At 63.7% G+C, this 41,785-nt stretch carries 39 protein-coding genes and 1 pseudogene; 27 read left to right on the top strand and 13 right to left on the bottom strand.

Features of this window, described 5'->3' with window-relative positions; genetic code table 11:
• The 6 genes from B2Y33_RS14760 to B2Y33_RS14735 form a co-directional block, all read left to right on the top strand.
• On the top strand, positions 1-1,149 hold a 1,149-nt coding region (locus tag B2Y33_RS14760), incomplete at its 5' end, for a DUF3426 domain-containing protein (RefSeq protein WP_288633064.1).
• 208 nt (positions 1,150-1,357) lie between these two features.
• Positions 1,358-2,371, top strand: a complete 1,014-nt coding sequence (dusB, locus tag B2Y33_RS14755; RefSeq protein ID WP_027915273.1) for a tRNA dihydrouridine synthase DusB — start codon at positions 1,358-1,360, stop codon at positions 2,369-2,371.
• Positions 2,368-2,688 carry a DNA-binding transcriptional regulator Fis gene (gene fis, locus B2Y33_RS14750; RefSeq protein WP_023534526.1) on the top strand — a complete coding sequence of 107 codons (321 nt, stop codon included), beginning with the start codon at positions 2,368-2,370 and terminating at the stop codon, positions 2,686-2,688. The genes dusB and fis overlap by 4 nt, the downstream gene beginning before the upstream one ends.
• Positions 2,689-2,769: 81 nt before the next feature.
• A complete protein-coding gene (gene purH / locus B2Y33_RS14745) occupies positions 2,770-4,377 on the top strand; it encodes a bifunctional phosphoribosylaminoimidazolecarboxamide formyltransferase/IMP cyclohydrolase (protein ID WP_027915274.1) in 1,608 nt (535 codons plus the stop codon).
• 99 nt (positions 4,378-4,476) lie between these two features.
• Positions 4,477-5,766 carry a phosphoribosylamine--glycine ligase gene (gene purD, locus B2Y33_RS14740; protein ID WP_125922144.1) on the top strand — a complete coding sequence of 430 codons (1,290 nt, stop codon included), beginning with the start codon at positions 4,477-4,479 and terminating at the stop codon, positions 5,764-5,766.
• 149 nt (positions 5,767-5,915) lie between these two features.
• The gene (locus tag B2Y33_RS14735) at positions 5,916-8,708 is read left to right on the top strand and encodes a hybrid sensor histidine kinase/response regulator (RefSeq protein WP_206405543.1); all 2,793 of its coding nucleotides are present in this window, start codon (positions 5,916-5,918) and stop codon (positions 8,706-8,708) included.
• Here the strand turns inward: B2Y33_RS14735 and B2Y33_RS14730 are convergent.
• From B2Y33_RS14730 to cobG, 7 genes are all read right to left on the bottom strand, one after another.
• Entirely contained in the window at positions 8,705-9,361 is a 657-nt protein-coding gene (locus tag B2Y33_RS14730; RefSeq protein ID WP_206405542.1) for a hypothetical protein, read from the bottom strand. The two genes, B2Y33_RS14735 and B2Y33_RS14730, sit on opposite strands and share 4 nt — an antisense overlap.
• Complete coding sequence (locus B2Y33_RS14725; protein WP_206405541.1) at positions 9,354-10,040, bottom strand: hypothetical protein; 687 nt, start codon at positions 10,038-10,040, stop codon at positions 9,354-9,356. The genes B2Y33_RS14730 and B2Y33_RS14725 overlap by 8 nt, the downstream gene beginning before the upstream one ends.
• A 55-nt stretch (positions 10,041-10,095) precedes the next feature.
• On the bottom strand, positions 10,096-10,779 hold the full coding sequence (locus tag B2Y33_RS14720) for a hypothetical protein (RefSeq protein ID WP_027915277.1): 684 nt from the start codon (positions 10,777-10,779) through the stop codon (positions 10,096-10,098).
• Between the two features lie 116 nt (positions 10,780-10,895).
• Positions 10,896-12,593, bottom strand: a complete 1,698-nt coding sequence (gene cobJ / locus B2Y33_RS14715; protein WP_027915278.1) for a precorrin-3B C(17)-methyltransferase — start codon at positions 12,591-12,593, stop codon at positions 10,896-10,898.
• The gene (locus B2Y33_RS14710) at positions 12,581-13,312 is read right to left on the bottom strand and encodes a precorrin-2 C(20)-methyltransferase (RefSeq protein ID WP_104925741.1); all 732 of its coding nucleotides are present in this window, start codon (positions 13,310-13,312) and stop codon (positions 12,581-12,583) included. Before B2Y33_RS14710 ends, cobJ begins: the two co-directional genes overlap by 13 nt.
• On the bottom strand, positions 13,312-13,938 hold the full coding sequence (locus B2Y33_RS14705; RefSeq protein ID WP_027915280.1) for a precorrin-8X methylmutase: 627 nt from the start codon (positions 13,936-13,938) through the stop codon (positions 13,312-13,314). The genes B2Y33_RS14710 and B2Y33_RS14705 overlap by 1 nt, the downstream gene beginning before the upstream one ends.
• Positions 13,931-15,244, bottom strand: a complete 1,314-nt coding sequence (gene cobG / locus B2Y33_RS14700; RefSeq protein WP_206405540.1) for a precorrin-3B synthase — start codon at positions 15,242-15,244, stop codon at positions 13,931-13,933. Before cobG ends, B2Y33_RS14705 begins: the two co-directional genes overlap by 8 nt.
• 157 nt (positions 15,245-15,401) lie before the next feature.
• Here cobG and cbiE point away from each other — a divergent pair, with 157 nt between their 5' ends.
• From cbiE to cycA, 11 genes are all read left to right on the top strand, one after another.
• Positions 15,402-16,613, top strand: a complete 1,212-nt coding sequence (cbiE, locus tag B2Y33_RS14695) for a precorrin-6y C5,15-methyltransferase (decarboxylating) subunit CbiE (RefSeq protein ID WP_125922146.1) — start codon at positions 15,402-15,404, stop codon at positions 16,611-16,613.
• Entirely contained in the window at positions 16,606-17,700 is a 1,095-nt protein-coding gene (locus B2Y33_RS14690; protein ID WP_110607096.1) for a cobalt-precorrin-5B (C(1))-methyltransferase, read from the top strand. Before cbiE ends, B2Y33_RS14690 begins: the two co-directional genes overlap by 8 nt.
• Positions 17,697-18,416, top strand: a complete 720-nt coding sequence (locus B2Y33_RS14685) for a cobalt-precorrin-6A reductase (RefSeq protein ID WP_027915284.1) — start codon at positions 17,697-17,699, stop codon at positions 18,414-18,416. The genes B2Y33_RS14690 and B2Y33_RS14685 overlap by 4 nt, the downstream gene beginning before the upstream one ends.
• Before the next feature lie 137 nt (positions 18,417-18,553).
• Complete coding sequence (locus B2Y33_RS14680; RefSeq protein WP_027915285.1) at positions 18,554-18,991, top strand: NfeD family protein; 438 nt, start codon at positions 18,554-18,556, stop codon at positions 18,989-18,991.
• A gap of 25 nt (positions 18,992-19,016) precedes the next feature.
• Positions 19,017-19,871, top strand: a complete 855-nt coding sequence (locus B2Y33_RS14675) for an SPFH domain-containing protein (RefSeq protein ID WP_027915286.1) — start codon at positions 19,017-19,019, stop codon at positions 19,869-19,871.
• 138 nt (positions 19,872-20,009) lie between these two features.
• Positions 20,010-20,399 carry a DUF2946 domain-containing protein gene (locus B2Y33_RS14670; RefSeq protein WP_027915287.1) on the top strand — a complete coding sequence of 130 codons (390 nt, stop codon included), beginning with the start codon at positions 20,010-20,012 and terminating at the stop codon, positions 20,397-20,399.
• A gap of 47 nt (positions 20,400-20,446) precedes the next feature.
• Complete coding sequence (locus tag B2Y33_RS14665) at positions 20,447-20,926, top strand: copper chaperone PCu(A)C (RefSeq protein WP_027915288.1); 480 nt, start codon at positions 20,447-20,449, stop codon at positions 20,924-20,926.
• 19 nt (positions 20,927-20,945) lie between these two features.
• The gene (locus B2Y33_RS14660; RefSeq protein ID WP_206405539.1) at positions 20,946-21,365 is read left to right on the top strand and encodes a DUF2946 domain-containing protein; all 420 of its coding nucleotides are present in this window, start codon (positions 20,946-20,948) and stop codon (positions 21,363-21,365) included.
• A 62-nt stretch (positions 21,366-21,427) separates the two neighbouring features.
• The gene (locus tag B2Y33_RS14655; protein ID WP_206405538.1) at positions 21,428-23,488 is read left to right on the top strand and encodes a TonB-dependent copper receptor; all 2,061 of its coding nucleotides are present in this window, start codon (positions 21,428-21,430) and stop codon (positions 23,486-23,488) included.
• 55 nt (positions 23,489-23,543) lie between these two features.
• Positions 23,544-24,911, top strand: a complete 1,368-nt coding sequence (locus tag B2Y33_RS14650; RefSeq protein ID WP_027915291.1) for a PepSY-associated TM helix domain-containing protein — start codon at positions 23,544-23,546, stop codon at positions 24,909-24,911.
• Positions 24,912-25,152: 241 nt separating this feature from the next.
• Entirely contained in the window at positions 25,153-26,568 is a 1,416-nt protein-coding gene (gene cycA, locus B2Y33_RS14645) for a D-serine/D-alanine/glycine transporter (protein WP_206405537.1), read from the top strand.
• A 65-nt stretch (positions 26,569-26,633) separates the two neighbouring features.
• On the opposite strand, the gene B2Y33_RS14640 is transcribed toward cycA, so the two are convergent.
• Entirely contained in the window at positions 26,634-26,930 is a 297-nt protein-coding gene (locus tag B2Y33_RS14640) for a hypothetical protein (RefSeq protein WP_027915293.1), read from the bottom strand.
• 445 nt (positions 26,931-27,375) lie between these two features.
• Here B2Y33_RS14640 and urtA point away from each other — a divergent pair, with 445 nt between their 5' ends.
• The 6 genes from urtA (at position 27,376) to B2Y33_RS14610 (ending at position 33,474) form a co-directional block, all read left to right on the top strand.
• Positions 27,376-28,641, top strand: coding sequence for an urea ABC transporter substrate-binding protein (urtA, locus tag B2Y33_RS14635; protein WP_028687175.1), 1,266 nt, complete (start codon positions 27,376-27,378; stop codon positions 28,639-28,641).
• Between the two features lie 86 nt (positions 28,642-28,727).
• Positions 28,728-30,215: an urea ABC transporter permease subunit UrtB gene (urtB, locus tag B2Y33_RS14630; RefSeq protein ID WP_027915295.1), complete on the top strand. Its 1,488-nt coding sequence runs from the start codon at positions 28,728-28,730 to the stop codon at positions 30,213-30,215.
• A complete protein-coding gene (urtC, locus tag B2Y33_RS14625) occupies positions 30,215-31,294 on the top strand; it encodes an urea ABC transporter permease subunit UrtC (RefSeq protein ID WP_027915296.1) in 1,080 nt (359 codons plus the stop codon). Before urtB ends, urtC begins: the two co-directional genes overlap by 1 nt.
• Complete coding sequence (urtD, locus tag B2Y33_RS14620) at positions 31,291-32,148, top strand: urea ABC transporter ATP-binding protein UrtD (protein ID WP_206405536.1); 858 nt, start codon at positions 31,291-31,293, stop codon at positions 32,146-32,148. The genes urtC and urtD overlap by 4 nt, the downstream gene beginning before the upstream one ends.
• Positions 32,149-32,222: 74 nt before the next feature.
• Positions 32,223-32,921: an urea ABC transporter ATP-binding subunit UrtE gene (urtE, locus tag B2Y33_RS14615; RefSeq protein WP_028687178.1), complete on the top strand. Its 699-nt coding sequence runs from the start codon at positions 32,223-32,225 to the stop codon at positions 32,919-32,921.
• Between the two features lie 31 nt (positions 32,922-32,952).
• Positions 32,953-33,474, top strand: coding sequence for a GNAT family N-acetyltransferase (locus B2Y33_RS14610; RefSeq protein ID WP_132578023.1), 522 nt, complete (start codon positions 32,953-32,955; stop codon positions 33,472-33,474).
• An 89-nt stretch (positions 33,475-33,563) separates the two neighbouring features.
• Here B2Y33_RS14610 and B2Y33_RS14605 read toward each other — a convergent pair whose 3' ends face one another.
• Together B2Y33_RS14605 and cbpA are read right to left on the bottom strand one after the other, a co-directional pair.
• Positions 33,564-33,869: a chaperone modulator CbpM gene (locus B2Y33_RS14605; RefSeq protein ID WP_023534557.1), complete on the bottom strand. Its 306-nt coding sequence runs from the start codon at positions 33,867-33,869 to the stop codon at positions 33,564-33,566.
• 2 nt (positions 33,870-33,871) lie between these two features.
• Positions 33,872-34,828, bottom strand: a complete 957-nt coding sequence (gene cbpA / locus B2Y33_RS14600; RefSeq protein WP_027915300.1) for a curved DNA-binding protein — start codon at positions 34,826-34,828, stop codon at positions 33,872-33,874.
• 164 nt (positions 34,829-34,992) lie between these two features.
• On the opposite strand from cbpA, the gene B2Y33_RS14595 reads away from it, so the two are divergent.
• Positions 34,993-36,261, top strand: coding sequence for an Hsp70 family protein (locus B2Y33_RS14595; RefSeq protein WP_028687180.1), 1,269 nt, complete (start codon positions 34,993-34,995; stop codon positions 36,259-36,261).
• Positions 36,262-36,383: 122 nt separating this feature from the next.
• Here the strand turns inward: B2Y33_RS14595 and B2Y33_RS14590 are convergent, their stop codons facing one another.
• Together B2Y33_RS14590 and B2Y33_RS14585 are read right to left on the bottom strand one after the other, a co-directional pair.
• Positions 36,384-37,391, bottom strand: coding sequence for an AI-2E family transporter (locus B2Y33_RS14590; protein WP_027915302.1), 1,008 nt, complete (start codon positions 37,389-37,391; stop codon positions 36,384-36,386).
• Between the two features lie 71 nt (positions 37,392-37,462).
• Entirely contained in the window at positions 37,463-37,750 is a 288-nt protein-coding gene (locus B2Y33_RS14585; protein ID WP_027915303.1) for a PsiF family protein, read from the bottom strand.
• 191 nt (positions 37,751-37,941) lie between these two features.
• On the opposite strand from B2Y33_RS14585, the gene osmE reads away from it, so the two are divergent.
• Positions 37,942-38,283, top strand: a complete 342-nt coding sequence (osmE, locus tag B2Y33_RS14580; protein ID WP_027915304.1) for an osmotically-inducible lipoprotein OsmE — start codon at positions 37,942-37,944, stop codon at positions 38,281-38,283.
• A 49-nt stretch (positions 38,284-38,332) separates the two neighbouring features.
• The gene (locus B2Y33_RS14575) at positions 38,333-38,863 is read left to right on the top strand and encodes a ferritin-like domain-containing protein (protein WP_023534650.1); all 531 of its coding nucleotides are present in this window, start codon (positions 38,333-38,335) and stop codon (positions 38,861-38,863) included.
• A gap of 338 nt (positions 38,864-39,201) precedes the next feature.
• Here the strand turns inward: B2Y33_RS14575 and B2Y33_RS14570 are convergent, their stop codons facing one another.
• The gene (locus B2Y33_RS14570; RefSeq protein ID WP_132578021.1) at positions 39,202-41,268 is read right to left on the bottom strand and encodes an AsmA family protein; all 2,067 of its coding nucleotides are present in this window, start codon (positions 41,266-41,268) and stop codon (positions 39,202-39,204) included.
• Positions 41,269-41,607: 339 nt separating this feature from the next.
• Here B2Y33_RS14570 and B2Y33_RS14565 point away from each other — a divergent pair.
• A pseudogene (locus tag B2Y33_RS14565) lies at positions 41,608-41,785 on the top strand (phage infection protein); the annotation flags it as partial.

Below are 41,785 nucleotides of genomic sequence, written 5' to 3'. Positions count from 1 at the left end.
GCCACCGAGGCAGCGCCGGAGCCTGCCGCGCCCACCCCCGCGCACGTGCACCCCATCGCGCCGGACGACGAGGCCTGGGCCCAGACCGCCCAGGCCTTGGACGAGCTCGACCTGGACAAGGAACTGGAGCGCCTGGAGCGCCGCCACGCGCCCGTACAGGTGCGTGAGGCCGATCAGGCGTCCATGCTGCAGGCACGGCGTCACGAGGAGGACGCGGACGAACACCTGGACGAAGTGTTCGGCACTGCAGCAGGCGAGCCGTTTGAACCGGAACAGGCTGCTGCTGCCCCCGTACTCGAGCCTGCTCCCCAGGCAGATTCGCGGCGCGAGGCGCGTACCGAGCCGACCTTCACCGCCGGCCTGGACGCAGACGCAGAAGATGAGCCGCCGCTGGGCAGCATCGTGACGGATGAGGATGAGCCAAAACTGGGAGCGCCACTGCGACCCGAAGACGATGACGAGGTGTCGATTGCCGGCCTCACCGCGCACGACGACGAACCCTTGGCAACCAGCCTGCGCGCCGACGATGAACACGACGAAGCGCCGTTGCCCATGGGGCGCATGGAGCCTGAGGTCACTGACAAGGCCGAACGCCCAAGGCGCAAGGAACCCTTGGTGGATGTGGTGGACGACCCGCTGCAACTGGGCTGGGAGAAGCCGGCCCCGGCCTGGGGCAAGCGCCTGCTGTGGGGTGGGTTGACGCTGATCGCTGCTGCCATGCTCGCCTTGCAGTACGTCTGGTTCCATTTCGACGAGCTGTCCCGACAGGACCAGTACCGCCCGCTGTTCGAGCAGGTGTGTCCGGCCGTGGGCTGCCAGGTCCCCTCTCGTGTCGATGTGAACCGGATCAAGAGCAGCAACCTGGTGGTGCGCAGCCATCCGGACTTCAAAGGTGCGCTGATCGTGGACGCCATCATCTATAACCGTGCCCCCTTCGCCCAACCCTTTCCACTGCTCGAACTGCGCTTCTCGGACCTCAATGGCCAGCTGATCGCCAGTCGCCGTTTCAAGCCGGCCGAATACCTGTCCGGGGAGCTGGCCGGACGCGGCGAAATGCCCAGCCAGACGCCAATCCACATCGCGCTGGATATTCTTGACCCAGGTCAGCGAGCGGTGAACTACAGCCTGAGCTTCCGCTCGCCGGAATAAACCCTGACGGCCAACCCGGTACGCTGCCGCTGCGCCGGCCATGATGCCGCTTGTCCGGGGTCTGACGACCCGGAGCCCAGGGTGCAGGGGCGGCAACCCTCAGTTGTTCAGATTTTATCCAAATCCATCTTTATCCGGTCATCCAGAGCGGGTATCATGCCAACCCTTTTTCGAACCTCAAGATTCGGCCCCACAACAGGGAACACCTATGTCGGCGGTACGCATCGGCCCTTATACACTGCGCAATAACCTGATCCTCGCACCCATGGCTGGGGTCACGGACCAGCCGTTCCGAACACTTTGCCAGCGCATGGGCGCAGGCATGGTGGTGTCGGAAATGGTCTCCAGCGACCTGTCCCTGTGGAACAGCCGCAAGTCGAGCCTGCGCCGCATCCACGAAGGAGATCCCGAGCCGCGCTCGGTCCAGATCGCCGGGGGCGACGCACAGATGATGGCGGCGGCTGCACAGGCCAATGTCGCCGCGGGCGCCCAGATCATCGATATCAACATGGGCTGCCCGGCAAAAAAAGTCTGCAACAAGGCGGCAGGCTCTGCTTTATTGAGAGATGAAGCCTTGGTCAGCGACATTCTGCGGGCCGTCGTGGGCGCCGTGGATGTTCCGGTGACGCTGAAGATCCGCACCGGCTGGGACCGGGCCAACAAGAATGGCCTGAACGTGGCGAAAATAGCCGAACAGGCTGGCATCCAGGCGCTTGCGGTGCATGGCCGCACACGCGCCGACCTGTACACCGGTGAAGCCGAATACGACACCATCGCCGCTATCAAGCAAGCGGTGTCCATTCCGGTCTTCGCCAACGGCGACATTACCTCGCCGCAAAAGGCCAAGGCAGTGCTCGACGCCACGGGCGTCGATGGCCTGCTGATCGGCCGGGCCGCTCAAGGCCGGCCCTGGATCTTTCGCGAGATCGAGCATTACCTGCGCACTGGCGAGCAGTTGCCAGCGCCGCAGCTGGACGAGGTGGAACGCATCCTGCTGGAGCACCTGGCCGCCCTGCACGCCTTCTACGGCGATGTCATGGGTGTGCGGATCGCCCGCAAGCACGTGGGCTGGTACCTGGCGACACGACCCGGCGGCAAGGAGTTTCGCTCCCGGTTCAACGCTTTGGAAGACACACAAGCGCAGTGCGCCAACGTTCGCGCGTTTTTCAGTGAACGTCGACAGAGCCTTGAGACAGAGGACGGACAAGGGGTGGCCGCATGACGATGATGACCGAAACATTTGTGAGTGGAACAACGCCCGTGAGCGACAACGCCAACCTGAAACAGCACCTGAACACGCCGAGCGAAGAGGGCCAGACCCTTCGCGACAGCGTCGAGAAGGCGCTGCACAACTACTTCGCCCACCTCGAAGGCGCGACCGTCACGGACGTGTACAACCTGGTGCTCTCCGAAGTCGAGGCGCCGCTGCTTGAAAGCGTGATGAGCTATGTGAAGGGCAACCAGACCAAAGCCAGCGAGATGCTCGGGTTGAACCGAGGCACGCTGCGCAAGAAGCTCAAGCAATACGACTTGCTGTAAGCCAGAATCCCGATCGAAAAAGGCGCCTGTCTCAACACAGACGCCTTTTTTGCTGACTCCACCGCGTTATTGGAACCCGAAATGACCGACCAGACTACCCGCCTGCCAGTCCGCCGCGCCCTGATCAGCGTCTCCGACAAGACCGGTATCCTCGAATTTGCCCGTGAGCTGCAACAGCTCGGCGTCGAGATACTGTCCACCGGCGGCACCTACAAGCTGCTCAAGGACAACGGTGTCAACGCGGTGGAAGTGGCCGACTACACCGGCTTCGCCGAAATGATGGATGGCCGGGTCAAGACCCTGCACCCGATGATCCATGGCGGCATCCTCGGTCGCCGCGGCACCGACGACGCGATCATGAACGAGCACGGGATCAAGCCCATCGACCTGGTGGCGGTCAACCTGTACCCCTTCGAAGCCACGATCTCCAAGCCTGGCTGCGACCTGCCTACCGCCATCGAGAACATCGACATCGGCGGCCCGACCATGGTCCGCTCGGCTGCCAAGAACCACAAGGACGTGGCCATCGTGGTCAACGCCGGTGACTACGCCAGCGTCGTCGAGGGCCTGAAGGCCGGCGGCCTGACCTACGCCCAGCGCTTCGACCTGATGCTCAAGGCCTTCGAGCACACCGCAGCCTATGACGGCATGATCGCCAACTACATGGGCACCGTGGACCAGGCCAAGGAAACCCTGAGCACCGAAGCACGCGGCGACTTCCCGCGCACCTTCAACACCCAGTTCGTCAAGGCCCAGGAAATGCGCTACGGCGAGAACCCGCACCAGCGTGCGGCGTTCTACGTGGAAGCCAAGAAAGGCGAAGCCAGCATTTCCACTGCCGTGCAGCTGCAAGGCAAGGAGCTGTCCTTCAACAACGTGGCCGACACCGACGCGGCGCTCGAGTGCGTCAAGAGCTTCGTCAAGCCGGCCTGCGTCATCGTCAAGCATGCCAACCCGTGTGGCGTGGCCGTGGTGCCTGAAGACGAAGGCGGTATCCGCAAAGCCTACGACCTGGCCTACGCCACCGACACCGAATCGGCCTTCGGCGGCATCATTGCCTTCAACCGCGAATTGGACGGCGAAACCGCCAAGGCCATCGTCGAGCGCCAGTTCGTCGAGGTGATCATCGCACCGAAGATCTCCCAGGCTGCCCGCGATGTGGTTGCAGCCAAGCAGAACGTGCGCCTGCTCGAATGTGGCGAGTGGCCAGCTGAGCGGGCTGCCGGCTGGGACTTCAAGCGAGTCAACGGCGGGCTGCTGGTCCAGAGCCGTGACATCGGCATGATCACGGCCGATGACCTGAAGATCGTCACCCAGCGTGCACCGACCGAGCAAGAGATCCACGACCTGGTGTTCGCCTGGAAAGTGGCCAAGTTCGTCAAATCCAACGCCATCGTCTATGCCAAGCAGCGCCAGACCATCGGCGTGGGCGCGGGCCAGATGAGCCGTGTCAACTCCGCCCGTATCGCCGCCATCAAGGCCGAGCATGCCGGCTTGCAGGTGCAGGGTGCCGTCATGGCCTCGGACGCCTTCTTCCCGTTCCGTGACGGCATCGACAATGCGGCCAAGGTCGGCATCAGCGCGGTCATCCAGCCAGGTGGCTCGATGCGTGACGCCGAGGTGATCGCTGCCGCTGATGAAGCCGGTATCGCCATGGTGTTCACCGGCATGCGCCACTTCCGCCACTGATTCACGGCAATCGGCCGCACCCAGGTAGGCAACTGCCGCGGTGCGACCTGGCACAGCGAGAGGCAGGGCCTCTCGCTCGACAGATCTAGAGGTTTTGACATGAAAGTTTTGATCATCGGCAGCGGCGGCCGTGAGCACGCCCTGGCCTGGAAAGTCGCCCAGGACCCACGCGTCGAAAAAGTCTTCGTGGCCCCGGGCAACGCTGGCACCGCCATCGAGGCCAAGTGCGAGAACGTCGCGATCGACGTCTGCGCCCTGGAGCAACTGGCTGATTTTGCCGAGAAGAACGTCGACCTGACCATCGTCGGCCCGGAAGCGCCCCTGGTCATCGGTGTGGTCGACCTGTTCCGCAGCCGTGGCCTGGACTGCTTCGGTCCGACCCAGGGCGCTGCCCAGCTGGAAGGGTCCAAGGCGTTCACCAAGGATTTCCTGGCCCGCCACAAGATCCCGACGGCCGACTACCAGAACTTCACCGAAATCGAACCGGCCCTGGCGTACCTGCAGGAAAAAGGCGCGCCGATCGTCATCAAGGCCGATGGCCTGGCCGCTGGCAAGGGCGTGATCGTCGCCATGACCTTGGCAGAAGCCGAAGCCGCCGTGCGTGACATGCTCGCGGGCAATGCCTTTGGGGAAGCGGGTTCACGCGTGGTCATCGAGGAATTTCTCGATGGCGAGGAAGCCAGCTTCATCGTCATGGTCGACGGCCACAACGTGCTGCCCATGGCCACCAGCCAGGACCACAAGCGCGTCGGCAACCAGGACAGCGGCCCGAACACGGGCGGCATGGGTGCCTACTCCCCTGCCCCGGTAGTCACTGACGACGTGCACCAGCGGGTCATGGACCAGGTGATCTGGCCGACCGTGCGCGGCATGGCCGAGGAAGGCAATGTCTACACCGGGTTCCTGTATGCTGGCCTGATGATCGACAAGGCGGGCAACCCCAAGGTCATCGAATTCAACTGCCGCTTCGGCGACCCGGAAACCCAGCCGATCATGCTGCGCCTGGAATCGAGCCTGGTGCTGCTCATCGAAGCGGCCTTTGCCAAGGCCCTGGACAAGGTCGAAGCGCAGTGGGACCCACGCCCCAGCCTGGGCGTGGTGCTGGCCGCAGGCGGCTACCCGGGTGACTACGCCAAGGGCGCAGCCATTTCGGGCCTGGAGGCGGCTGCGAAGCTCGAAGGCAAGGTATTCCATGCAGGCACTGCCTTGAAGGACGGTGACGTGGTGACCGCTGGGGGTCGCGTGCTGTGCGCCACCGCCATGGGTGAAACCGTCGAGTCCGCCCAGCAGCAAGCCTATCGCCTGGCCGAGCAGATCACCTGGGACGGCAGCTTCTACCGTACCGATATCGGCTACCGGGCCATTGCCCGGGAACGTGGCGAGCAATAACCGCTTCACCGCTGTAATGTCGAGGCGCCCGGGCCAGTGCAGCCGGGCGCACGGCAACCGTCTTGTCGGCGTGCCCGCGGGCCTTGCCTTCAACTCGGCACGCCGCGCATAGTTAGCACCCCGCACATGGGCCAAGAAGGGATTTCGTAGTGCGCCGGCTCCGGATTGCCTCAGCGTTGATCGTCAGCTTGCTGACCCTGATCTGCATGCTCCCCGCGATGGCGGAACATGACAGTGGCTGGGCCCTGCTGCTCGACGAACAAGGCAACCTGCAACTGAGCGACGTGCGCTCGGACCGTTATCGCAACCAGTTCAGCCCGCTGGAGCTGGCAGAACTCGATGCGGCGCCCCCCGACCAGGCCCTGTGGCTGCATTATCGGCTAGAGCCTGGTGAGCAGGAACAATTGCTGCGCGTCTTCGCACCTGATCTGTCGGGTCTGGACCTGTATGCGCTGCAAGGCGACAAGCTGATACGCCACCTGCATCACGGCCGCCAAGCCGGCAGTGCCAACCCCACATTGCGCGGCAGCGACCACGTGCTGCCGTTGCCCAACAGCAAGCAAGGCCTGGATATCTACCTGCGCCTGGTATCGGAACACCAACTGCGCCCGGCCATCAGCCTGGAGCCTGCTGCGCGAGCCGCCGCCAACCAGACCCAGCCGTTGCTGTTCGGCATGCTGTTCGGTGGCCTGGTGATGCTGATCCTGCATAACCTGATTCGCTTCATCTACAGCCGCTCGAGCACTGCGCTGATCCTGGCGTTCTACCATGGCCTGATGTTGCTCAGTGGCCTGATCCTGCTGAACCTCAGCGGCCCATGGTGGCATGTGTGGTACAGCGCCCAGACGCCAGCGGCGTACCTTACGCTGGTACTGGCGGGGCTGGCTGGGCTGTATTTCACCCAGCACTTCTTCGCACCGCGCAACACGCCGCGCCTTAACCGGCTGTTGAGCGGCGAGATGCTGCTGGTGGGAGTGAGCGGGATCGTGCTGCTGTTCATCGATACCTTGCCGCTCAATCTCATGACCTATGCCTTGATGGCACTGGGCAGCGTCACGATGCTGGTGGTCAGCAGCTACCATTGGTACCGAGGTTACGCACCGGCCCGTTTGTTCGGTCTGGCGATGATCATCTTCAACGTTGGCGGGCTGGTGCTGCTGCCTGCCCTGCTTGGGCTTACGCGCACCTCCACGCCTTGGTTGCTGTGCATTCTGTTGGGGCTGGCGGTGGCGAGCGGGCTGCTGTTGAACCTGGCGGTCAGCGACCGGCTGCGGCGTATCAACGAAGAGCGCTTCAGTGTCAGCCGCGCCTTGGCGGCCAGTGACGCCGAAATCAACGCCAAGGCCGAGTTTCTGGCCAAGATCAGCCACGAAATACGTACCCCCATGAATGGCGTGCTGGGCATGACCGAACTGCTGCTGGGCACGCCGTTATCGGTCAAGCAGCGCGATTACGTCCAGACCATTCACAGCGCGGGCAACGAGTTGCTCACATTGATCAACGAGATACTCGATATCTCCAAGCTCGAGTCCCGCCAGATCGAACTCGACGACGTCCAGTTCGACCTCAACGCGCTGATCGAAGACTGTTTGAACATCTTCAGGGCCAAGGCCGAGCAGCAGAACATCGAGCTGATCAGCTTCACCCAGCCCCAGGTGCCCCGCGTGGTCAGTGGCGACCCCACCCGCTTGCGTCAGGCGCTGTCGAGCCTGATGGAAAACGCACTGAAGAACACCGGCCAGGGGGAAATCCTGCTCGTCGTTGCACTGGACCAGCGCGGCGAGGTGCCCCGCTTGCGCATCGCCGTACAGGACAGCGGCGACCCCTTGCCGGCAGCCGATCGCGAGGCGCTGTTGCAGGCAGAACTGCACAGCAGGCATTTCCTGTCCAGCAATCGACTGGGCGGCCACCTGGGGCTGGTGATCGCCAAGCAGCTGATTGGCCTTATGCATGGGGAATTCGGCATCAAGAGCAGCACCGGCACCGGCAATACCTTGTGGCTGAACTTGCCGCTGGACCCAGCCTGCCTCGAGCAACCTCCGACCGACCTGGACGGACCGCTGCGCGACGCGCGGGTACTGGTGGTGGACGACAACGACACGTGCCGCAAGGTGCTGGTCCAACAGTGCAGCGCCTGGGGCATGAATGTCAGCGCAGTGCCTTCGGGCAAGGAGGCCCTGGCCCTATTGCGTACCAAGGCTCATCTTCGCGATTACTTCGACGCGGTGCTCCTGGACCAGAACATGCCCGGCATGACCGGCATGCAACTGGCCGCCAAGATCAAGGAAGACCCCAGCCTCAATCACGACATTCTGGTGGTCATGCTGACCGGTATCAGCAACGCGCCCAGCAAGGTCATCGCTCGCAACGCCGGGATCAAGCGGATCTTGGCCAAACCGGTGGCTGGCTACACACTCAAGACCACCCTGGCCGAAGAACTGGCTCAACGCGGCCGCGAGCAGGCGCTGCCGGCGGCTGCACCCGGCCAGCCCCAGGCGCTCGACCTGCCCCCGCATTTCAGCGTGCTGGTCGCAGAGGACAACACCATTTCGACCAAGGTCATCCGCGGTATGCTCGGCAAGCTGAGCCTGCAGCCCGATACCGCGTCCAACGGCGAAGAAGCTCTTGAAGCGATGAAAGCCAAGCGCTATGACTTGGTGCTCATGGATTGCGAAATGCCAGTTCTGGATGGTTTCTCGGCAACCAGGCGCCTGCGCGAATGGGAAGCCGCCAACCAGCGCGCGCACACGCCCGTCGTTGCGCTGACCGCGCATATCCTTGCCGAGCACAAGGACCGTGCCAAGCAAGCCGGCATGGACGGCCACATGGCCAAGCCCGTCGAATTGTCGCAACTGCGAGAGTTGATTCAATACTGGGCCAGCCAGCAGCCGGCCAATGCCGATCAGGGCATGGGTCCGGACGGCAGCTCGCCGCGCAACTAGAGCACCAAATCCCTGATGACGCGCTCGGCCGTTCGCGCAACACTGGCCTCTGCCCGGCGCCGATAATCCTCACGAAATCCTTGCAGATTGAAATGGATCACTTCCAGTCGAAGGTCTCTCACACTGATTCCGTTGCTCGCGCCCATGAACAGGAAGTCGCTGGCGCTTTTTTCCATCGAGACATCCATGTGCAGCAGCACCATGTCGATGAAGCCATTGGACTGCTGGGCGCAGGGCAATAACTGCACACGCGCTTGAGTGCCCACGATCGAATGGGCGCTGAACAGTTTCAGAGCCTTGTCATCACGACGTAAGGCCTCCAGCGCCTGGTTGGCCGCTTCGCCCAGACGGGCAGAGCCCGCTTGGCTGATGTGCTCGATTGCCTGCGCAGCGAGGCTGCCCCGGTCAGGCCCCGGCCGCCGCCCTGCTGGCGCCAGCTTGCCATCGAAGCCCAGGGCAGCGAGGTTGCGCCAGTAATTCCTGAACCAGTCAGGTTCAAGACCGTCTTTCAAATCCCCCCATGCCACCTGCTGAGCAAAGGCGTTGGCCAGCAGTATGTCTGAACGTGCTTGCGGGCATACGCCTGGCAAAAAGACCAGCACACTGCTGTGTACCAGCTGGCCGGCGATCGATGATGCGTCGGTGTTAGTCATGGTTCGGCTCCTGCACGCTGATTTCGCTGCGATGAAGGGCGAGCTTGGCCTGAAGTTTTTTTGCAAGCCCCGGCCCAATGAGGTTCATACGCCTGGAATCGATCAAGTACTGCCCCTGGAACTGCCAGCACGCCTGCACCGCCTGAGGGTCGAACAGTTGCCAGAGCCAGTCAGAATCAAGCGGCTCTCGACTCCCCAGGCTCAATTGAGTGCTGATGATGGAATAGTCAGGCAGCACCAGCCGAACCTCGGCATGCGCGTGGTGCAGGCAGGTGTCGCCAAGGGGTTCGCCAAGGTCACAGCGCCCCCCTATCCGGTTATCACATGTTTCACTGCTTGCGCAGGCTTCCAGGCACTGCGCGACAGCTTCGCGAAGGTGGTGAGGCGTAGCCTGGAGAAGGCTGTCGCAAAGCATGGTCCAAGGCCTGAAAGCGGCAACCGGCACCATGGGTGTCGTTTGCGACCGTAGCGTGGCTAGCGTGCAGCCGAAACCGCTCTGCACACGTATGTATTCCTTGAGCCAGCTGTCCCCATCAACCCCTGAGACATCGCCATTGCACGCGGCGAGGTAGGCCGCCAGCTGGATATTGAGCATGTCGAGCCTGCAGGACTCGCTGATGGTCTTGTCGACGAGCACCAGGCTGTTGCCATTGCGCCACACGCTGTAGTTATTTGACATTGATGCACCCTCCAGGCTCACCGAAGCCAAGGCTCCGGTGAGCCATACCGACAGGTTAGATTTCGAGGGCCAGCAACACTTCCAGGGCGTTGTCGTCGAGCTTGGTTTCAACAACGGCGCGTACTTTCTCGTACTGGCGCTGATCAAGGTTCAGCACGGCACCGCAGGCATAGTTGGTGGTGCCGCTGCTCTCCCATTTGGCCAACAGGTAGTTGGCTTTCTTGTCAGGCTTGGCATCGGTCTGGACTGCGCTCACCATCATGGCGACTTGGCCAGCACCGGTCTGCTCACACTTGTTCAGGCTCAGGCTGTTGCGGTCATCCTCCACGGACTTGCGGTCCAGCAGTTCGACATTCTTGGTGCTGGCAGCCAGTGCGGAAACGACGGTCTTGCCCAACCCTTCCAGCGCCGAGGCCACGTCACCAGTAAAGGCGCCATAGGCAGCTTGCAGCCCCTTGCCAACCAGGTTGCTGATTTCCAGGTGCCTGTCGCTCTGGGTAATGCGCTGAACATCAACGCGCGTGGGTGTCCAGCCCATCTTCGACATCAGGAACACGTACTGGTTGAACCAGGCCTGGGTTTCCTGGATCGGGTGGTGCTGCTTGTTGGCGCCTTGGGTAGCCAGGGCGTGGCAGGCCTTGGCCGCAGTACGGTTGGCCTCGCTCATGGTGTCGGGGAACACGAACAGGTTCATGTCAGGCAAGACTTGCAGTTCAAGGTTTTCTTTGTTGGTGGTCATGTCAAAGGCTCCAGTTAGGTCCGGTCGAAACCAGGTGGCTTCGGCCTTGAACCTAACCGCTCGACGCTGCTCATCCTGCGCCGAAACGCTTCCCCCTCGGATCGAGCTACCGTGCTTCAGGGCTTGGCGCCATACCACCGCGGCGTGTAGACCCACTGCCCACCATTTGGGCGTTCGAACGTGCACGTGGTCGATGAGCCCACCAGCACCATGGTGCGCATATCGACCATTTCTGGCACCAGTTGGGCCAAAGAGACGACGCGCAAAGTCTGACCCGGCCTACCAATGTCACGGCCAAGGACTACAGGTGTATCAGCACCACGGTGCCGGCGTACGACGTCCAGCGCGGTCCCAAGTTGGTGCGGCCGTGCTTTGGAAATCGGATTGTAGAAGGCCAGCACCAGATCGGCCTGGGCAGCGAGGTCCAGGCGTTTCTCGATGATCGACCAGGGCTTGAGATTGTCCGACAGCGACATCACGCAGAAGTCATGTCCCAGCGGCGCGCCAGCCTGTGCAGCCGTTGCCAAGGAGGCCGATACACCAGGCAGTATCTCCAGGTCGACAGCGTGCCAGGCAGCGTCCGTGGACGCGTGCAACGCCTCGAGCACCGCAGCGGCCATGGCGAATACGCCTGGGTCCCCCGATGACACCACCACCACCGAACGGCCACGCGCGGCCAGTTCGAATGCGTGCCGGGCGCGCTGCATCTCCTCACGGTTGTCGGTGCAGTGCAGCACCTGATCGTCCCGGAACGGCCCTGCCATTCGTACATAGGTTTCGTAGCCCAGCACATCCTCGGCCCGGGCCAGCTCAGCCTTGACCGCTGGCACCATCAGCTCCGCTGCGCCTGGCCCCAGACCGATGACCGCCAGCCGCCCGCGGCGACGGCCAACCTGAGCCACTTCGATCGGCGCAGGTGCCACGGCGATGACCACCTCACCCTGGCACTGCAACCGCGCATCGGGCAGTGCAGCGCCCACCATGCCAGCCACATCGTCGGGCCTTGCGGCAAAGCGCAATTCGACACCCAGCGCCTGCGCGGCAGCCTGCAACCGGGTGTCCGCCATGGCCCGCTCATCGGCCAGCACGCAGGCCAGTGACGCCTGCGCAATACCGGCCTGCTGCAGCGCGTCACGAATCATCTGCAAATCGCCGCTTGCGACACCGACCACGACGGAGCGGGGATGAATCAACAGCTCGTCTCGGCTGGCGGGACGCGCCAGATGGCCTACATGGATGGTGCGCTGCGCGGCATCACTGGCAGGCAACTGTGCCTGCGCCAGCCACGGCGCCTGACCCTCGATGCGAACCGGCTCCCCGGCCAGCAGGTCGGAAACGAAGCGCTTGCCTTGTTCCAGGTCCGCCAAGGCGTAACCTTGGGGCGGGTTGAGCAGGCACGTACCAAAGCGCAACTCGCCGCTGGTGGTGATGGCCGCTGACACACCCAGCGCCGAGGCCATGTCCCGTGCCATCTGGTTGACGCCACTGAGGCCACCGAGCAGGGGCACCACGGCGCTGCCGTCTTCTGCCACGGCCAGCACCGGCGGCTCGCTGCCCTTCTCCCCCAACAGGCTGGCCAGGCTGCGGATCACGATACCCGCAGCGCACAAGGCAATGATCGGCGTACCGCGCTGGTAAAGGCTGCGCAGCAGATCGCCAAAGGCGTTGTAATCCTGGTCTGCACCCTGAACGCGCCCTTGCAGGCCGTGAATCGTGGCCTGGGCGTAGACCTGCTGAAGGCAACGGGCAGTGGCCAGGCTGCCCTGTCCCAGGATGACGATGGCCGGTGCTACCTGCGTGTTCAGCCCTGCCATTTTTCCCCCGGCACGATGATCAGCGAAAAATACGGCGAGGACTGTGGGTCAACCTGGTCCAGCGGTACGATTTTCTGGTTGGCCATGGTGGCGCGTTCCACATACAGCGCACGCGCGTGCAGGCCCAGCTCACCGAGCACCTGCCGCACCTTGGGGAAATTGCGCCCCAGTTTCATGATGACGGCCGCATCGGCGTCGGCCAGGCGGCGCTTGAGTTCTTCGGCCGGCAAGACGCCAGAGAGCACCGACAGGCTCTGGTTGCGATAGACCAGCGGTGCACCCAGCACCGAGGCTCCACCGAGCATGGAGCACACGCCAGGAATCACTTGCGCTTCGTAGCGCTGTGCCAGGCGGTCGTGCAGGTACATGTAGGAGCCATAGAAGAACGGGTCACCCTCGCAGATCACCGCCACATCACGCCCTGCGTCCAGGTGTTCGGCCACCTGTACGCTGGCTTCGTCATAGAAATCGCTGATCACCTGCTCGTAGGACAGGGGGGCGGGCAAGGCTTCGGTGGTCACCGGATAGACCAGCGGCAGCAGCGTCTGCTCGGGTTGCAGGTGCGCTTCGATGATGCCGAATGCGTTGCCGCGCTTGCCCTTGGCGACGAAGTAGCCGACCACGGGCGACTCGCGCAGCAGGCGCAGGGCTTTGAGCGTGATCAGTTCAGGGTCACCCGGCCCTACGCCAAGGCCGATCAGGCGTCCACGCGGGGCCATCACTCCACCTCCGTGGCCAGGGCATTCACGGCCGCGGCGGCCATGGCACTACCGCCCAGCCGCCCCTGCATGATCACGAAGGGCACGCCACGGCTGTCGGCCGCCAGCATGGCCTTGGATTCGGCAGCGCCAACGAAGCCGACGGGAAACCCCAGGATGAGCGCTGGGCGCGGCGCGCCGGCATCGAGCATTTCCAACAGGTAGAACAACGCCGTCGGCGCGTTGCCGATCACCACCACGCTGCCTTCAAGGTGTGGGCGCCACAGCTCCAGGGCAACGGCGGAGCGGGTGTTGCCAGCGGCCTTGGCAAGGTCCGGTACGCTCGGGTCGCGCAAGGTGCAGATCACCGGGTTGTTCGCCGGCAGTCGTGCCCGGGTGATGCCCTCGGCGACCATGTGCGCATCGCACAGGATCGGTGCGCCACGTAGCAAGGCCTGGCGGCCCGCCTGGCCGGCGCCTTCGGAGAATTGCAGGCCATCGATCGCATCGACCATGCCGCAGGCATGGATCACGCGCACCGCAAGCTTTTCGAGGTCTGCGGGAATCCGCTCAAGTCGGGCTTCCTCACGAATGATCCGGAAGGAATTGCGATAGATCTCCTGACCATCGCGGATGTAGTCAATCATCAAGGTGCTCCGTCGGCAGGTCGAGCATGGCGCCTGCTTCATTCAAGGTAATGTCAGTGGCGCGCAGGGCGCCGAACCCCGGCAGGCGGGGATCACGCTGGTAAAGATCGTAGCGCCCGGGCGCGCAGGCCAGCAGCGTGGCCGGGGCGGTGTGGGCCAGGGCACAGGACCGGGGGCAGCCAGTAAGATGCACGCTGGCAGGCGCCCCGGGGCCCAATAATGCGGCCAATGCCACGGCGTCGGCCTTCGTCTCGCTCAAGGCCTTGGCACAGCCGCTGGCGCCGGTGCAGGCGCTGATGCGCACCAGGGGCTCGGCCGCGTGGCAGAGCAGCCCGACCGTCATCAGGCTGCGCTGCGCCTGGTCGAGGCCGCCGGGCGCCAGGTTGGGCAGCACCAGGCTCTGCCAGGGGGTCAAGCGCAGGCTGCTGTCGCCCTGTTCACGCGCGACACGCGCCGCTTCACGCAGCATGGCCGGGGTAAGCCGCCCCAGTGGCGGGGCCACGCCCAGCGCAACCCCACGCCGCTGAGGCAGTGCCCCCAGCCACGTCACCGGGCGAACCGGTCGGCGCCAGCCCAGCACGGTGGGGTCTTGGCGCAACGCCACGCCAAGCCCACCGATGAAATCGGCTGCCGTGCAGGCCTGCAGCACATGCCGCATGCGCGACTGGGTTGGGGTGGCCAGGTCCAGAAAACGTTCGAGCACGGCGCGCACCAGGGTCAGGCCTTGGCTGAACGGCACCGCACCCAGTACGTCACCCTCACCAAGGCTGCCGGCCAGGCCGAATGCGAGCCAGGGCCGCTGCTCAAGCTCAAGCACCGAAAGCCACAGGTCGTGCGGGTGATCGAGCATGGCCAGGCGTTCACCAGCATCGAGCTGAAGGGCGAACTTGGCCGACAACGCGTGAAAGCGTGGCGTGCCCTCGAGCAGGTCGAGGATCTGCCCTGCCAGCGGCCTGACGTCCAGCACCCCCGCTGGGTCAAGCCCGGCCAGGGGGCTGAGCATCAGGTTGCGAACATCGTCGCCGGCCGCTTCACGCGGGCCCAGCCCAGCGGCGAGCAGCGCCGCTACCAGGCCCGGGTGATCAGGCCCCACGCCACGGATCTGCAGGTTGCCCCGGTTGGTGGCCTCGATCACACCGCCTGCGAAGCGCTCGGCGGCGCTGGCGACGGCCTCGGCCTGCTGGGCCAGCAACACCCCGCCCGGCAGCTTGATCCGGCAGATGCCGCCATCCAGGGCGCTGACGATGCGCCACAACCCCGGGCAAGCCGAGGGGCGAGGCGAACTGTAGGAAGCGTGAGGTGGCATCGCTGAGGTGTCCGGCAATCCGTGAAACTGCGCTTGAGTGGAGAAGGCGCGGTATTATGCCTGCTTTGGCCGCCCGCATGAAAAGCCGGTGGTCGAGCATCTTTCGGGTAAAGGCACAATTGGGCGTGCTGCACACGCACGAACTCTAGAGGTATCAATGGCACCCTGGCTGACGGTAGTAGGCATCGGCGAAGACGGTTTCAGCGGTCTGGGCAAACAAGCTCGCCGAGCGCTGCTCAGTGGCGCGCGGATTTTCGGCAGCCCCCGCCAGCTGGCCCTGCTGCCGCGTTGCGTGACCGGCGAACGGCTGCACTGGCCGAGCCCTTTTTCGCTCGCGCCCGTGCTTGCGCTGCGTGGCGCGCCTGTGTGCGTGCTGGCCAGTGGCGACCCGATGTTCTATGGGGTGGGCGCCAGCCTGGCGCGCCAGGTGCCTGCCCACGAGATGCAGGTGCTGTCGATGCCCTCCTCGTGCGCCCTGGCGGCTGCGCGCCTGGGTTGGGCGCTGCAGGACGTGCAGGTGGTGTCGCTGGTGGCAAGGCCTCTGGCCGCACTCAACGCGCACCTGCATGGTGGGCTGCGTCTGCTGGTATTGAGCAACGATGGAGACAGCCCGGCGGCAATTGCAGCGTTGTTACGCGAACGGGGTTTCGGCCCCAGCCGCCTGTGGGTCTTCGAACACTTGGGTGGCGAGGCTCAGGGCCAGTTGCACGGGCATGCATCCACGTGGCAGCACGGGCAAACGGCCGCGCTCAACCTGGTGGCCATCGAATGCGTGGCAGCGCCCGAAGCGCCGCGCCTGCACCGTCTGGCAGGCCTGCCCGATGACGCCTACCGGCATGACGGCCAACTGACCAAGCGCGATGTGCGCGCCATCACCCTGGGCCGGCTGGCCCCGGAGCCTGGGCAACTGCTTTGGGACGTGGGCGCGGGCTGCGGCTCGATCGGCATCGAATGGATGCGTGCACACCCGGCATGCCGCGCAGTGGCCATCGAGGCCGACGAGGGCCGTCAGGGGTTGATCGAGTACAACCGCGATGCCTTGGGCGTGCCTGGTCTGCACCTGGTGCGCGGCAAAGCCCCCATGGCACTGGACGGGCTGGAACCCCCGCATGCGGTGTTCATTGGTGGCGGAGTCACCCGTCCAGGGGTTCTAGCCCACTGCTGGTCCAGCTTGCGCCCAGGCGGACGGCTGGTGGCCAACGCCGTGACGGTACAAAGCGAACTGGCCCTGGCCCACTTCAAGGAGCAGCACGGCGGCGAACTGACCCGCATCCATGTTGCCCATGCCCAGCCCCTGGGTGCCTTCGATACCTGGCGCCAAGCATTGCCCATCACCTTGCTCGACGTGGTCAAGCCGGCCGATGCGTGAAGAAACCCGCGAACAGGCCGCCCCGCTGCGCAGTGGCCTGACCACTGGCAGCTGCGCCACCGCGACCAGCCTGGCGGCAGCGCGTCTGCTGCTCACCGGTGCAGACAGCGACGCGGTGAGCATCACCCTGCCCAAGGGCAAGGTGGTGCAGATGCGCCTTGAGTTCTGCCGGCTGGTCGACGATTACGCCGAAGCAGGCACCCTCAAGGACGCCGGCGACGACCCGGACGTGACCCACGGTGCACTGCTGTTCAGCCAGGTACGCCTGCGTGTCCAGCCCGGTGTGCACTTCGTCGCGGGCGCAGGCGTGGGCACCGTGACCCGGCCGGGGCTGGTTCTGGCAGTGGGCGAACCGGCCATCAACCCGGTGCCACGGCGCATGATCACGGACCACCTGCAGGGCCTGGCCGTCGAATGCGGCTACACCGGCGGGTTCGAGGTCACCCTCAACGTGCGGGACGGTGAAGCCCTCGCGCTCAAGACCATGAACCCACGCCTGGGCATCCTCGGCGGCCTGTCGATCCTGGGCACCAGCGGAATCGTCCGCCCCTTCTCCTGCGCAGCCTACATTGCCTCCATCCATCAAGGTATCGATGTGGCACACACCAACGGCTACACCCACATCGCCGCGTGCACCGGCAACGCCAGTGAGGACACCATGCGTCGTGTCTACGGGCTGCCGGAAATCGCACTGATCGAGATGGGCGACTTCGTGGGCGCGGTACTCAAGCACCTGCGCAAGGTCCCGGTGCCCCGCCTGACCCTGTGCGGAGGCTTTGGCAAGATCAGCAAGCTCGCCGCCGGGCACATGGACCTGCACAGCCGTCATTCGAGCATCGACCTGCCACAGTTGGCGGGCTGGGCGGCGGCAGGCGGGGCCGATCTGGCGCTTCAGGCAGCCATCGTGGCCGCCAACACCAGCCAGCAAGCCCTGGCGCTGGCCCATAGCGCGGGTGTGCAGTTGGGTGATGCCGTGTGCCAGCATGCCCTCGCCTTCGCCCGCAGCGTCGTGCCGGCGCAGGTCAGCGTCGAGGTGGTCGCCATCGACCGCCAGGGCGGCATCGTCGGCCGGGCGGGTCAGCCATGAACGCGCGCATTCTGTTGCTCGGCGGCATTACCGAGGCGCTGGCCATCGCGCGCCTGCTGGGCCCAGACCACATCTACAGCCTGGCCGGCATCGGCCGGGTGCCCGACGACCTGCAGTGCCAGGTACGCGTGGGCGGCTTCGGAGGGACCGAGGGGCTGGCCCAGTACCTGCGTGAAAACGGCATCACACTGCTGGTCGATGCCACCCACCCCTATGCCGCTCGTATCAGCGCCAACGCGGCCAGCGCCGCGCAGCGTGTCGGGATTCCTTGCTGGGCCCTGCACCGTCCAGCCTGGCAGGCACAAGCGGGGGATGACTGGCGAGAAGTGGAAGACTGGCCGGCGCTGATGCAGGGCATTGGGCCTTATGCCCGACCGCTGTTCACCCTGGGTCGGGAACCCCTGCAACACCTGGACGCCATCCCGGATGGCCAGTTCTGGACCCTGCGCGCCTTGCAGGCCTGCCCTGGCAATGCGCGCTGCGAGGTGATCGGTGCACGCGGGCCTTTCGACCTGGACCAGGAACGTGCGCTGTTCATCGACCGGCGCATCGACGTTCTGATCAGCAAGAACAGCGGCAGCGTCGCCACCGAACCCAAGCTGGAGGTAGCCCGCGCGCTGGGTCTGCCGGTGTTCATTCTCAAGCGCCCGACATTGCCGATCACCGATCGGACGTTCCATGCCCTGCCGGAACTGGTAGCGGCCTTGTTTGCTTAGTGGCGAAAGCCCCTTGCATCGCGCCTAGTGGGGTTGGACTCCTACACACCCTTAGGCTTTTTCCGAGCGCCCGCAAGTGGCCATGTGTCGCAGTCCTGCCTTAAACTCGGGCGCCCCCCTCGGAAGACGTGCCTGATATGGAATTGCAATGGTGGATCTGGTTGGTGTTCGGCATCGCGCTGACGTTGCTCGAGCTGGTCTTGCCTACGTTCTTCATCCTCTGGTTCGGTATCGGCGCCGTGCTGGTGGCCTTGGTTTCCCTGGCGTTTCCAGGCCTGGAACTGGCCATGCAAGGGCTGCTCTGGGTCGTGCTGTCATCGCTGACTACCCTGCTGTGGTTCAAGGTGTTTCGCCGCAAGCAGCCCGATGAGCGCTGGACCGCCGCCAGCGTGATCGGCGAGGTCGGCTTGCTGACCACAGGTGTGTCCGAGTTCCAGAAAGGCCGGGTGCGCTTCCAGAAGCCCGTATTGGGCAACGAGGAGTGGACCTGCATTGCCGATACCACCATCCCGGCAGGCGAGCGGGTACGCCTGATCGCCGTCGAAGGAAATACCGCCCGCGTCATGCGGGCCTGAATCCGTAAAAAAGGAATTTGTCATCATGACCAGCCTCATCGTCGTCGGCGCCATCGCCCTGTTCGTACTGATCACCGTGTTCAAGGGGGTGCGCATTGTCCCCCAGGGCGAGGAATGGATCGTCGAGCGCCTGGGCCGCTACCACACCACCCTCAAGCCTGGCCTCAACGTCGTCATCCCCTACATGGACGTAGTCGCCTATCGCCTGCCGACCAAGGACATCATCCTCGACGTGCAGGAACAGGAAATCATCACCCGCGACAACGCCGTCATCGTCGCCAACGCCCTGTGCTTCGCCAAGGTCATCGACCCGCAGAAGGCGTCCTATGGCGTGCAGAACTATGCCTTTGCCGTCACCAGCCTGACCATGACATCCCTGCGCGCCATCGTCGGCGCCATGGACCTGGACGAAGCCCTCTCCAGCCGCGAACAGATCAAAGCGCGCCTGCGCGAGGCCATGTCCGAGCAGACCGAGGACTGGGGCGTAACCGTACGCTCGGTAGAAATCCAGGACATCAAGCCGTCCCAGAACATGCAACTGGCCATGGAGCGCCAGGCGGCCGCCGAGCGGGAGCGCAAGGCCGACGTCACCCGTGCCGAAGGCGCCAAGCAGGCGGCAGTACTCGAAGCCGAAGCGCGCCTGCAAGCCGCCCGGCTGGATGCCGAGGCGCAGATCAGCCTGGCCGAAGCTTCGGCGCGGGCCATCTCGCTGGTCACCGAAGCGGTCGGCAACGAAACCGTCCCGGCCATGTACCTGCTCGGTGAGCGCTACGTTGGCGCCATGGAAAACCTGGCGAGCAGCACTAACGCCAAGGTGGTGGTACTGCCGGCCGACCTGCAGGAAACCGTACGCGGCCTGATGGGCCGCCACAAGGCCTGAACCTGAACGGCTTCGCGGTGCCAGAGCATCGCGAAGCCAGCCGCCATGCACGCCACCTGCGTCACGTCACCGCACCCCGCCAAATTTGCTTATACTCGGCCGTACAATAGTCGCCACGATTCCTGACCGGATCTCTCCATGCCCCCACGTCGGCACATCGCCTGGATAGCCTGCCTAGCGGTGCTGTTCAACCTGCTGGCCATGCCGTTGTCCTCTGCTGCGCCCAAAGGCCCGGCAGAGCAACTGCTGTGGGGGGCGTTCTGTTCCAGCATGGCCAACAAAGCCAAGGTCGATGTGCAGGCCCTGGCCAAGATCGACCTGGGTCCGCAAAGCGATGACAGCGCCAGCACGATGCACTGCTGGTGCTGCCTGGGTGCTGCGCCGCCGCTCGCATCAGGCGGCCAAGCGTTACAACTGCATGCCCCGCCTGTGCGTCTTGCCGGTCCACTGTCGTTGGATGCGCCACCCACGCCTACGCCGCGCCAGCTCCGGCCCGCGCTCAATCCCCGTGCCTCCCCGCTTGCCTGAGTGTTTCTCGCTGTCTGCCTGAACCTCATTTCATCGGGACATCCATCATGCTCAAGCACGCCCTTGCCGTGGCCGCCCTCCTGCTGCCCGCCGTCTTCGCCCATGCTCACGAATACACCGTAGGCGACCTGCATATCGCTCATCCCTGGTCTTTGCAGCTGCCGCCCAATGCCCCTAACGTCGCCGCGTATTTCGTGGTGCACAACAATGGCAACACCGATGACCGTCTGCTGAGCGCCGAGTCCCCTATCAGCGATGACACCCAGTTGCATGCGCACGCCATGAGCGCGGCCGGTGCCATGCGCATGCAGCAAGTGCCAAACGTAGTAGTGCCTGCAGGCAAGGATCTGGTGTTCGCGCCCAGCGCTTACCATGTGATGCTCATGCAGCCCAAGGATCGCAGCCTGCTGACCGATGGCCAGCGTTTCCCGCTGACCCTTCGCTTCGAGAAAGCTGGCCCCGTCACCGTGCAAGTGGCGGTGCAGAAAGCGCCGCCGACCGGCCAGCCGCAGGCCCATCAGCACTGATTGGCGCTGACAGGGCGTGATGCGCTCGCTGCCACACCGCCAGCCCCGTACCACCCGCCCTGATCGCAGGCGCGCCGGTGGCGGATGGCTGAGCCTGTTCGCCATGTGGATGATTTTCATCGGGCCGCTGGTTTCCCAGTCGATGCCCATGGATCACCACGGCGGCGGCATGCCCATGCCGATGCCGGCTGCTCATCAGCATGGCGACGCTCATCACGGCCCGAGCCAGGACGGCCAGCTTCATGTGATGTGGGAGAAGTGCGGCTATTGCAGCCTGTTGTTCAACTGCCCTGCATTGCCCCAGGCGCTCAGCCCGCTCAACCTGGCAGCCGCCCTGCCTCAAGTCCACTTTCAGCCTGCCACGCGCCACGGGCATGCCAGGCAGGCCGTCTTCCCCGGCGCCCGCAGCCGCGCGCCGCCTGCATCGATCAGTGTTTGACCCGTTTGCGCGCGAAGCCTGATCGCTTCGCGTCTTCTCACGACTGATCGACTGGAATCCTTATGTCCGGCTGCACCCCTCTTTTGTCCCTGCGCGGGACCATCGCCGCCCTGTGTGGCTCGTTGTTGACGCCTGTCGCACTGGCGGCAGACCCTGGGCACCTTGCCCATTCATCCGATGCACCTGAACTCGGCCCTACGGTGATCACCGCCATCGCCCCCAGTTCGCCACTGACCGTGGTCACCAACCCCAAGGACCCTCGCCAGCCCGTGCCGGCCAGTGACGGTGCCGATTACCTGAAAACCATCCCCGGTTTTTCGGCCATTCGTGCCGGAGGCACCAACGGCGACCCAGTACTGCGCGGCATGTTCGGCTCGCGGCTGAACATCCTCACCAATGGCGGGCTGATGCTGGGCGCCTGCCCTAACCGCATGGATGCCCCAACCTCGTACATCGCCCCGGAAACCTACGACCGACTGACCGTGATCAAGGGCCCACAGAGCGTGATCTGGGGGCCGGGCGGCTCGGCAGGCACTGTCCTGTTCGAGCGTGATCCCGAGGTATTCGGCACCCTTGGCAGCCGCGTCAATGCCAGCCTGCTCACCGGCTCCAATGGCCGCTTCGACAAGGTGCTGGACGCTGCCGCCGGCAACAGCCAGGCCTATGCCCGTTTCGTCGGCAATCAGTCGCGCGCTGATGACTACCACGACGGGGCTGGCGATTCGGTACCGTCGCGCTGGGAAAAGTGGAACGGCGATGTCGCCTTGGGCTGGACGCCCGATGCCGATACATTGCTCGAACTCACCGCGGGCAAGGGCGATGGGGAGGCGCGCTATGCCGGTCGGGGCATGGACGGTTCGCAGTTCAAGCGTGAAAGCCTGGGCCTGCGCTTTGAAAAGTCCAACCTGGGCGAGGTCCTCGACAAGCTCGAAGCCCAGGCTTATTACAACTATGCCGACCATGTAATGGACAACTACAGCCTGCGCACACCCTCTGGCAGCGGCATGATGGGCATGCCAATGGTCAGCAACGTCGACCGCCGCACGATGGGCGCACGCATCAAGGCGACCTGGCGCTGGGCCGATGTGCAGTTGATCAGCGGTATCGACGCGCAGACCAACGCGCATCGCCAGCGCGGCGGCATGGGTGTAGACGCGCACAAAGGCCAGGCCTGGACCAAGGATGCCGATTTCCATAATTACGGCGTGTTCGGCGAGCTGACCTGGTCGCTCAGCGGCGACGACCGGGTCATCACCGGTGCCCGCCTGGACCGCGCGTCTGCGCGGGATCTGCGTCAGGCCAGTCCGACCCGCAACGACACCCGCGCCGATACGCTGCCCAGCGGCTTCGTGCGCTATGAACACGACATGGCAGCCCTGCCGGCAACGGCTTACATCGGCCTTGGGCACGCCCAGCGCTTCCCGGACTACTGGGAGCTGTTTTCGCCGAAGACGGCGCCCACCGGGTCGGTCAATGCCTTCGACGGCATCAAGCCCGAGAAAACGACCCAGCTCGACTTTGGTGTCCAGTACCGTAGCGAACGGCTGGAAGCCTGGGCTTCGGGCTATGTCGGTCAGATCCGCGACTACATTTTGTTCGACTACCGCACCGGCATGATGGGCATGGGGGCTTCAAAGGCGCAGAACATCGACGCCCGCATCATGGGTGGCGAGGTGGGTGCGGCCTACTCGCTGAGCGATACCTGGAAGGCCGATGCCACGCTGGCCTACGCCTGGGGCAAGAACAGCAGCGACGGCAAGGCGCTGCCCCAGATGCCGCCCCTGGAAAGCCGCCTGGGCCTGACGTACAGCCGCGATGCATGGAGTGCAGGTGCGCTCTGGCGGCTGGTCGCGGCGCAGAACCGCATCGCCTTCAACCAGGGCAATGTGGTCGGCAAGGACTATGACGCCAGTGCAGGGTTTGGGGTGTTCTCGCTCAACGGCGCGTACAAGGTCAGTAAAAATCTGAAACTCAGCGCCGGGGTCGACAATCTGTTCGACAAGACCTACGCCGAACACCTGAACCTGGCAGGCAACGCCGGTTTCGGCTACCCGGCCAGCGACCCTCAACCGGTCAACGAGCCCGGCCGGACCGTCTGGACCAAAGTCGATTTCAGCTTCTGACATCCACCGCGGGCGCGGCAGTGACCGCGCCCTGTGCGTTTACCTGGAGGTTCCCATGAGAGGAACACGCGTTTCATTCTACAACCTGGCCTGGCGTTGGCATTTCTATGCAGGGCTGTTCGTGGCCCCCTTCATGATCCTGCTGGCCCTTACCGGGCTCGTGTACCTGTTCAAACCACAGCTCGATCCATGGCTGTACCGCGACCTGATGGTGGTCGAGGCCGGCCACCATCGCCAAGGGGCCGATGTGATGCTGGCCGAGGTGCGCACGGCGTACCCCGAAGGCCATGTGGGCCAGTACCTGCCGCCGCTGAACGCGCAGCGCAGTGCGCAGTTCGTGGTGCACGACGGCGGGCGCGAGCTGAATGTGTTCGTCGACCCGTACAGCGGCAAGATCCTCGGCGAGCAGGACGGCAAGCGCAACCTGCAAGCCATCGCCCGCGCCCTGCACGGCGAGTTGATGGTGGGCACCCTGGGTGATCGCCTGGTGGAACTGGCCGCAGGCTGGGGCATCGTGCTGGTGGTTTCTGGCCTGTACCTGTGGTGGCCACGCGGGCGCCTGGGCGCAGGCGTACTGTGGCCGCGCCTGGCCGCCCGAGGCCGGCTGTTCTGGCGCGACCTGCATGCGGTCAGTGGGTTCTGGGGCTCGGCGCTGCTGTTGTTGATGCTGCTCAGCGGCATGACCTGGACCGGGTTCTGGGGCAAGCAATATGCCGACCTGTGGAACCGCTTTCCGGTAGCGATGTGGAACGATGTGCCGAAGTCGGACCAGCAGGCACGCGAGCTCAACCATGCTCACCGCCAGACCGTGCCCTGGGCCGTGGAGAACACGCCGATGCCCCAGTCCGGGGCCCATGCCGAGCACGCCGGGCATCACACCCTGTCCAGCCAACCGGCCGCACCGAACGTGGGCGTGCAACAGGTCGAGGACATCGCCACGGCGCGGCAGGTGGAGCCGGGCTACAGCATTACCTTGCCTACCACGGCCGACGGCGTATTCACCGTTGCGGTGTTCGCCGACGATCCACGCAACGATGCCACCCTGCATGTGGACCAGTACACCGGCAAGGTGCTGGCCGATGTGCGCTGGCAGGACTACAGCCCTGTGGCCCGCGCCACGGAACTGGGGGTCATGCTGCACGAGGGCAAGATGTTCGGCCCGCTGAACCAGATCGTCATTGCGCTGGTGTGCCTGATGATTCTGCTGGGGTCGGTCAGTGGCTTGGTGATGTGGTGGAAGCGCAGGCCCGAAGGCGGCCTGGGCGTCCCCCCGTTGCGCCACGACCTGCCGCGCTGGAAGACGGCCGTGGTAGTGATGCTGGCATTGGGGCTCGTCTTCCCCTTGGTGGGGGTGTCGATGGTGCTGATGTGGGTACTCGACAACCTGATGGTACGGCGCGCCAGGTTGGCGGCGCAGGCATAGGGCACGGTAGGCGGCTGTCGTGGAACCTCAGGCGAGCCGAAAGGCCCGCCGAGCGTTTCACGGCCCTGCCGGTCGGTGCAGCTTTATTGTCCAAAGCGCCGACGCTTGACCCTGATCATTTCTAAAGCGCCCTGCACTCACGATATCGTGTCGATCTGTCACGCCCGCACCTTTGCAGTGCGTGATAGCCTAGCCGGCTACGTCAGCCAACGCGACTGACCTCTACAAGGGAATGCAGCCTATGACGCAAACTGCGCCGACTCCATCCGACGATCAACACCTGCAACGCAACCTCACCAACCGACACATCCAGCTCATCGCCATTGGCGGTGCCATCGGCACCGGCCTGTTCATGGGCTCGGGCAAGACCATCAGCCTGGCTGGGCCGTCGATCATCTTCGTCTACATGATCATCGGTTTCATGCTGTTCTTCGTCATGCGCGCAATGGGCGAACTGCTGCTGTCGAACTTGAACTACAAGTCGTTCATCGACTTCTCCGCCGACCTGCTCGGTCCCTGGGCAGGCTACTTCACCGGCTGGACCTACTGGTTCTGCTGGGTGGTCACTGGCATCGCCGACGTGGTGGCCATTGCGGCCTATACCCAGTTCTGGTTCCCCGACCTGCCTCAGTGGATACCGGCGCTCACCTGCGTGGCCGTGCTGCTGTCGCTGAACCTGGTCACGGTCAAGCTGTTCGGCGAAATGGAGTTCTGGTTTGCCCTGATCAAGATCATCGCCATTCTGGGCCTGATCGCCACCGGCCTGTACATGGTCATCACCGGCTTCACCTCCCCCAGCGGGCGCACGGCTCAACTGGCCAACCTGTGGAATGACGGCGGCATGTTCCCCCATGGCGTGATGGGCTTCTTCGCCGGGTTCCAGATCGCGGTGTTCGCCTTCGTGGGCATCGAGCTGGTCGGCACCACGGCGGCCGAAGCCAAGAACCCGGAGCGCACGCTGCCCAGGGCGATCAACTCGATCCCGATCCGCATCATCGTGTTCTATGTACTGGCACTGATCGCGATCATGGCCGTGACCCCATGGCGCGACGTGGTTCCGGGCAAGAGCCCGTTCGTGGAGCTGTTCGTGCTGGCAGGGCTGCCAGCGGCGGCGAGCATCATCAATTTCGTGGTGCTGACCTCGGCGGCCTCGTCTGCCAACAGCGGGGTGTTCTCCACCAGCCGCATGCTGTTCGGCCTGGCCCAGGAAGGCGATGCGCCCAAAGCGTTCGAGAAACTGTCCCGTCGCGCCGTGCCGGCCAACGGCTTGTACTTCTCCTGCCTGTGCCTGTTGCTCGGCGCGGTGCTGATCTACCTGGTCCCGAACGTGATCGAAGCCTTCACCCTGGTCACCACGGTGTCGGCGGTGCTGTTCATGTTCGTCTGGACGTTGATCCTGCTGTCGTACCTGAGCTACCGCAAGCACCGCGCAGCGCTGCACGAGCAGTCGATTTACAAGATGCCTGGCGGGCGCTTGATGTGCTACGTGTGCCTGGCGTTCTTCGCCGGCATCCTGGTGCTGCTGAGCCTGGAAGCCGACACCCGCTCGGCGCTGCTGGTGACGCCGATCTGGTTTGTGATCCTGGCGGTGACCTACCAGTTCGTGCGTAGCCGGCGCCAGCCGCGTACTGCCGTACGTGGGTCGTCGAGCAACTGATGAGGAAACTGTGCAGCCCATTCTCAGGCAGGACTGGCGAATGGGCGCACAACAGCCAGGCCGCTTCAGCCTTGCTCCAACCCCTTGAGCACTGCCTCGGCCAGGGCCAAGCCTTTCTCTAGCGAGTTTTCCGTCGCGGTCAGTAAACTACGAAGCGGCTCTCCCACCCTTTCCAGTGCTGCGGCATTGGTTTCATAAGCCGCTTTCAGCGCGGCAACGGCGCACACAAGTGCATCCTCGCTATCGATTCCAGCCTGAACCGACAGTATTGGATCATGAGCCTGATTGCAGGTGCCGAAATCGGCACTGGCGGTCACGGAACGCGATGTGCGGGGTGGATCTGGAACGATCTTCTTGAGCATGGTGCATCTCCTTGCAGCTCTCTCTTTATGACGCTCCGAGCCCATACGCCAATATGGGTGGACGGAGCCGTGCGGGTTGGCGTGCCGGCAGAGAGAACCGGTGAGCCCGAAGGCTCCCACACACGGCTCCGCCCATGACGGGTGCAGCCATGCAGAGCAAAGTCGCAAGGAGCGCCAATGCTCGATCTCTCTGTAAAACGGGACGCCAATCCCGGTCGCAGAATCTACTGCGGTGCCGAACGGTACTCAAGTACCGCTTATGTGTCAAAACTGTTCACCGCCCTGGACCCAATCCTGTGCAGGCCACTCGCGCAAGCACCAATCTGGCCCCTATCCAAGCCCTGCATAGAAGCACAACCCTTCTAGACCGCAGCCTTGCGCACCACGGCACAGCCTTTGCAATCGCCCTTCTGCCCACACCACAACAACTCAGCGGAGAGAGCACATGAAGCGACGCAGTCTGATCAAGGCCTTCACCCTCAGCGCCTCGATGGCGGCGATGGGCCTTAGCTGGAGCCTCCAGGCCGCCGAGACCATCAAGGTCGGCATCCTGCATTCGCTGTCCGGGACCATGGCCATCTCCGAGACGTCGCTCAAGGACATGGCCTTGATGACCATCGATGAGATCAACGCCAAAGGTGGGGTGAACGGCAAGATGCTGGAGCCGGTGGTGGTGGACCCGGCGTCCAACTGGCCGCTGTTCGCCGAAAAAAGCCGCCAGTTGCTGACCCAGGACAAGGTCGCGGTGGTGTTCGGTTGCTGGACGTCGGTGTCGCGCAAATCGGTATTGCCGGTATTCGAGGAGCTCAATGGTCTGCTGTTCTACCCGGTGCAATACGAGGGCGAAGAGATGTCGCCGAACGTGTTCTACACCGGCGCTGCGCCCAACCAGCAAGCGATTCCGGCGGTGGAATACCTGATGAGCGAGGATGGCGGCGGCGCCAAGCGTTTCTTCCTGCTGGGCACCGACTACGTCTACCCGCGCACCACCAACAAGATTCTGCGTGCGTTCCTGCACAGCAAGGGCGTGGCCGACAAGGACATCGAAGAGGTCTACACGCCGTTCGGCCACGCCGATTACCAGACCATCGTCGCCAACATCAAGAAGTTCTCCGCTGGTGGCAAGACCGCGGTCATCTCTACCGTCAACGGCGACTCCAACGTGCCTTTCTACAAAGAGCTGGCCAACCAGGGCCTGAAAGCGACCGATGTGCCGGTCGTGGCGTTCTCGGTGGGGGAAGAAGAGCTGCGGGGCATCGACACCAAGCCGTTGGTGGGTCATTTGGCCGCCTGGAACTACTTCGAGTCGGTGGATAACCCGGTCAACCAGAAGTTCGTCGCTGATTGGAAGGCGTATGCCAAGGCCAAAGGCCTGCCTGGCGCCGACAAGGCGGTAACTAACGATCCGATGGAAGCCACCTATGTGGGCATTCACATGTGGGCGCAGGCGGCGGAAAAAGCCAAATCCACCGATGTGGACAAGGTGCGCGAAGCGCTGGCCGGGCAGACCTTCAAGGCCCCTTCGGGCTACACCCTGACCATGGACAAGACCAATCACCACCTGCACAAGCCCGTGATGATCGGCGAGATCCAGGACGATGGGCAGTTCAGCGTGGTGTGGGAGACCGAGCAACCGCTGCGGGCACAACCCTGGAGCCCCTTCATCCCAGGCAACGACAAGCGCCCTGATTACGCCGTGAAAGGCAACTGAGGCCCAAGGCTGCTTTGCAGCCCGCCCGTAGGCGGCCCGGCGTTCGGGTACGCCTGCGCGTAAGCGCTGATTTACAGGAGAGCCTCATGCTCAGATTCCTGCTTACCCTGCTACTGCTGCTGCCCATGGCAGCCCAAGCCAGCGAGGGCGAGTTTTTCCTCGCCGCCAAGCCCGCCGAGCAGGCGCGCCTGCTCGATACCTGGGCCGCCCAACCCGAGCCGGGCCGGCTGGCGCTGTTGGAAAACCTGCAGGCCGGCCGCATTGCCAAGGACGACAACCGCAAGGTGCGCCTGAACAACCGCCTGCGCGGGCTGATCGACAATGCCCTGGCCAGCCACCGGTTACTCAGTGACGACAGCGCCACCCGGCTGGCTGCCGCCAGGCAGTTGCAAAAGAGTGCACAACCGGCCCAGGTCGCCTTGCTCGACCGGCGCTACGCCAGCGAGCCGGATGCGGCCGTGCGGGCAGCCTTGGGCCTGGCGTTGGCCAACCTGCAGCTCGGTGCCAGCGACCCGTCGGTGCGCCTGGCGGCCGTGCGCCTGTTGGGAGAAACCGGTGACCCAACGGCCCGCACCCGCCTGGAGGCGCTGTTGCAACCAGAGATGGAAACGGACCCCACGGTGCGTACCGCCGCTGAAACCAGCCTGGCCCAGGTCAAACGCAAGCTGCTGGTCGGTGAAGTGCTCGGCCAGGCCTTCAGTGGCCTGTCGCTGGGGTCGATCCTGCTGTTGGCGGCGCTGGGGCTGGCGATCACGTTCGGCCTTCTGGGGGTGATCAACATGGCGCACGGCGAGATGCTGATGCTCGGCGCCTACAGCACCTACATGGTGCAGGTCGTGGTGCAGCGCTACGCCCCGGGCGCCCTGGAGTTTTACCCGCTGATCGCCCTGCCCGTGGCGTTCGCCGTCAGTGCCGGTGTCGGCATGGCGCTGGAGCGCACGGTGATCCGCCACCTGTACGGCCGGCCGCTGGAAACCCTGCTGGCCACTTGGGGCATCAGCCTGATCCTGATCCAGGCTGTGCGGTTGCTGTTCGGCGCACAGAACGTCGAGGTCAGCAACCCGGCCTGGTTGTCGGGTGGCATCCAGGTCCTGCCCAACCTGATCCTGCCCTACAACCGCCTGGTGATCATCGCCTTCGCCCTGGCCGTGGTGCTGCTGACCTGGCTGCTGCTCAATCGCACGCGTCTGGGCCTGAACGTGCGCGCCGTCACCCAGAACCGCAACATGGCGGCCTGCTGCGGCGTGTCCACCGGGCGTGTGGACATGCTCGCCTTCGGCCTGGGCTCGGGCATCGCAGGCCTGGGCGGCGTGGCCTTGAGCCAGGTCGGCAACGTGGGGCCGGACCTGGGGCAAAGCTACATCATCGATTCATTCCTGGTGGTGGTGCTTGGGGGGGTCGGCCAACTGGCCGGAAGCCTCTGGGCGGCGTTCGGGCTGGGCATCGCCAACAAACTGCTGGAGCCGCAGATCGGTGCGGTGCTCGGCAAGATCCTCATCCTTGCGCTAGTCATTCTGTTCATCCAGAAGCGCCCGCAAGGCCTGTTTGCCCTCAAGGGACGGGTGATCGACTGATGAACCAGCCACTGCTTGTCACCGCCGCGCACAAAGCCGGCCCTCGCCTGTCGCTGGCGCTGGGTATCGCCGCCCTGACCCTGCTGCTCGCCTTGCCGCTGTTGTCACTGCTGCCCGCCGATCACGCCCTGCATGTGTCGGCCTATGTGCTCACACTGGTGGGCAAGATCCTCTGTTACGCCATCGTGGCCCTGGCCCTTGACCTGGTCTGGGGCTATGCGGGGCTGTTGTCGCTTGGCCATGGCCTGTTCTTTGCCCTGGGCGGCTATGCCATGGGGATGTACTTGATGCGCCAGGCCGCCGGGGACGGGCTGCCGGGTTTCATGACGTTCCTGTCCTGGAGCGAGCTGCCCTGGTACTGGGCAGGGACCCAGCACTTTGCCTGGGCCTTGTGCCTGGCGGTGCTGGCGCCTGGCATGCTGGCCCTGGTGTTCGGCTGGTTTGCCTTCCGCTCGCGGATCAAGGGTGTGTACTTCTCGATCATGACCCAGGCCCTGACCTTTGCCGGGATGTTGCTGTTCTTTCGTAATGAGACCGGTTTTGGCGGCAACAACGGTTTCACCAGTTTTCGCACCCTGCTGGGCTTCGACATCGCCGCACCCGGGACCCGCGCGGTGCTGTTCCTGCTCACCGTCGCACTGCTGGTCGCAAGCCTGTACCTGTGCTGGCGGCTGACGCGCAGCAAGTTCGGGCGCTTGTTGACAGCCGTTCGCGATGCCGAGAACCGGTTGATGTTCTGTGGCTACGACCCGCGTGGTTTCAAGCTGCTGGTATGGGTGCTCAGTGCCATGCTGTGTGGCCTGGCAGGCGCGTTGTACGTGCCACAGGTCGGCATCATCAACCCTAGCGAGATGTCGCCCACCAACTCCATCGAGGCCGCTGTCTGGGTGGCGCTGGGCGGGCGCGGCACCCTGATCGGTCCCCTGCTGGGCGCAGGGCTGATCAACGGCATGAAGAGCTGGTTCACCGTGGCTTTCCCGGAATTCTGGCTGTTTTTCCTCGGCGCGCTGTTCATCCTCGTGACCCTGTACTTGCCCAAGGGCCTGGTCGGCCTGTGGAACAAAAGGAGCCAGCCATGAGAGGCCTGCCCCCGGTACACCCGGAGTTCATGCTCGAACCTGCCTTCGACCCGCAGGGTACCGGCCGTGACGCCATAGGCCTGGGCCATGCCCGGGTACCTGGCCTGGACGCGCGGCACGGCACCGTGCTGAGCCTTGAAGAGGTGAGCGTCAGTTTCGATGGGTTCAAGGCGCTCAATGCGCTGACGCTGTATATCGGCGTGGGCGAGCTGCGCTGCATCATCGGCCCGAACGGCGCCGGCAAGACCACGATGATGGACGTGATCACCGGCAAGACACGGCCCAGCGCAGGCAGTGCCTACTTTGGCGACACGCTCGACCTGACGCGCATGAGCGAATACCAGATTGCCCAGGCGGGTATCGGCCGCAAGTTCCAGAAACCCACGGTGTTCGAGGCGTTGAGCCTGTACGAAAACCTCGAGCTGGCGCTCAAGACCGACAAGTCGGTGTGGGCGAGCCTGAGGTCGCGCTTGAGCGGCAAGCAACGCGACAGGATCGACGAAGTCCTGACCACCGTGCGCCTGAACGGGCTGGCCTCGCGCCAGGCCGGGCTGCTGTCCCACGGCCAGAAGCAATTTCTGGAAATTGCCATGCTGCTGGTCCAGGAACCCCAATTGCTGTTGCTCGATGAACCCGTGGCCGGCATGACCGACGCCGAAACCGCCTTCACTGCCGAGCTGTTCAAGGGGCTTGCAGGCAAGCACTCGCTGATGGTGGTCGAGCATGACATGGGGTTCGTGGGCAGCATCGCCGACCATGTGACGGTGCTGCACCAGGGTTCGGTGCTGGCTGAGGGGTCGCTTGAGCAGGTGCAGGCCGATGATCGTGTGGTCGAGGTGTACCTCGGTCGTTGAGCAAGCGCACGTTTAATCATGCGTACACCGGTGAGCTACCGGGGTCGCACAACCGGTTACTTCAGGAGCCTCGCATGCTCAAGATCGATACGCTGCACCAGTACTACGGCGGCAGCCACATCCTGCGCGGCCTGTCCTTCGAAGCCAGGCTGGGCGAGGTCACCTGCCTGCTGGGTCGCAACGGCGTGGGCAAGACCACGTTGCTGCGTTGCCTGATGGGCCTGGTGCCTGTGCGCGAAGGCAGCGTGGAATGGGAAGGCAAGCCCATTACCGCACTCAAGCCGCACCAACGGGTGCAGGCCGGCATCGCGTACGTACCGCAGGGCCGCGAAATTTTCCCGCGCCTGAGCGTCGAGGAAAACCTGCTGATGGGCTTGTCACGCTTTCCGGGGCGCGAGGCACGTGAAGTGCCTGCCTTCATCTACGAGTTGTTCCCTGTGCTCGAACAAATGAAGCAACGCCGTGGCGGGGATTTGTCCGGGGGGCAGCAACAGCAGCTGGCTATTGGCCGGGCACTGGCCAGTCGTCCGCGCCTGCTGATTCTCGATGAGCCCACCGAAGGCATCCAGCCTTCGGTGATCAAGGAAATAGGCACGGTGATCCAGCGGCTGGCGCAGCGCGGCGACATGGCCATCCTGCTGGTCGAACAGTTCTACGATTTTGCCGAAGCATTGGCGGATCACTACCTGGTCATGGCCCGCGGCCAGATCGTACAGCGTGGCCGGGGCGAAAACATGCAGGCCGAAGGTGTACGCGGGCTGGTAACCATTTAACCTGCACGCTTCGACCTAGCGAGACGCTGCCATGAGTCACGAAATCCGCGACGCCCTGCCTGCCGACCTACCGGCCATCCTCGACATCTACAACGATGCCGTGCGCAACACCACGGCTATCTGGAACGAGACGCCGGTGGACCTGGCCAACCGCCAGGCCTGGTTCGACGCCCGTGCGCAACAGGGTTACCCGATACTGGTGGCCGTGGACGGCGCCGACGTGCTGGGCTACGCCTCGTTCGGGGACTGGCGCCCGTTCGAGGGCTTCCGCCACACGGTCGAGCATTCGGTGTACGTGCGCAGCGATCAGCGCGGCAAAGGGCTTGGGCCGGCGCTGATGCATGCATTGATCGAGCGCGCACAAGGTTGCGGCAAGCACGTGATGGTCGCGGCCATCGAAAGCGGCAACGCAGCGTCTGTGCACCTGCACGAGCGCCTGGGGTTCGTGGTCACCGGGCAGATGCCGCAGGTGGGGGTGAAATTCGGGCGCTGGCTGGACCTGACCTTCATGCAGCGGGTGCTGAACCCAGGGGCCGAGCCAGACCTGTCATGACACTGGGCAAGGCCGCCTTCACGCAGCCTTGCCCGGTGACACAAGGCTGCGCAGGCCAGCGCTCCAGCCCTGCCCGCGCCTGACTCCCCTCACATCTGCGTGAACCTGCCCAGGCGCTGGCGCAACATGCTGTTCTCGTTGCGCAGCTGCTGCACCTCCTGGAGCAATTCCAGGGCCAGCGCCACGCCTTCCCATTCCAGCTCCAACTCCTGGTGCAGCTTGGCCGCGCGCCTTGCCAGCAGCGGTGCCTGATCGTCGAACAGCCAGTCTTCAGGCCTGCGCCCGGTTGGCTCCACAATGCCGTGCTCGACGATCTCGATCACACAGTCCGCCGTAAGGTCGGCTTCCTGACACAAGGTATGCATGTCCAGTTGAACGATCAGGGTGCTGCTCATGATCACTTACTCCATTGTGCCCTCGGGTCGAACGCGGCCTTCTCGGAAAGCTTGGCCCACAGTTCCCGGGTAGATTCGTCAGAGGTGGTCGGCATGACGACCTTGAGCTGTGCATAGAGGTTGCCGCGCTGGCCCTGCTTGTCGGCCAGGCCCTTGCCTGGCACCCGCAGGCGCTGCCCGCTCTGGCTGTCGGGGCGGATGGTCAGGTTGATCCTGCCTTCGAGCGTGGGCACCGCCACCTTGGTGCCCAAGGCCGCTTCCCAAGGCGCCAGCGGCACGGTGATGATCAGGTCATGCCCCTCGACGTCGAACAGCGGGTGCGGGGCCATGCGGATGGTCAGGAACAAATCGCCATTGGCACCGCCACCGACACCCGGGGCACCCTGGCCCTTGAGGCGAATGCGCTCGCCATCGGTCACGCCGGCCGGGATCTTGACGTTCAGGGTCTTGGTGGTGAACCCCGTACGCTGGCCCATGGCATTGGTTTGCGGAACCTGGAAGCTGATCTGTTTGGACTCCTTGCTCAGGGTTTCTTCCAGAAATACCGCCAGTTCAAGCTCCACGTCCTGCCCTCGCCTGCCGGCACTGCGCTGTTGTTGACGGGCGCCCCCGAACGGGTTGCCTCCACGACCGCCGAACATCGAGCTGAAAAAGTCCGAAAAATCGCCACTCTCGAAACCGCCTCCGGCCCCGCCTCGGCTTTCCCAGCCTGGCGGCGCCTGGAATGGCCGACCATGCTGGCCGCCGTACTTGCGAATTTCATCGAATTCGGCGCGTTTCTGCGCGTCGCCCAGCACTTCGTAGGCCTCGTTGGCTTCCTTGAATTTGTCTTCGGCGTCGCGCTCTTTGCTGACATCAGGGTGATACTTGCGGGCCAGCTTGCGGTACGCGGCCTTGATCGCCTTGTCGTCCGCTGTGGGCTCTACGCCAAGTATCTTGTAGTAGTCTTTGAAGTCCATCTAGGGATCACCAGTGAGAATGTGCGTGTTGCTGGAGAAGATAGGGATCAAGCATAGCCTTTCAAGGCCCGCTTGGGGTTGCTCCATGGCAGACGACCGGTCTTGATTCTGTCGCCAGCTGGCATACACTGCGCGGCCGTTTTGCCTCCGGAAGCCTTTTCCCCATGTCCGACGTATCCCCGGCCCGCGCCCTTGGCATCGACTTTGGCACCTCCAACTCGACGGTTGGCTGGCACCGACCGGGCACGGAATCGCTGATTGCCCTGGAAGACGGCAAGATCACGTTGCCCTCGGTGGTGTTCTTCAACATCGAGGAGCGCCGCCCTGTCTACGGTCGGCTGGCCCTGCACGAATACCTCGAAGGCTACGAGGGGCGCCTGATGCGCTCGCTCAAGAGCCTGCTCGGGTCCAAGTTGATCAAGCACGACACCAGCGTGCTGGGCAGCGCACTGCCGTTCAAGGACCTGCTGGGCATGTTCATCGGTGAGCTGAAAAACCGCGCGCAGGCCGAGGCCGGCCGTGAGTTCGATCAGGTGGTACTCGGCCGCCCGGTATTCTTCGTCGACGAGGACCCGGCAGCCGACCAGGAAGCCGAGGACACGCTGGCCGAGGTAGCACGCAAGATCGGCTTCAAGGACGTGTCGTTCCAGTACGAGCCCATCGCTGCGGCGTTCGACTACGAGTCGGGCATCAGCCGGGAGGAACTGGTGCTGATCGTCGATATCGGCGGCGGTACTTCCGACTTCACCCTCATCAGGCTGTCGCCTGAGCGGCACGCGGTAGCCGAGCGCCAGAGCGACATCCTTGCGACCGGTGGCGTACACATCGGCGGCACGGACTTCGACAAGCAGCTGAGCCTGCAAGGGGTGATGCCGCTGTTCGGTTATGGCAGCCGCATGAAAAGCGGTGCCTTGATGCCAACCAGCTATCACCTGAACCTGGCCACTTGGCACACGATCAACGCCTTGTACTCACAGAAGTCGCAGCTGGCCCTGGGCAACATGCGCTACGACATCGAGGACACCCTCGGCGTAGATCGGCTGTTCAAGCTCATCGAGGAGCGCGCCGGGCATTGGCTGGCCATGGAAGTGGAAGCCAGCAAGATCGAGCTGACCGAACAGCCCAGTCGTCATGTCGACCTCGGCCGCATCGAACCCGGCCTTGGCGTGGACCTGTCTCGCAGCTTGTTCGAGATGGCCATCGAAAGCCTGCTGGAACGGGTGCGGGCCAGTGTCACGGACTTGCTGGCCAAGGCCGGGGTCAGCCAGGGCCAGGTCGACACGGTATTTTTCACGGGCGGCTCCAGCGGCATTCCAGCCCTGCGCAACAGCGTGGCGGCGATGTTGCCCAATGCACGTCATGTGGAAGGCAACATCTTTGGCAGCATCGGCAGTGGGCTGGCCATCGAGGCACGCAAGCGCTACGGCGCGTGACGAAATGACCGGGGTAAGGGGCGCTTGGGTCGCCCCTCGTTGGCGGTGGCGCTGGTCAACACCGCCTGACCAAGCCTGACGCCGGCCCTGCTATGCCCTGAGCAGGGCCGTCATGGCCGCATTCATACCAGCTCCATCCTGCGCAGCTCGCTCTTGAGATAGGCGTAATAGACCGGCCCTGCCACCACCCCCGGCAGGCCGAACGCCGCTTCGAACACCAGCATCGCCAACAGCAGTTCCCAAGCCTTGGCCCTGATCTGCCCCCCGACGATCTTGGCGTTGAGGAAGTATTCCACCTTGTGGATGACGATCAGGTAGACCAACGCCGCCGCAGCCACCCACACCGACAACGACAACCCCACGATGGTGATCAAGGTGTTGGACATGAGGTTGCCAATGACCGGTAGCAGACCCAACAGGAACGTCAGCACGATCAAGGTCTTGGTCAGCGGCAGATGCACCCCGAACAACGGCAGCACCACGGCCAGGAAGATGCCGGTGAATGCGGTATTGAGCAGGGAAATCTTGATCTGGGCGAAAACGATGTTGCGAAACGCCTGGACCAGCAGGCTCAGGCGCTCGAACAGGGCGGCAGCCAGTGGCTTGCGCCGAGAGATGTCGGGTATGCGCTGCAGGGCGACGATAGCCCCCAGGATCATGCCGATCAGCAGGGTCACGAACATGTGCGCCATGCCCTTGCCCACCAGTTGCAAATCACTGAGGTGGCTCTTGATCCAGTCGCCGATCGCCACTTTGAACTCTGCCGCGCTGGCCGGCAGGTAGCCCTCGATGAACGGCGGCAACTGGCCGCGTGCCCGCTCCACCAGCGCCATGAACTTGTCCAGCGAAGCGCCTGGATTTTCCGCTTCATGCAACAGGAAGCTGAATGCCCCGGCGATCAACAGCGCAAGGCTGATCACCACCAGCGTCCCCAGCAGCGCCACTGCCAGCCAGCGCGCACGCTGCCCGGCAATCAACGGCTGCAGGCGCGGCGTGAGCATGTTGACCAGTTCGAACACCAGCAGGCCTGCCAGCAGGCTGGGCAGCAGCTTCAACGGCAATGCCATCAGCAAGCCTGCGAATACGATGATCAAACTTGCCAGGGTGACTTGGCGGGGGGTGAAGGTCATACAGCCTCAGCGGCAGCCAGCGAAGAAGATCCGCAGTCTGCCAGCGTTAGGCCTGCAGGCATAGGCACCGATCATTTCTTCTTCAGGCAGTCACTCATGAACGCCTTGCGCTCATCACCCTTGAGCACCTTGGCAGTGGCGTCGGCATTGCACGTCTTCATTTTTTCCTGCTGGGTGGGTGGCACCTGTTTCTTCAGGCACGTACTCATGAAGGCCTTGCGGGCGTCGCCCTTGAGCGATTGCGCCGTGGCATCTGCATTGCACGTTTTCATCTTTTCCTGCTGGGTAGTAGTTGCCGCAAAGCCCTGGGCGCTGAACATCAGCGCGACCATCAGCAACGGAATGTGCAGCCGTTTCATGTCGTGTTCTCCTGAGCCCGCGCCCAACGCACGGTGACACCAGCAGTGTAGACAAGCCTGGCGCGAGGCCCGGTTTGCCATCAAGCGCACGACAACCATTTGCACGCAGGCAATTGGCTAGCTCGATCGAACTCCTGGCGCTGCGTGAGGTTCAAAACCTGCACATACCCTTTTGTGCAAGGAGCGGGACGATGTTCAAGCAGACTCTGGCAATCCTTCTGGCCAGCGCCACCCTGGCGGCATGCGGCAGCCGCCCGGAAAACCCGGTGGACTATGTGACCTACCGCAACGAGCCCCTGGTCAAGCAGGTCGAAAATGGCATGACCATGCAGCGCGTGATCGCCATCGGCGGCAGCCCGTCCAATGTCATCGACCTGCCCAATGGCGGCACCTGCAACGATTACATCCTCAACCGCGACGGCAAGCAGCAGCCGTACTACGTGCGCTTCGATGCCACCGGCCATGTGGATGCCAAGGGTTTCAAGACCTGCAAACAACGTGAAGAAGACCGCGAGGCCGTCAAAGGCGCGTAAGGCTTCCGCTACCTGACTACGACTACCTGATGCTTTTCGGAGATGAAACATGAACACGACTGAAATGACCGATATCCAGACCCTGCGCCAGCGTGCACGCGAGCATGTGGAAAATGGTGCAGTGACCGAAGGCTACAATGCCGATCGCGAGCGCATCATCAAGCTGCTCAACGATTCGCTGGCCACCGAGCTGGTCTGCACCCTGCGCTACAAGCGTCACTACTTCATGGCTTCTGGCGTCAAGGCCAGTGTGGCTGCCGAAGAATTCCTGGAGCATGCCAACCAGGAATCCGAACACGCCGACAAGCTGGCCGAGCGTATCGTGCAACTGGGCGGTGAGCCTGACTTCAACCCGGACAACCTGAGCAAGAACTCCCACGCCCAGTACGTGGCAGGTGCGACCCTCAAGGAAATGGTCCTGGAAGACTTGGTGGCCGAGCGTATCGCCATCGACAGCTACCGCGAGATCATCCAGTACATCGGCGACAAGGACCCGACCACTCGCCGTATCTTCGAAGACATTCTGGCGCAAGAAGAAGAGCACGCCGATGACATGTCCGACCTGCTCGACGGTCTGTAAGGCCAATCGCAACACGCAAGGCCGCTGATGCGGTAATGCTCGTCACGCAGGGCTGCTTCGCAGCCCATTGTGGTCGGTCCGGCGCCCTGATCGGACCGTTCCCAGCCTCGGTGATTGTGAAGCGCCGACTGTCTTGTCCCAGACCTTTGAGTTACTGAACCCTGTGATCGGTCCCGCCGAGGTGCTGGGCTGGCTGCCAGGCCACGCAGCGCCAAGGGTTTCCAGCTCGGCAGCTCAGAGGGTCGGGGCTGCTGCGCAGCCCCAGCATTCCAGCTCGGCAACTAACAGGGCCACAGGGCGCGGCAGGACATCTGAACCGCCGCGCCCATCGTCTTCCATCACTTGCGGCCTTTGACGGCCGCCGGCGCCTTGCCTTCCTTCATCTGCTGCAACAACGGTGTGCACTGGTTGGGATCATCACCACTGCTGGGCGCGACCAGCGCCAGGAGACCGGCCGCAGGCCCCGCGACCACCCCAAGGGCAACCATGCCGGCACCGCGCAGCGCCAGCGGTACGGCCTGCACCCCGGCGCTCGGTTTGGCGAAAGCTCCCCGCACATACAGCGGCGAGCGCAGGGAGAACAGCCTCAGCCCCTTGGATTCCGGTGTGATCTTCAGGTCCAGGCGCTCATTGGCGAAGTTGGCGGTGCCGTTGATGTAGATGATCGCGTTCTCGGTATCGAAAATGAACAGACGCGTGCTGGCAAGGCCATCCTTGATACCGACATCGGCAGCGGCGCAGTTGATCTTCACGTCTTCATCACCGAACAGTTTGTCGACGATGTAGTTGCCCACGTTCAACCCTGCGATTTCCATGAGGCTGCGGCTGATGGCGCCATCGTTGACCAGCATGCGCAGGTCGCCATTGGCGCTACCGAGCAGTGCTGCCACGGAGTTGCCGCTACCGGTAATGTCGGCATCCCCATTGAGCTCGCCAAAGCTGCTTTGCATCGGCGCGAAAGAAGGGAACAGCTGCTTGAGCTTGAATCCCCTGGCGGTCAGCCGTGCACGCCCCTGCAACGGAACGTTGCGGCCGTCCAGGCGGATGCGCGATGCCAGATTGCCGCCCGCTACGCCAAACCTCAAAGGCTCCAGGCGCAGCAGGCCGTCTTCCAGGATCACGTGGGCCGACAGGTCGTTGAAGGGAAGCTGCTCGCTGTGCACGATGCGCTTGCCGGTGAAGGTGACATCGGCATCCATGGCGCGCCAGCGGTCGGTACGAAATTCCTCGACCGGCAGGACCTTGTCGGACGGCTGCTTGCTGGCACCGCCACGGGCTTTCTGCTCGGCATTGGAGTCAGCGCCGATCAGTGGCGCCAGGTCCTTGAACAGGAGCTGGTTGGAAACGAGCTTGCCCGTGAGCTTGGGCCGAGGCTTGCTGGCGACGTACGCCAGGTCACCATGAATGTCGCTGTCACCGATCTTGCCATTGAACCCTTGGTACTTGAAGGTGGCGCCCTGCTCAGCGTGCAGGTTGGCGCTGAGGTGGCCATCGGTGGAATATGCCGGGGTGTCAGGCAATGTCACGCCGGTCAACGGGAACAGATTGCCAAGGCTCGCGCCCGACAGGCGCAGTCGCAGGTCGAGTGCACCCAGGTTGAGCGGATCGGTCAGGGTACCGGCCAGTACCACATGGGTGTCGGCGATGCGCACATCCGCTTGCAGTGGGAAGGGTTGATCGGATGCTTTGAGTGCCAGCAGGCCACCGATCTTGCCAGTGCCGGACACGGGCTGATCCTTGTAGCGCCCCTGCGCCTTGAGGCCGAATGCATAGTCCTGTGCAGGCGCCGACTTCTCGGCCGTGGCCTTGCCCACGATGTCGCTGAACGGAATGGGCTTACCCAGCGGATCGATCTGGACCTTCATGCGAGCATTGAGCGTCTGGTCGTCGAAGCTGACGTTACCTTGGTCGAAACCAATCGCACCGATGTCCATTTCCCATTTGGACGGTGCTTCGTTTTCGTCTTTCGGGCCGAAGTCGAAGTTCCAGTTGGCCCTGCCGTCCGCCAGGCGTGTCAGGCTGGCAGTCGGCTTGGTCAAGTTGATGCGCGGGATGCTGACTTGGTGAAACAACAGGGGCAGCGGCGACAGGCGAAACTCCACGCGCTCCAGTGCAACCATCTGCGGCTCTTTGAGCCAGTCCGGGTTGCCCAGGGTGAGGTCTTCAGCCGTGAAATGCGGCCAAGGTATCCATGCCCGCCAGCCCCCTTCTTCAGGCTCGGTGCGCCAGTGCACTGCAAGGTTGCCGTTGATGGCGAAGGGCCGATGCAAGGCCTCGGACACCTTCTCGTTGAGCAGCGGCTTGACACGGTTCCAGTCGAAGGTGGCAATCACCACGACCAGGATTGCCAGCACGGTCAGCAGTGTGGTCAGGGTCCAGAGGATGATTCTGGCGGGGCGCGTCATTGCGTGAGTCTCCATGCGGCAAGGCGAAAACAAGCGTAGCGGTGAGGGGTCATGTATCTGGGACTGATGAAAGGCGTGAGGGTTTTATCTCAGGGGGAGGATAGCCAAGAATTTCCCGCGTCTGGGTGCGTTTGGCTCGTCATGCTCACTCGGTGCATCCCTTACGCACCCCTACCATCAAGCCCGCCGGCGGCCCTGCAAGGCTCTGAATAGAGCCTTTGACGCCTGATATCAATGGGGTCGATTTTTACCATTACCCGGATGAACTTCTCTGTGCAGGTGCGAGGCGTAGCATTGGCTACACACCCACTTTCCAGCCCCGCAGAGGAGCACCGAATCATGAAACGCCACCTGTTGACCCTCACCTTTTCCTTGCTTGCAGCCAATGCGTTCGCCCTGCCAGGTGCCGAGCAGCACCTGACGGCCGAATCGCGTTCGAGCGCTGTTCAAACCATCCAACCACTTGAAACACTCGCCGAAGGCGGCTCCGACCGGTTGATCGAGCGCAGCGCCCGTG

This window comes from Pseudomonas sp. UBA5666, assembly GCF_002420785.1.
GTDB lineage: Bacteria > Pseudomonadota > Gammaproteobacteria > Pseudomonadales > Pseudomonadaceae > Aquipseudomonas > Aquipseudomonas fulva.
This window is presented reverse-complemented; position numbering and strand designations above follow the sequence as displayed.

Coding starts and splice junctions, on each gene's coding strand:
- cbiE (WP_125922146.1), top strand. CDS start 15,402: ATGGCACCCTGGCTGACGGTAGTAGGCATCGGCGAAGACGGTTTCAGC.
- cycA (WP_206405537.1), top strand. CDS start 25,153: ATGACGCAAACTGCGCCGACTCCATCCGACGATCAACACCTGCAACGC.
- B2Y33_RS14730 (WP_206405542.1), bottom strand. CDS start 9,361: ATGACTAACACCGACGCATCATCGATCGCCGGCCAGCTGGTACACAGC.
- purH (WP_027915274.1), top strand. CDS start 2,770: ATGACCGACCAGACTACCCGCCTGCCAGTCCGCCGCGCCCTGATCAGC.
- fis (WP_023534526.1), top strand. CDS start 2,368: ATGACGATGATGACCGAAACATTTGTGAGTGGAACAACGCCCGTGAGC.
- purD (WP_125922144.1), top strand. CDS start 4,477: ATGAAAGTTTTGATCATCGGCAGCGGCGGCCGTGAGCACGCCCTGGCC.
- cobG (WP_206405540.1), bottom strand. CDS start 15,244: ATGCCACCTCACGCTTCCTACAGTTCGCCTCGCCCCTCGGCTTGCCCG.
- B2Y33_RS14675 (WP_027915286.1), top strand. CDS start 19,017: ATGACCAGCCTCATCGTCGTCGGCGCCATCGCCCTGTTCGTACTGATC.
- urtB (WP_027915295.1), top strand. CDS start 28,728: ATGCTCAGATTCCTGCTTACCCTGCTACTGCTGCTGCCCATGGCAGCC.
- B2Y33_RS14575 (WP_023534650.1), top strand. CDS start 38,333: ATGAACACGACTGAAATGACCGATATCCAGACCCTGCGCCAGCGTGCA.
- osmE (WP_027915304.1), top strand. CDS start 37,942: ATGTTCAAGCAGACTCTGGCAATCCTTCTGGCCAGCGCCACCCTGGCG.
- B2Y33_RS14725 (WP_206405541.1), bottom strand. CDS start 10,040: ATGTCAAATAACTACAGCGTGTGGCGCAATGGCAACAGCCTGGTGCTC.
- B2Y33_RS14710 (WP_104925741.1), bottom strand. CDS start 13,312: ATGGCCCCGCGTGGACGCCTGATCGGCCTTGGCGTAGGGCCGGGTGAC.
- B2Y33_RS14650 (WP_027915291.1), top strand. CDS start 23,544: ATGAGAGGAACACGCGTTTCATTCTACAACCTGGCCTGGCGTTGGCAT.
- dusB (WP_027915273.1), top strand. CDS start 1,358: ATGTCGGCGGTACGCATCGGCCCTTATACACTGCGCAATAACCTGATC.
- B2Y33_RS14670 (WP_027915287.1), top strand. CDS start 20,010: ATGCCCCCACGTCGGCACATCGCCTGGATAGCCTGCCTAGCGGTGCTG.
- urtA (WP_028687175.1), top strand. CDS start 27,376: ATGAAGCGACGCAGTCTGATCAAGGCCTTCACCCTCAGCGCCTCGATG.
- B2Y33_RS14680 (WP_027915285.1), top strand. CDS start 18,554: ATGGAATTGCAATGGTGGATCTGGTTGGTGTTCGGCATCGCGCTGACG.
- B2Y33_RS14660 (WP_206405539.1), top strand. CDS start 20,946: ATGCGCTCGCTGCCACACCGCCAGCCCCGTACCACCCGCCCTGATCGC.
- B2Y33_RS14605 (WP_023534557.1), bottom strand. CDS start 33,869: ATGAGCAGCACCCTGATCGTTCAACTGGACATGCATACCTTGTGTCAG.
- urtE (WP_028687178.1), top strand. CDS start 32,223: ATGCTCAAGATCGATACGCTGCACCAGTACTACGGCGGCAGCCACATC.
- urtC (WP_027915296.1), top strand. CDS start 30,215: ATGAACCAGCCACTGCTTGTCACCGCCGCGCACAAAGCCGGCCCTCGC.
- B2Y33_RS14595 (WP_028687180.1), top strand. CDS start 34,993: ATGTCCGACGTATCCCCGGCCCGCGCCCTTGGCATCGACTTTGGCACC.
- B2Y33_RS14585 (WP_027915303.1), bottom strand. CDS start 37,750: ATGAAACGGCTGCACATTCCGTTGCTGATGGTCGCGCTGATGTTCAGC.
- cbpA (WP_027915300.1), bottom strand. CDS start 34,828: ATGGACTTCAAAGACTACTACAAGATACTTGGCGTAGAGCCCACAGCG.
- B2Y33_RS14655 (WP_206405538.1), top strand. CDS start 21,428: ATGTCCGGCTGCACCCCTCTTTTGTCCCTGCGCGGGACCATCGCCGCC.
- B2Y33_RS14685 (WP_027915284.1), top strand. CDS start 17,697: ATGAACGCGCGCATTCTGTTGCTCGGCGGCATTACCGAGGCGCTGGCC.
- B2Y33_RS14640 (WP_027915293.1), bottom strand. CDS start 26,930: ATGCTCAAGAAGATCGTTCCAGATCCACCCCGCACATCGCGTTCCGTG.
- B2Y33_RS14705 (WP_027915280.1), bottom strand. CDS start 13,938: ATGATTGACTACATCCGCGATGGTCAGGAGATCTATCGCAATTCCTTC.
- B2Y33_RS14590 (WP_027915302.1), bottom strand. CDS start 37,391: ATGACCTTCACCCCCCGCCAAGTCACCCTGGCAAGTTTGATCATCGTA.
- B2Y33_RS14610 (WP_132578023.1), top strand. CDS start 32,953: ATGAGTCACGAAATCCGCGACGCCCTGCCTGCCGACCTACCGGCCATC.
- B2Y33_RS14570 (WP_132578021.1), bottom strand. CDS start 41,268: ATGACGCGCCCCGCCAGAATCATCCTCTGGACCCTGACCACACTGCTG.
- B2Y33_RS14665 (WP_027915288.1), top strand. CDS start 20,447: ATGCTCAAGCACGCCCTTGCCGTGGCCGCCCTCCTGCTGCCCGCCGTC.
- B2Y33_RS14720 (WP_027915277.1), bottom strand. CDS start 10,779: ATGACCACCAACAAAGAAAACCTTGAACTGCAAGTCTTGCCTGACATG.
- urtD (WP_206405536.1), top strand. CDS start 31,291: ATGAGAGGCCTGCCCCCGGTACACCCGGAGTTCATGCTCGAACCTGCC.
- cobJ (WP_027915278.1), bottom strand. CDS start 12,593: ATGGCAGGGCTGAACACGCAGGTAGCACCGGCCATCGTCATCCTGGGA.
- B2Y33_RS14690 (WP_110607096.1), top strand. CDS start 16,606: ATGCGTGAAGAAACCCGCGAACAGGCCGCCCCGCTGCGCAGTGGCCTG.